The 55951-nt window shown below is 68.7% G+C and carries 52 protein-coding genes, 1 pseudogene and 1 riboswitch (2 of these 54 running past the window's edge); of the genes and pseudogenes, 31 read left to right on the top strand and 22 right to left on the bottom strand.

What is annotated here, in order from left to right:
* On the bottom strand, positions 1 to 96 hold the start of the coding sequence (locus tag LPB142_RS05775) for a winged helix-turn-helix transcriptional regulator (RefSeq protein WP_071165788.1). It extends 300 nt beyond the left edge of the window; only the first 96 of its 396 coding nucleotides appear in the window; its start codon is at positions 94 to 96; its stop codon lies off the left edge, out of view.
* An 89-nt stretch (positions 97 to 185) separates the two neighbouring features.
* Between LPB142_RS05775 and LPB142_RS05770 the strand changes: the two genes are divergently transcribed.
* Positions 186 to 1028: an NAD(P)H-binding protein gene (locus tag LPB142_RS05770; RefSeq protein ID WP_071165787.1), complete on the top strand. Its 843-nt coding sequence runs from the start codon at positions 186 to 188 to the stop codon at positions 1026 to 1028.
* Positions 1029 to 1031: 3 nt separating this feature from the next.
* Here LPB142_RS05770 and LPB142_RS05765 read toward each other — a convergent pair whose 3' ends face one another.
* Genes LPB142_RS05765 through LPB142_RS05725 form a run of 9 tightly spaced genes read right to left on the bottom strand, consistent with a single transcriptional unit; the run spans position 1032 to position 9628 of the window.
* Positions 1032 to 1991, bottom strand: coding sequence for an Lnb N-terminal periplasmic domain-containing protein (locus LPB142_RS05765; RefSeq protein ID WP_071165786.1), 960 nt, complete (start codon positions 1989 to 1991; stop codon positions 1032 to 1034).
* Positions 1992 to 1996: 5 nt separating this feature from the next.
* Complete coding sequence (locus tag LPB142_RS05760) at positions 1997 to 2938, bottom strand: 5-oxoprolinase subunit C family protein (protein WP_071165785.1); 942 nt, start codon at positions 2936 to 2938, stop codon at positions 1997 to 1999.
* Positions 2935 to 3621, bottom strand: coding sequence for a 5-oxoprolinase subunit B family protein (locus tag LPB142_RS05755; RefSeq protein ID WP_071165784.1), 687 nt, complete (start codon positions 3619 to 3621; stop codon positions 2935 to 2937). Before LPB142_RS05755 ends, LPB142_RS05760 begins: the two co-directional genes overlap by 4 nt.
* Before the next feature lie 14 nt (positions 3622 to 3635).
* A complete protein-coding gene (locus LPB142_RS05750) occupies positions 3636 to 4397 on the bottom strand; it encodes a LamB/YcsF family protein (RefSeq protein WP_071165783.1) in 762 nt (253 codons plus the stop codon).
* A gap of 60 nt (positions 4398 to 4457) precedes the next feature.
* A complete protein-coding gene (locus tag LPB142_RS05745) occupies positions 4458 to 5156 on the bottom strand; it encodes an adenosylcobinamide amidohydrolase (protein WP_156894321.1) in 699 nt (232 codons plus the stop codon).
* Positions 5153 to 5896 (bottom strand): ABC transporter ATP-binding protein, encoded by a 744-nt coding sequence (locus LPB142_RS05740; protein ID WP_071165782.1) that lies wholly within the window; start codon positions 5894 to 5896, stop codon positions 5153 to 5155. Before LPB142_RS05740 ends, LPB142_RS05745 begins: the two co-directional genes overlap by 4 nt.
* Positions 5893 to 6876 carry a FecCD family ABC transporter permease gene (locus tag LPB142_RS05735; RefSeq protein WP_071165781.1) on the bottom strand — a complete coding sequence of 328 codons (984 nt, stop codon included), beginning with the start codon at positions 6874 to 6876 and terminating at the stop codon, positions 5893 to 5895. Before LPB142_RS05735 ends, LPB142_RS05740 begins: the two co-directional genes overlap by 4 nt.
* Positions 6873 to 7721 carry an ABC transporter substrate-binding protein gene (locus tag LPB142_RS05730; RefSeq protein WP_071165780.1) on the bottom strand — a complete coding sequence of 283 codons (849 nt, stop codon included), beginning with the start codon at positions 7719 to 7721 and terminating at the stop codon, positions 6873 to 6875. The genes LPB142_RS05735 and LPB142_RS05730 overlap by 4 nt, the downstream gene beginning before the upstream one ends.
* Positions 7715 to 9628, bottom strand: a complete 1914-nt coding sequence (locus LPB142_RS05725; protein ID WP_071165779.1) for a TonB-dependent receptor plug domain-containing protein — start codon at positions 9626 to 9628, stop codon at positions 7715 to 7717. Before LPB142_RS05725 ends, LPB142_RS05730 begins: the two co-directional genes overlap by 7 nt.
* A gap of 111 nt (positions 9629 to 9739) precedes the next feature.
* A riboswitch (cobalamin riboswitch) is annotated at positions 9740 to 9933 on the bottom strand.
* 373 nt (positions 9934 to 10306) lie between these two features.
* Between LPB142_RS05725 and LPB142_RS05720 the strand changes: the two genes are divergently transcribed.
* From LPB142_RS05720 to LPB142_RS05625, 20 genes are all read left to right on the top strand, one after another.
* On the top strand, positions 10307 to 10819 hold the full coding sequence (locus LPB142_RS05720) for a hydrogenase maturation protease (RefSeq protein WP_198037872.1): 513 nt from the start codon (positions 10307 to 10309) through the stop codon (positions 10817 to 10819).
* On the top strand, positions 10816 to 11241 hold the full coding sequence (locus tag LPB142_RS05715) for a hydrogenase expression/formation C-terminal domain-containing protein (RefSeq protein WP_068767480.1): 426 nt from the start codon (positions 10816 to 10818) through the stop codon (positions 11239 to 11241). Before LPB142_RS05720 ends, LPB142_RS05715 begins: the two co-directional genes overlap by 4 nt.
* Positions 11238 to 12323: a hydrogenase small subunit gene (locus LPB142_RS05710; RefSeq protein WP_071165778.1), complete on the top strand. Its 1086-nt coding sequence runs from the start codon at positions 11238 to 11240 to the stop codon at positions 12321 to 12323. Before LPB142_RS05715 ends, LPB142_RS05710 begins: the two co-directional genes overlap by 4 nt.
* Positions 12320 to 12973: a hypothetical protein gene (locus tag LPB142_RS05705; protein ID WP_071165777.1), complete on the top strand. Its 654-nt coding sequence runs from the start codon at positions 12320 to 12322 to the stop codon at positions 12971 to 12973. Before LPB142_RS05710 ends, LPB142_RS05705 begins: the two co-directional genes overlap by 4 nt.
* Entirely contained in the window at positions 12970 to 14346 is a 1377-nt protein-coding gene (locus tag LPB142_RS05700) for a (Fe-S)-binding protein (RefSeq protein WP_068767483.1), read from the top strand. Before LPB142_RS05705 ends, LPB142_RS05700 begins: the two co-directional genes overlap by 4 nt.
* Entirely contained in the window at positions 14343 to 16061 is a 1719-nt protein-coding gene (locus tag LPB142_RS05695) for a nickel-dependent hydrogenase large subunit (protein ID WP_068767484.1), read from the top strand. The genes LPB142_RS05700 and LPB142_RS05695 overlap by 4 nt, the downstream gene beginning before the upstream one ends.
* A 16-nt stretch (positions 16062 to 16077) precedes the next feature.
* Positions 16078 to 16476: an SCP-2 sterol transfer family protein gene (locus tag LPB142_RS05690; protein ID WP_068767485.1), complete on the top strand. Its 399-nt coding sequence runs from the start codon at positions 16078 to 16080 to the stop codon at positions 16474 to 16476.
* 70 nt (positions 16477 to 16546) lie between these two features.
* Complete coding sequence (locus LPB142_RS05685) at positions 16547 to 17794, top strand: OmpP1/FadL family transporter (protein WP_071167142.1); 1248 nt, start codon at positions 16547 to 16549, stop codon at positions 17792 to 17794.
* Between the two features lie 179 nt (positions 17795 to 17973).
* Positions 17974 to 18615, top strand: a complete 642-nt coding sequence (locus tag LPB142_RS05680) for a helix-turn-helix domain-containing protein (RefSeq protein WP_071165776.1) — start codon at positions 17974 to 17976, stop codon at positions 18613 to 18615.
* Between the two features lie 189 nt (positions 18616 to 18804).
* Positions 18805 to 19692, top strand: a complete 888-nt coding sequence (locus LPB142_RS05675; protein ID WP_071167141.1) for a class II glutamine amidotransferase — start codon at positions 18805 to 18807, stop codon at positions 19690 to 19692.
* Positions 19693 to 19694: 2 nt separating this feature from the next.
* A complete protein-coding gene (locus LPB142_RS05670) occupies positions 19695 to 20378 on the top strand; it encodes a GltB/FmdC/FwdC-like GXGXG domain-containing protein (protein ID WP_068767487.1) in 684 nt (227 codons plus the stop codon).
* An 11-nt stretch (positions 20379 to 20389) separates the two neighbouring features.
* The gene (locus LPB142_RS05665; RefSeq protein WP_071165775.1) at positions 20390 to 21715 is read left to right on the top strand and encodes an FMN-binding glutamate synthase family protein; all 1326 of its coding nucleotides are present in this window, start codon (positions 20390 to 20392) and stop codon (positions 21713 to 21715) included.
* A 58-nt stretch (positions 21716 to 21773) separates the two neighbouring features.
* Complete coding sequence (glnT, locus tag LPB142_RS05660) at positions 21774 to 23078, top strand: type III glutamate--ammonia ligase (protein ID WP_071165774.1); 1305 nt, start codon at positions 21774 to 21776, stop codon at positions 23076 to 23078.
* Positions 23079 to 23135: 57 nt separating this feature from the next.
* On the top strand, positions 23136 to 24386 hold the full coding sequence (locus LPB142_RS05655; RefSeq protein ID WP_068767490.1) for a sarcosine oxidase subunit beta family protein: 1251 nt from the start codon (positions 23136 to 23138) through the stop codon (positions 24384 to 24386).
* A 21-nt stretch (positions 24387 to 24407) separates the two neighbouring features.
* Entirely contained in the window at positions 24408 to 24698 is a 291-nt protein-coding gene (locus LPB142_RS05650; RefSeq protein WP_068767491.1) for a sarcosine oxidase subunit delta, read from the top strand.
* Positions 24695 to 27628, top strand: a complete 2934-nt coding sequence (locus LPB142_RS05645; RefSeq protein ID WP_071165773.1) for a sarcosine oxidase subunit alpha family protein — start codon at positions 24695 to 24697, stop codon at positions 27626 to 27628. The genes LPB142_RS05650 and LPB142_RS05645 overlap by 4 nt, the downstream gene beginning before the upstream one ends.
* Positions 27621 to 28187, top strand: a complete 567-nt coding sequence (locus LPB142_RS05640) for a sarcosine oxidase subunit gamma (RefSeq protein WP_071167140.1) — start codon at positions 27621 to 27623, stop codon at positions 28185 to 28187. The genes LPB142_RS05645 and LPB142_RS05640 overlap by 8 nt, the downstream gene beginning before the upstream one ends.
* Complete coding sequence (folD, locus tag LPB142_RS05635; RefSeq protein WP_071165610.1) at positions 28184 to 29074, top strand: bifunctional methylenetetrahydrofolate dehydrogenase/methenyltetrahydrofolate cyclohydrolase FolD; 891 nt, start codon at positions 28184 to 28186, stop codon at positions 29072 to 29074. Before LPB142_RS05640 ends, folD begins: the two co-directional genes overlap by 4 nt.
* Positions 29075 to 29209: 135 nt before the next feature.
* Positions 29210 to 30094 carry a formyltetrahydrofolate deformylase gene (gene purU, locus LPB142_RS05630; RefSeq protein ID WP_071165772.1) on the top strand — a complete coding sequence of 295 codons (885 nt, stop codon included), beginning with the start codon at positions 29210 to 29212 and terminating at the stop codon, positions 30092 to 30094.
* A 253-nt stretch (positions 30095 to 30347) separates the two neighbouring features.
* The gene (locus LPB142_RS05625; RefSeq protein WP_231879134.1) at positions 30348 to 31046 is read left to right on the top strand and encodes a FadR/GntR family transcriptional regulator; all 699 of its coding nucleotides are present in this window, start codon (positions 30348 to 30350) and stop codon (positions 31044 to 31046) included.
* On the opposite strand, the gene LPB142_RS05620 is transcribed toward LPB142_RS05625, so the two are convergent.
* The gene (locus LPB142_RS05620) at positions 31003 to 32316 is read right to left on the bottom strand and encodes an ABC transporter substrate-binding protein (RefSeq protein WP_071165771.1); all 1314 of its coding nucleotides are present in this window, start codon (positions 32314 to 32316) and stop codon (positions 31003 to 31005) included. The genes LPB142_RS05625 and LPB142_RS05620 overlap by 44 nt on opposite strands.
* 171 nt (positions 32317 to 32487) lie before the next feature.
* Here LPB142_RS05620 and LPB142_RS05615 point away from each other — a divergent pair, with 171 nt between their 5' ends.
* The 8 genes and pseudogenes from LPB142_RS05615 to LPB142_RS05580 all read left to right on the top strand — a co-directional run bounded on the left by LPB142_RS05615 (position 32488) and on the right by LPB142_RS05580 (position 41871).
* On the top strand, positions 32488 to 33831 hold the full coding sequence (locus LPB142_RS05615; protein WP_071165770.1) for an NAD(P)-binding domain-containing protein: 1344 nt from the start codon (positions 32488 to 32490) through the stop codon (positions 33829 to 33831).
* A gap of 79 nt (positions 33832 to 33910) precedes the next feature.
* Positions 33911 to 36283: a DUF1989 domain-containing protein gene (locus LPB142_RS05610; RefSeq protein ID WP_071165769.1), complete on the top strand. Its 2373-nt coding sequence runs from the start codon at positions 33911 to 33913 to the stop codon at positions 36281 to 36283.
* Between the two features lie 115 nt (positions 36284 to 36398).
* Positions 36399 to 37777 (top strand): annotated as a pseudogene (locus tag LPB142_RS05605) (ammonium transporter).
* A gap of 26 nt (positions 37778 to 37803) precedes the next feature.
* A complete protein-coding gene (locus tag LPB142_RS05600) occupies positions 37804 to 37983 on the top strand; it encodes a hypothetical protein (protein ID WP_071165768.1) in 180 nt (59 codons plus the stop codon).
* 81 nt (positions 37984 to 38064) lie between these two features.
* The gene (locus tag LPB142_RS05595) at positions 38065 to 39201 is read left to right on the top strand and encodes an aminomethyltransferase family protein (RefSeq protein WP_071165767.1); all 1137 of its coding nucleotides are present in this window, start codon (positions 38065 to 38067) and stop codon (positions 39199 to 39201) included.
* A gap of 74 nt (positions 39202 to 39275) precedes the next feature.
* Positions 39276 to 39878 (top strand): dimethylamine monooxygenase subunit DmmA family protein, encoded by a 603-nt coding sequence (locus LPB142_RS05590; RefSeq protein WP_071165766.1) that lies wholly within the window; start codon positions 39276 to 39278, stop codon positions 39876 to 39878.
* Positions 39875 to 40819, top strand: a complete 945-nt coding sequence (locus LPB142_RS05585; protein ID WP_071165765.1) for a PDR/VanB family oxidoreductase — start codon at positions 39875 to 39877, stop codon at positions 40817 to 40819. The genes LPB142_RS05590 and LPB142_RS05585 overlap by 4 nt, the downstream gene beginning before the upstream one ends.
* An 11-nt stretch (positions 40820 to 40830) precedes the next feature.
* Complete coding sequence (locus LPB142_RS05580; RefSeq protein WP_068767803.1) at positions 40831 to 41871, top strand: heme-dependent oxidative N-demethylase family protein; 1041 nt, start codon at positions 40831 to 40833, stop codon at positions 41869 to 41871.
* Between the two features lie 52 nt (positions 41872 to 41923).
* Here LPB142_RS05580 and LPB142_RS05575 read toward each other — a convergent pair whose 3' ends face one another.
* The gene (locus tag LPB142_RS05575) at positions 41924 to 42703 is read right to left on the bottom strand and encodes an aldolase/citrate lyase family protein (protein ID WP_068767814.1); all 780 of its coding nucleotides are present in this window, start codon (positions 42701 to 42703) and stop codon (positions 41924 to 41926) included.
* A 74-nt stretch (positions 42704 to 42777) separates the two neighbouring features.
* Positions 42778 to 43332 carry a helix-turn-helix domain-containing protein gene (locus LPB142_RS05570; RefSeq protein WP_068767802.1) on the bottom strand — a complete coding sequence of 185 codons (555 nt, stop codon included), beginning with the start codon at positions 43330 to 43332 and terminating at the stop codon, positions 42778 to 42780.
* A gap of 169 nt (positions 43333 to 43501) precedes the next feature.
* On the opposite strand from LPB142_RS05570, the gene LPB142_RS05565 reads away from it, so the two are divergent.
* On the top strand, positions 43502 to 45949 hold the full coding sequence (locus LPB142_RS05565) for a GcvT family protein (protein WP_071165764.1): 2448 nt from the start codon (positions 43502 to 43504) through the stop codon (positions 45947 to 45949).
* Between the two features lie 57 nt (positions 45950 to 46006).
* Here the strand turns inward: LPB142_RS05565 and LPB142_RS05560 are convergent, their stop codons facing one another.
* The 3 genes from LPB142_RS05560 to ptsP all read right to left on the bottom strand — a co-directional run bounded on the left by LPB142_RS05560 (position 46007) and on the right by ptsP (position 51413).
* Positions 46007 to 47773: a PTS fructose transporter subunit IIC gene (locus tag LPB142_RS05560; protein WP_071165763.1), complete on the bottom strand. Its 1767-nt coding sequence runs from the start codon at positions 47771 to 47773 to the stop codon at positions 46007 to 46009.
* A gap of 82 nt (positions 47774 to 47855) precedes the next feature.
* Complete coding sequence (locus tag LPB142_RS05555; protein WP_071165762.1) at positions 47856 to 48842, bottom strand: 1-phosphofructokinase; 987 nt, start codon at positions 48840 to 48842, stop codon at positions 47856 to 47858.
* On the bottom strand, positions 48843 to 51413 hold the full coding sequence (gene ptsP / locus LPB142_RS05550; RefSeq protein WP_083392601.1) for a phosphoenolpyruvate--protein phosphotransferase: 2571 nt from the start codon (positions 51411 to 51413) through the stop codon (positions 48843 to 48845).
* 173 nt (positions 51414 to 51586) lie between these two features.
* On the opposite strand from ptsP, the gene LPB142_RS05545 reads away from it, so the two are divergent.
* Positions 51587 to 52564 carry a LacI family DNA-binding transcriptional regulator gene (locus LPB142_RS05545; RefSeq protein WP_071165761.1) on the top strand — a complete coding sequence of 326 codons (978 nt, stop codon included), beginning with the start codon at positions 51587 to 51589 and terminating at the stop codon, positions 52562 to 52564.
* A 229-nt stretch (positions 52565 to 52793) separates the two neighbouring features.
* Here LPB142_RS05545 and mog read toward each other — a convergent pair whose 3' ends face one another.
* The 6 genes in view from mog to LPB142_RS05515 are tightly spaced (at most 54 nt apart) and all read right to left on the bottom strand, a layout consistent with a single transcriptional unit that may run on beyond the window.
* The gene (gene mog, locus LPB142_RS05540; protein WP_071165760.1) at positions 52794 to 53333 is read right to left on the bottom strand and encodes a molybdopterin adenylyltransferase; all 540 of its coding nucleotides are present in this window, start codon (positions 53331 to 53333) and stop codon (positions 52794 to 52796) included.
* Positions 53334 to 53387: 54 nt separating this feature from the next.
* Positions 53388 to 53879, bottom strand: a complete 492-nt coding sequence (gene moaC / locus LPB142_RS05535; RefSeq protein ID WP_071165759.1) for a cyclic pyranopterin monophosphate synthase MoaC — start codon at positions 53877 to 53879, stop codon at positions 53388 to 53390.
* Positions 53873 to 54628, bottom strand: coding sequence for a HesA/MoeB/ThiF family protein (locus tag LPB142_RS05530; protein WP_068767794.1), 756 nt, complete (start codon positions 54626 to 54628; stop codon positions 53873 to 53875). The genes moaC and LPB142_RS05530 overlap by 7 nt, the downstream gene beginning before the upstream one ends.
* A 1-nt stretch (position 54629) precedes the next feature.
* A complete protein-coding gene (gene moaD / locus LPB142_RS05525; RefSeq protein ID WP_068767793.1) occupies positions 54630 to 54884 on the bottom strand; it encodes a molybdopterin converting factor subunit 1 in 255 nt (84 codons plus the stop codon).
* Positions 54885 to 54886: 2 nt separating this feature from the next.
* Entirely contained in the window at positions 54887 to 55903 is a 1017-nt protein-coding gene (gene moaA / locus LPB142_RS05520) for a GTP 3',8-cyclase MoaA (RefSeq protein ID WP_071165758.1), read from the bottom strand.
* A protein-coding gene (locus tag LPB142_RS05515; protein WP_071165757.1) for a DUF2478 domain-containing protein crosses the window boundary here: on the bottom strand, positions 55893 to 55951 show its final stretch. The gene runs 469 nt beyond the window's last position; the window shows 59 of its 528 coding nt (coding positions 470–528); its start codon lies beyond the right edge, outside the window; it ends in the stop codon at positions 55893 to 55895. The genes moaA and LPB142_RS05515 overlap by 11 nt, the downstream gene beginning before the upstream one ends.

Raw genomic sequence — 55951 nt, 5'->3', positions numbered from 1 at the left:
GCGCAAGATCGCCCGCGAGGGGCAGAGCTCGGCCAGCACATCGCCGCGCAGGAGCGCCGCGCCGATCGGGTCGGGGGGGAGATCGTCGTCGAGCATCGGGGCCTCCAAAACTAACAAAGATGTGCGTACTTACTTTTTGTTAGCCGGTCAAATAGCTTTGTCTCATAAAGACAAGGAGACCCCTGATGATTACCGTCACCGGCGCCAGCGGCCAGCTTGGCCGCCTCGTTCTGGCAGAGCTTCTCGCGCGCCTGCCCGCCGATCAGATCACCGCGATGGTGCGCGACCCGGCGAAACTGTCCGATCTCGCCGGCACCGGGCTGCGCATCGTTCAGGGCGATTACAACGCCCCCGAGACGCTCGCCCCCGCGCTTGCGGGGACCGACCGGCTGCTGATCATCTCGGGCAATGAATTTGGCCGCCGAGTTGAGCAATATCAAGCCCTTGTGGCCGCGGCGCGGGCCGCGGACGTCGGCTATATCGCCTATACCTCGATCCTGCGGGCGAGCGAGAACCCGATGTATCTGGCGCAAGATCACCGCGCCGCCGAGGGGCTGATCGCGGCGACCGGCCTGCCCCATGCGTTCCTGCGCAACGGCTGGTATAGCGAGAATTACGCGGGCTCGATCGCGCAGGGCGCGGGCACCGGCGGGTTCATCGGCGCCTCGGGCGCGGGCCGGATCGCGGGCGCCGCGCGCGCCGATTACGCGGCCGCCGCGGCCAAGGTGATCGCCGAGGGGCTGACCGGCACCTATGAGCTCGGCGGGCCGGCCTATACGATGGAGGATCTCGCCGCCACGATCGGCGCGGTGGCGGGCCGCGCGGTCAGCTATCAGAACCTCACCCCTGAAGAGTTCACCGCGGCGCTGATCGGCGTCGGCCTGCCCGAGGGCTTTGCGCAGGTTTTGGGCGACAGCGACCGTTTCGCGGCCGAGGGCTGGCTCGATACCGGCTCGACCCAGCTTGCCGAGCTGATCGGGCGCCCGGTGACGCCGCTGGCCGAGGTGGTGAAAGCCGTTCTCGGCTGAGCCTCAGCGCGCCCGGATCGCGGCGGAGAAATCCGCCGCCTCCCCCGCGCTTTGGGCGCGCGGCGTGATCAGCGCCGCCGCCTCGCGCGCGGCCAACGCCCCCTCGCCGCCCAAAATCCCGAGGCTTTCGAGATAGGCCGGCAGCTCGCCCGAGGCCACGATCCGCCAATCGGGGCGCAACCCCGGCCAGAGCCGCTTTGCCAGATGATAGACCACGGTCGTGCAATTCGCGGTCAAGGTGTTGTAAAACTGCGGTTCTTCCTCGAGCCTCCGGGCGAGGTCGAGATAGGCGAGAAAGAGCGCGCGCCGCGCCTCGGGGGAGAGGATGACGGGGTAGAGCCGCACCTCCTCCTTGCGGAAATTGGTGCGCAGCTTGACGATATCGCGCTCGGTCGCGCCGATCAGGACGAGCTCGAACTGCCGGAAGAAGCCGCCGATTTCGTTGAACGCCTCGCCTTCCTCGCGGCGGATCTCGACCGAGAAGACGACATGTTCGCCGCCCTTGAAACCGAAGCTGACGAGGAGATGCGCGATCAGCGGGTTCGACCAGACCGAGGTGATCATGTCGGTGCTCTCGAGGTCGGCGAGGTCATAGCGCCGGGTGATCCAGCGCGGGGTGGCGGCCTCGGGCGAGGTCCAGTCGAAATCGCGCAGGTTCGAGAGCGTAACCCGCTCGCCCGCCACACGCGCGACGACCCCGCGCGAGACATCGAGCGCCCAATCGCGGTCTTGGCGCGGCGTAATCCCTTGATACCAAAAGAGAAGTGAGAGCCAAGCGGCCACCAGCGCGGCCCAGCCAAAGCGCGCGCCCAGGCGGCGAAGCCCCGCCGCGGCGAGAAGCGCGATCCCGAGCGCGGCCCAGGCGCCAAGCCGCGCCGGGCCCGCAAACTGCACCCAGAGCGCGCCCGCGCCCCAGGCCGCGGCGGCGAGCCAGGCGCCCCAAAAGGCGGCCCGTTCGGCCAAAGCCCTCACCGCGCGAGCCCCGCAAGATAGCGCGACACCGCCGCCGCGCGGGTGCGCGCGCGCGCCAGCGCCACGGCCGGTGTGACCGGCTCAAACCGGATCGCGGCGCCGGGGCGCAGTTGCGCAAAGCCGTCGAGCGCGCCATCGAGCACCGTCGCAATCCGGGGGTAACCGCCCGTCGTCTGGTGATCGGCGGTCAGCACCGAGGCCACGCCATCGCCCGACACCTGCACCGCGCCGCGCAGGATCGGCCCCGAGGGCATGTCGAGCGCCGCCGCGATCGGCAGGGCGGGCCCGGCGAGGCGGGTGCCCATCCGGTCGCGGGCGGGGGTGATGCGCCAGCGGGCGGTTTTGAAAATCTCGAGCGTTTCCAAGGAGAAGCATCCCTCCTGCGGGCCGATGGTCACGGGCAGGCGCGGGGTCGGCCGGGCGAGCACCGGGCAGGGAAAGGGCCCCTCGGCGCGGCCAGGCGCGGCCGGCGCGCCGATCTCGAAGACCGCGCCCGCGGCAACCGCGCCGCCGCCCAGCCCCGAGGCCCAATGGGTCGCCGCCGAGCCAAGCCAGCGCGGCGCCACCAGCCCGCCCGCGACCGCAAGATAGGCCCAGCTCCCCCAGGGCCCGGGCCGCAGCGTCAGCGGCGCGCCGGGCGCAAGCGTGAGCACCTGCCAGCCGCCGGTTTCGCGCGCGCCGTGGCGCAGCAGAAACCCGCCCCCCGCCACCGCCACGCGCAGGGCCGCGCCCTCGGCCTCGACCGTCAGCCCGCCGAGCGAGACCTCGATCGCGGCCGCGGTTGCGGGGTTGCCGAGCGCGCGGTTCGCGGCGGCAAAGGCGAGCCGGTCGAGCGGGCCCGATTGCGGCACGCCGAAGCGCGCAAAGCCCGGCCGGCCCGGGTCTTGCACCGAGACGAGCGGCCCGGCGGCGCGAACATGCAGGCGCGGGGCGCTCATCGCGCGGCCCCGCGCGCGTCGAATTCGGCGCGGGTGAGGCGGGTGAAGCGCACCGCCTCGCCCACCTCGAAGAGGAAGGGCCGCGCCGGGTCATCGGTCAGGATCTGTGTCGGCGAGCGCCCGATGATCCACCAGCCGGTCGGCATTTTCAGCGTCGAAACAAGGCATTGCGGCCCGGCGATCAAGACGCTGCCGGCCGGGATATCGCGCCGCGCCGTCGTTTTGCGCGGCAATTGTAAGGCTTGCGGCACGCCTGCGAGATAGGCGTAACCCGGCGCAAAGCCATACATGTAGACGCGATACTCCCCCGCCAGATGCGCCGCGATCACCGCCTCGGGCGGCATCCCGGTGCGGGCGGCGACCTCGGCCAGATCGGGGGCGAGCTCGCCCTCATAGCAGACCTCGACCTCGCGCGCGGGGGCGGCCGCGCGGGCCGCGGGCGGGGCGGCGCCGAGGCGCGCGCGCGCGGCGGCCTCGACCGCGGCGTGATCGGTCACGAGGGGGTCAAACCGGATCAGAAGGCCCGCATAGGCCGGCACGGCCTCGATCACCCCCGCGGGCGGATCGGCGGCGAGTGCCGCATCGAGCGCGAGCACGCGGGCATGGATCGCCTCGGCGATCTCGGCGCCGAATTCGACCAAAAGACCGTGTTCGGCCAGCGCGCGAAACCGCGGAAAGCCCATTTCAGCCCCCCCTTTCAGCCCCCGAGGAACGGCGCGATCACCACGCCCGCCTCTTCCAGCCGGGCGCGGACCGCGCGCGCCATCGCCAGCGCGCCGGGGCCATCGCCATGGATACAGACCGAATGCGCCGCAAGCCGCAGCCCGCCGCCGCCCACCACCGGCATCTCGCCGCTCTCGAGGAAGGCCAGGAGCCGCGCGGCGGCCGCCTCCGGGTCATCAAGCAACGCGCCCGGCGCCCCGCGCGCCACGAGGCGGCCATCGGCGCGGTAGCCGCGGTCGGCGAAAATCTCGGAATAGGTCTCGAGCCCGGCGGCGCGCGCCACCCCCTCGAGCACGCTCCCCGAGATCGCCAGAACCGCGAGCGCGCCGGGCTGTGAGGCCACCGCCGCCACGATCGCCTCGGCCACCGCGCGGTCCTCGGCGGCGAGATTGGCGAGCGCGCCATGGGGTTTGACATAGCGGATCTCGGCCCCGGCCAGCGCCGCAACCCCCGCGAGCGCCCCGATCTGCGCCGCCACCATCCGCCCCACCGCCGCCGGCGCCATCGGGATCACCCGGCGGCCAAAGCCCTCGCGGTCGGCGTAGCCCGGATGCGCGCCGATCACCACGCCGCGCGCCGCCGCCGCGGCCAGCGTCTCGGCCATCACCTCCGGGTCGCCCGCATGGCCGCCACAGGCGATATTGGCCGAGCTGACGAGACCCAGCAGCGCCGCGTCATCGCCGATCCGCCACGGGCCAAAGCCCTCGCCAAGATCCGAATTCAGGTCGATGCGCATCCGATGCCCCCCGTTCTTCGCCCCTTGATACCGCCAAAGCGCGCGCCGCGCGAGGCCGGATCAGATCAGATCCTCGGGGTAACCGTCGGCGCGGAGGCCATTTTCCGCCACCCAATCGGCGCAGCCCTGCCCGACCGCCGCCGAGACCGCCCGCCCGATCGCCTCGCCGAGCGCGGTATGGAGCCCCGCAAAGGCCCCCTCCCCCGCCGGCGCCGCCAGCGCCAGACAATCGGTGCCGGTGCCCAGCGCCGCGCGGCCATCGGCCAAGGTCACGCCCGAGGCCAGAACCGTCGCCGCCCGCGCGCTCGCCGCGATCGAGAGCGCCTCGAGGAGCGCGGTGTCGGTCAGCCCCTCGGAGAGGCGCAGCGCGATGTTGATCGTGCCGGGGGCGGGCGCGGTCTCGGGGCGGCGGGTGGGCCGGCGGGGCCCCAGCGCCTCGGCATTGCCAAGGCCGACGGTGGCGAGGCACTCGACCGTGACGCCGCCCACCTCGGCCCGCGCCGCCCGCCAGGTGCCGATATCGCGCGCGGTCAGCATCGCGACCGAGGCGCTGAGCCCCGCGCGCGCCAATTCGCCCGCAAACCAGGCGGAAAAATCCATCCCCTCGGGCAGATCGGCGTTTTTCACCTCGCGCCAGACGAGGGTTTGCGCGGTCACGAAGCCGGGGTTGTGGGGGGCGAAGCTCAGCACGCGATGGGGCGCGCCGAGATCGGCCACGAGCCAGGGCCGGGTGAGGCGGGGGGCGAGCAGGCCGGTCATCGCGCGATCACCCCCTCGGGCAGCAGCATCAGCCCCTCGGGGGTCGCGACGCGGGTGCAGCGGATGCCGAAGACCTCGGCGAGAAGCGCATCGGTGAGCACCGCGGCGGGCGCGCCATCGGCGACGAGGCGGCCCCGGTGGAGCACGATCAGCCGCGTGCAGAAGCGCGCGGCGAGGCTCAGATCATGGAGCGAGGCGAGCACGCCGCGCCCCTCGGCGGCGAGGGCCGCGAGCAGGCCCATGGTGCGGATCGCCTGCGCGGGGTCGAGGCCCGCGAGGGGCTCATCGGCGAGGATCAGCGGGGTATCTTGCGCGAGCGCGCGGGCGAGGAGCACGCGCGCCTGCTCGCCGCCCGAAAGCGCGTTGGCTTGGCGCGCGGCGAGGGGGGCGAGATCGAGCCGGGCTAGCGCCGCGGCGACGCTCGGGTGGGTCTCGGGGCGGCCACGCGCGGCGGCGCCGAGGCCGACGAGATGGGCCACGCTGACCGGCCAGACGATCTCGCGCGCTTGCGGCAGCCAGGCCGCGCGGGCGGCCCGCGCGGCGGGGGAGAGCGCGGCAAGCGCGCTCGTGCCCGAGGCGCCGATCAGGCCGAGCGCCGCGCGCATCAGCGTGGTCTTGCCCGCGCCATTGGGGCCGATCAGCCCCACACATTCGCCCGGCTCAAGGCGCAGCGACAGCGGCGCGAGCACCACCTCCCCCGCCCGCCGCACGGAGAGATTTTCAAGCGACATCAAGCTCATGGCTGGCCCCGCATGCGCCAGATCAGATGCAGGAAGACCGGCGCGCCGACCAGCGCGAGGAGCACGCCGAGCTTCAGATCGCGCCCGGGCAGCACCAGCCGCACCGCGATATCGGCCGCCAGAACCAGCGCCGCGCCGCCGAGCGCCGAGGCCGGCAAAAGCCGCGCAGGCCGCCCGCCCACCGCCCGGCGCAGCAGATGCGGCACCACGAGCCCGACAAAGCCCACCGTGCCCGCCACCGCCGTCGCAGCACCCACCGCCGCCGCCACCCCCGCGACCAGCGTCAGCCGCAGCCGCCCGAGATCGACCCCCATGCTGATCGCGGCATCCTCGCCCAGGGTCAGCGCCTCAAGCCCGCGGCCGGTGCGCGCAATCAGCGCCCAGCCAAGCGCCATCACCGGGCCCGCAAGCGCCACATGGGCAAAGGAGCGATCGGCGAGCGAGCCCATCATCCAGAAGACAATCTCGTTTGCCGCGAAGGGGTTGGGCGAGAGGTTGAGGACCAGCGCGGTGGCCGCCGAGGCCAGCGCCGAGAGCGCGACGCCCGCGAGGATCAGCCCGAGCGTGCCGCCGCCCCGCCCCGCAAGGCCAAGCATCAGCGCCACGCCCAGCGCCGCGCCGGTGAGCGCGGCGAGCGGCAGCGCCAGCGCGAAGGCCGCGACGAGCCCGGTCTGGATCGCGAGCACGGCACCGAGCCCCGCCGCGCCCGAGACCCCGATCAGCCCGGGCTCGGCCAGCGGGTTGCGCATCAGCCCCTGCAGCGCCGCGCCGGAGAGGCCAAGGCTCGCGCCGACGAGGACGCCCAGGATCGCGCGCGGCAGGCGGATCTCGCGCATCACGAGCGTGAGCGGCCCCTCGGGAAGAAACAGCGCGCGCAGGCTCTCGCCCGGGCCCGCCGCCGCCACCCCGGTCAGGAGCGAGCCCACGAAGAGCGCCGCGACCAGCGCCCCGAGCAGGGCCAGAAGACGGGGATAGCTCATCGTGCCTCCTCCGGCGGGGCGGCGCGCATCAGCCGCTCGACCGCGTCGAGCACCGAGGGCAGCCCGCAGATCCAGTCGTGATCCTCGACGACCGCGCTGGCGCCGCTCAGCGCGGCCAGCGCGGGGTGGTCGAGCACCTCCTCGGAGCGCGAGGCGCCCGGCTGGCGCGCGCCGCGGATCACGAGATCGGGGTCGGCCATCACCAGCGCCTCGAGCGGCAGCATGCCGCCGTAGGGAAAGCCGAGATCGCCCGCGATCGGGCGATAGCCCGCGGTTTCGATGATCTCGCCGGCGAGCGTCTCGGCGCCCGAGGTATAGCCGTTGGCCTCATAGGTGGCCGCGGTCGGGCGGCGCGCGGGCGCGGGCGCGGCGGCGCGGATCGCGGCAAGGCGCGCGTCAAAGGCCGCGAGCTCGGCCGCGGCGGCCTCCTCGCGCCCAAGTGCGGCGCCCATCTTCTCGATCCCGTCGCGCAGCGCCTCGAGGCTGTCGGCGGGGTCGAAGATCACCACAGTCACCCCGAGCCGGGTCAGCATCTCGACGCTCGCGCGCGCGGTGTAGCGCCCGGCCAGCACGAGATCGGGGTGGAGCAGATAGACCTCCTCGGCGAGGCCCTGGTTGACCGGCCAGGCCTTGGCCGCCTCGGCCATGGCGGAGGAGCGCGGATCACGCGCGAGCATCGAGACCGAGACGAGCTGGCCCGGCGCGGCGAGGCGCATGGCGAGCTGATCGGTGCACAGGTTGATCGAGACGACGCGCGCGGGCGGCGTTGTGGGCGGCGCGGCCAGCCCCGCGCCGCACGGCAGGGTGGCCAGCGCCAGCGCGAGGCCGCCCGCCCGGATCACCATTTCACGCCAAGCCCGAGATAGGCGGTGCGTTCCTGGCCGTAATAGCCCCAGCTTTCGGAATAATCCGCGTCAAAGAGGTTCACGACGCGGCCGGTCAGCTCGAGCTGATCGGTGAGCTGATAGCGCGCGGCGAGGCTCACGGTGGTGAAGGCGGGCAGCTCGGTCACCGCCGGCGTCCAGGAGCCCGTCCACCATTCGGCATCGTGGCTGCCCGCGACATGGCGCAGATCGGCGCTGACCGAGCCGCGCCCGCCGAAGGTCTGGGCGGTGGCATGAACGCCGATCTCATGGCGCGGGCGGCGGGTGAGCGGGGTGCCGTCGGCGGCCTTCGCCTCGGTATAGGTATAATCGAGGCCGAGATCGACGCCCGGGGTCAGCGCATAGCCGAGCGCGAGCTCGACGCCCTGACGGCGGCTCGTGCCCGCGACATTGACCGAGGTCGCGCCCGCGCCCTGGATCAGGTTGTCGACATCATCGCGGAAGAGCGTCACCCCCAGCGTGCCGCGCCCGCCCGCAAAGCCGAGATCGGCGCCGATCTCGCGGCTCAGGCTCTCCTCGGGCTTGAGGTTCGGGTTGCCGGTGTAAAAGCCCGGCGCGAAGCCGAATTGCTCGAACATCGTCGGGTTGACGATCGCCCGGCCGAGCGAGGCGCGCAGCTTCAGATCCTGCCCCGGCACCAGATAGGCGGCCGACAGGTTCCACGACGTGCCATCCTCGAAGACATCGTTGAAATCGCGGCGCAAACCGGCCTGCAGATCAAGGCCATTGGCGAGCTTGCCCTGATATTCGAGCCCTGCCGCGCGGGTGTTGCGCGCGAAAGTGCCCCCCGGCGCCCAGGAGGAGCGATAGGTCTCGCGCTCGGCCTCGAGCGAGAAGTTGAGCTTGTGCGCGGCGCTGTCGAGATCGGCGGTATCGAGCGCCACCGAGCCCGTGACTTTCGCCGCGCGCTGGGTCGCGGCATCGTCGTCGCTGTAGAAACCGCCGACCGAATTGGTGCGATCCTGGTCCATCGCCGAGAGCGTCAGCCGGTTCACCATCCGCCCGCCGAGCACCTCGCCCTCGACCCAGAGCGCGCCGAAGGTCTGGTTCAGCCGCGAGCTGCTGTCGCTGTCGATCACATAGTCGTCGGGGCTCGCGACGCCGACCCAGGAGGTCTCGTCATAGCCGAAATCCTGCCAGACGCGGCGCAGGCTGGCGCCGGCCTTCAGCGTCTCGGTGAGCGCCACATCGCCCTTGAGCGAGAGCGTGGTGGTGTCGTTGTATTCGGTATCGCCGCCCGGGCTGCGCGAGGCATCCTCGCCATCGGTCGCGCGGGTCTCGAGCGAGACCGCAAGCCCGCCGCGCGCGCCGCGGGTGGTGGCCCAGACCGAGGTCGCGGCGCTGCCCTGCCCGCCGATCTCGGTGCGCGCGCCGCCGCTCTGGCCCTCGGCCTCGGCGCCGCGGGTCACGATCGAGATCACGCCCGACATCGCATTGGCGCCGTAGAGGGTCGATTGCGGGCCGCGCAGCACCTCGATGCGCGCGACATCGGCGAGCCCGAAGCCGGTCAGCAGGTAATCGCCCGTGCCCGAGCTGTTCGCCTCGACCCCGTCGATCAGCACGAGCACATGGTTCGACTCGCCCCCACGCAGCCGGATCTGGGTATAGCCCGGCCCGCTCGAGGCGACCGCAACCCCCGGCAGCCCCGAGAGCGCCTGCGCCAGATCGGTGACCCCGCGCGCCTCGATCTGCTCGGCGGTGACGACGCTATAGGCGCGGCCGTAGGATTTCGCCTCGACCGGGAACATCGCGCCGGAGATCAGGATATCGTCGAGCGCGGTCACATCTTGCGCGAGAACGGGCGCCACGGGCGCGGCGAGGCAGCTTGCGCTGAGCAGGAGGCGGCGGGTAAAATGCCGATAAATCATAGTCTTGTCCCCGGATACGGGCGCGCGGCCCGGCGGTCGGTCTCTGCCCGGAAACCGGGCGGCGAAGTCACCGCTGCGGGGCAAGCCGCTCCCGTGGCGCGCCCCGCGCCGGGGAAGGGTGAGCTCCAAGCAGGTCTCCTGGCTCACGGGTCTGGGCTCGGCCGGCCTTCCCGGGGGGCTCCCCAGTGGCATGATCGACGTCGCTCGCCGCTGACAGTTGCGGGGGCAGCCGCGGCTGACGGGCAAGCCCGCTCCGCGTTCCCTTTTCATCCGGCGGGGCCGGAACTTGGATGGCGCCATCTCGCAAAGGGCCACGGGGCCTGTCAAGGCCGGAAAGCGCCACAATAGAAGGCCCGAGCGACCTGCGCGGCCAGATCGGCCGCCGCGGCGGGCCGGACTCACGGGCCGCTCACGGCCGCGCGAGGGGGCTGGTCAGGAACTTTCCATCGCCCGGCAATATCTCGAATTTCGCTTTCCACCCCCGCCCGCGGGGCGCAATCATCCATCTCTCACACAGGTTATATTTTCACAATTATTTCAATATCTTATCCGACATTCCCGGGGCAGGCCCCGCGACTCTGTGCCAGAAGGTCGCAGCGGAAAGCTGCGGCTGCGCCCCGGCGCGAAATATTCAAGAATTGCGAAGTGTAGATCGTTGCGACGAGAAGGGGGAACCCCGTGACCAAAGACCACCATGAGAGCGCGCTGCGCATTCTCGCCCTTGGGGTCGGCAACACGCTCCTGACGGATGAGGCGGCGGGGCCGCTGGCGGTCACGCTCTTCGAGGGCAGCCATGGCGCGGCGCTCGGGGTCACCTGCCTCGATGTCGGCACGCTGGGCTTTCCGCTCGCCGCCGAGATCGGCGCGGCCGATGCGCTGATCGTCTTCGATGCGGCGCGGTTCGGCACGATGCCGGGCACGGTGCGCGCGCTCGAGGGCGCCGAGATGGACCATTTCGTGCGCTCGGGCAGCCTCTCGGTGCATGAGGTGGGGCTGCGCGATCTGATGGATATGGCGCGGCTGAGCGAGGATCTGCCGCGCTACCGCGCGCTGGTGGGGATCGAGCCGGGCGAGATCGGCTGGGGCCTCGAGCCGAGCGCCGATGTCGCCGCCGCGATCCCGCAAGCGGTTGAGATCGCCGCCGAAATCGTCGCGCGCTGGCGGGCCGAGGCGCCGGAGGCTGCCGCATGAGCCGCCCCGATCTCAACGCGGTCTTGCGCCAACGCGCGCGCGGCACGGGCAATATGGTGCTGGTGCTGCATGAGGTGGCGCATGCGCTCGAGGCCTTGGCCGCGCGCGGCGAGGCCCGGGTGATCGACCTGAGCAGCCTGCCGATGACCGCGCCCGAGCTTGCCCGCCTGACCGATTGGCTCGGCCGCGGCGAGGTCGTCGCCCAGATCGAGGCCGAGGGCCGCTCGGAGGCGATGGAGACCGCCTATCCCGGCGTCTGGCTCGTCACCCACCGCGACCGCGACGACATGCTGCGCGGGCGTTACATCGAAATCACCCCCCTGCCCGAGATCCTGCGCAGCCAGCCCGCCGATATTGCGGCGGCCGGGCGGCGGATGGCGCGGGCGCTCACCCATTTCAGCGACCTTGAGGAGGCATCATGATCCGAAGGAGCCAACCCTTGAGCGAACGGCTGGAGGCGCGCGGCATTTCGCGGCGCAGCTTCCTGAAGTTCTGCACCACCACCGCCTCGCTTCTGGCGCTGTCGCCGGCGCTGGCGCCGCGCATCGCCGAGGCGCTGGAGAGCCCGCGGCGGCCCTCGGTGATCTGGCTGAGCTTCCAGGAATGCACGGGCTGTTCGGAATCGATCCTGCGCGCGGGCGCGCCCTCGATCGAGAGCCTGATCTTCGAGGCGATCTCGCTCGATTACCACGAGACCCTGCAAGCCGCCGCCGGCCATCAGGCCGAGGCCGCGCGCGAACAGGCGATGGCGGAGAATGCGGGCGGCTATATTCTCGTGGTCGACGGCTCGGTGCCGCTCGGCAATGCCGGCTTCTCGACGGTCGCGGGCCAAAGCAACCTCGACACGCTGAAAGCGGCGGCCGCGGGGGCTGCGGCGATCATCTGCATGGGCACCTGCTCGGCTTTCGGCGGCATCCCCTATGCCAACCCGAACCCGACCGGCGCCGTGCCGGTGAGCGAGATCATCACCGACAAGCCGATCGTCAACGTCCCCGGCTGCCCGCCGATCCCGGCGGTGATGACCTCGGTGATCGCCCATTACATCACCTTCGGCACCCTGCCCGAGCTCGACCATCTCGGCCGCCCGAAGGTGTTTTACGGGCAAAACATCCACGACCGCTGCTACCGGCGGCCGTTCTATGAGCGCGGCCAGTTCGCCGAGACCTTCGACGACGAGGGCGCGAAGGCGGGCTGGTGTCTTTACAAGCTCGGCTGCAAGGGCCCGACCACCTACAACGCCTGCGCGGTGCTGAAATGGAACGACGGCACCTCCTTCCCGATCGAGGCGGGCCATGGTTGCCTTGGCTGTTCGGAGCCGAATTTCTGGGATGGCGGCAGTTTCTACAAACCGCTCTCGCAAGGCACCGAGATCGGCGGCGAGACGCTGATCGCGGCCGGGGTTGCGGGGATCGCGGGCGGGGTTGCGGCGGGCGTGGCCAACCGCGCCAAGCAGAAAACCCTGCGCGCGCCCAAGCCTGAGGCCAAAAAGGAGGACAAGGCATGAGCCTGCTCGATTTCGCGCGAGGCCCCGCGCTCGAATGGGCCGCCGTGGTGTTCATGGTCGGCATGTTGTGGCGGATCGGCGGGCTGACCTTGATGCTGCGCAACAAGGTGCTCTCGAAGGACCGCACGCCCGAGCCCTGGAAGGGCGGGCTGCGCACCATGTTCACCCGCTTCTCGCCCGCGCCGGTGTTCCGCCGCAAGGTCGCGTTCCAATATATCGCGGGCTGGGTCTGGCATCTGGGCTTCGTGCTGGTGGTGTTCTTCTTCCAGCTCCACATCCAGTTCTTCAAGGGGATCGTGGGCTTTGGCTGGCCGGCGCTGCCCAACGGGATGATCGTGGCGCTTGGCGCGGTCTCGCTCGCGGTGCTGATCACGCTTCTGATCCGGCGCGTGCTGAACCCGGTCCTGCGGATGATCTCGAGCTTTGACGATTACGCCTCGACGGTGATCACGGCGCTTCCCTTCGCCACCGGGCTGATGGCCTTCGCCCATATCGGGCTCGCCTATGAGACCATGCTGGCGCTGCATTTCCTGTCGGTCGCGCTGCTTCTTGTCTGGTTCCCGTTCAGCAAGCTCTTCCATGTCTTCACTGTCCTGCCCTCGCGTTATGCTCTGGGCGTGAAATTCTGGCGCAAGGGGGTCAAGGTATGACCGAAGTCGTCACCAAAACCGAACTCGACGAAGCCTTCGCGATGTTCTACGGCATGGCCGCCTCGATCAAGGATCTGGCGAGCCCGGAGCCCGAGATGACCGAGGCCGAGCGTGTCGGCGCGGCCAAGGGGGTGTTTCTCAAGGCGATCGACGCCGAGATGGCCACCCAGCTCGACGCCTGTGTGAAATGCGGCGCCTGTGCGCAGGCCTGCCAATATTCGATCGGCACGAACGACCCGAAATACACCCCGGTGCGCAAGCTCGAGCTTCTCAAACGGGTCTATGACCGCGAGCTGAGCCCGCTGCGCTGGCTCAAGCGGCTCTATACACCCGATCTCACCGAGGCCGATCTGCGCGCCCATCAGGAGCTCGTCTATGATGCCTGCACGATGTGCGGGCGGTGCAACCTGGTCTGCCCCTCGGGGATCAATATCGCCGATATGGTGGCGCTGAACCGCTCGGCGCTCGCGGCGGCGGGGCTGATGCCGGCCGAGCTGCGCTTCATGCAGGAAGGCCAGGAGGCCGATGGCACGATCTTTGGCGCCGATGAGGATCTGTTCCTCTACCGCATCCAGGATCTGCAGGAACGGCTCGGCTTCGAGATCCCGCTCGACAAGGAAAAGGCCGATGTCCTCCTTGTCACCTCGGGGCTCGATATCCACCTCTTCCGCGATGCGACCGGCGGCGCGATCGAGGCGCTGCAACACATGGGCGTCGATTACACGCTGCGCACCGATGGCTATGAGGGCGCGAATTTCGGCCTTCTCTCCGGCCATGACGGCACCAAGAAGAAACTCACCAACCATCTCGTCGATGTCGCGATCAAGACCGGCGTGAAGGTGGTGATCGTGCCCGAATGCGGGCATTCTTACCCCGCGCTGCGGTTCTATGGCGCCGAGGCCCATGGCGGGGCGATCCCCTTCGAGGTGATGACGGTGTCGGAATATTTCGGCCGCGCGGTGATGGAGGGGCGGCTCAAGCTCGAGAAGGATGCCGAGCGGCGCGTCGTGGCGCTGCATGACCCGTGCAAGGTCGGCCGCTGGGGCGGCGTCTTCGAGGAGCCCCGCGCGATCATCGAGGCGATCGGCTGGGAGCTGCACGAGACCGAAAGCAACCGCGCCTACAACTTCTGCTGTGGCGGCGGCGCGGGCAATTTCCTGATCGAAAGCGCCGATCAGCTCAAACGCACGGGCTATCGGATCAAGATGAACGAGATCGAGCAGACCGGCGCGAAATCGATCGTGGTCTCCTGCGGGAGCTGCCGGATGAACTTCGAGGTCGGCAAGGTGAAGGCGGGCGACACGATCCCCGTCGAGAGCCTCGCGGCGCTGATTGCCGCGCATCTGCCCAAAGATAAAGGAGCCAAGGCATGAGCCGCATCGTCGTCGACCCGATCACCCGCATCGAGGGGCATCTGCGCATCGAGGCGCAGATGGAGGGCGGGCGCATCTCGCAAGCCTTTTCCTCGGGCACCTCGGTGCGCGGGCTCGAGATCATCCTCAAGGGCCGCGACCCGCGCGACGCCTGGGCCTTTGCCCAGCGCATCTGCGGGGTCTGCACGCTCGTGCATGGCATGGCCTCGATCCGCGCGGTGGAGGATGCGCTCAAGATCGACATCCCCGCCAACGCGCAGCTGATCCGCAACCTGATGATCGGCGCGCAATATGTGCATGACCATGTGATGCACTTCTATCACCTCCACGCGCTCGACTGGGTGGATGTGGTCTCCGCGCTCAACGCCGATCCGGCGGCGACCTCGGCGCTCGCGCAATCGATCTCGAAACACCCCAATTCCTCGCCCGGCTATTTCTCGGACGTGCGCCAGAAGCTGAAAAACTTCATCGAGACCGGGCAGATCGGGATCTTCAACCAGGGCTATTGGGGCCACCCGGAATACAAGCTGCCGCCCGAGGCGAACCTGATGGCGGTGGCGCATTACTTCGAGGCGCTCGCCTGGCAACGCGAGGTGGCCAAGCTGCATGCGATCTTCGGCGGCAAGAACCCGCATCCGAATTTCGTCGTCGGCGGCGTGCCGAGCCCGATTGATCTCAATTCCGACAGCGCGATCAACGCCGAGAAACTGGCGCAGGTGAAGGATATCATCGCGCTCGCCACCAGCTTCGTCGACAACGTCTATCTGCCCGATACGCTCGCCATCGCGGGCTTCTACAAGGATTGGGCGATGCGCGGCGAGGGGGTGGGCAACTTCCTGACCTATGGCGATTTCCCCTCCGACGGCCTCGGCGACCCGGCGAAATGGCTGGTGCCGGCCGGCGTGATCCTGAACCGAGATCTCTCGGTGATCCACCCGGTCGATCTCTCGGCCGATGGCGAGATCGAGGAATATGTCGCGCATTCGTGGTATGATTACGAGGGCGGCAAGGACAAGGGCCTGCACCCCTGGAAAGGCGAGACCGCGCTCAACTACACCGGCCCGCAGCCGCCCTTCAAGGAACTCGATGTCGAGGGCAGCTATTCCTGGATCAAATCGCCGCGCTGGAAGGGCAAGCCGGTCGAGGTGGGGCCGCTCGCGCGCGTCTTGATGATGTATGCCTCGGGCCAGGATCAGGCGCGCGAGCTCGTCGACCAGGCGCTCTCGACGCTCGGCCTGCCGGTGCGCGGGCTTTACTCGACGCTCGGCCGCGTGGCCGCGCGCACGCTCGAGACGAAGATCATCGTCGATGCGATGAAGGTCTGGTACGACGCGCTGATCGCCAATATCAAGGCCGGCGACACCACCACCTTCAACGCCGCCAAATGGGAGCCCTCGAGCTGGCCGAGCGAGGCCAAGGGGGTGGGCTTCATGGAGGCGCCGCGCGGGGGCCTGGGCCATTGGATCGTCATCAAGGACGGGAAAATCGCCAACTATCAAGCCGTTGTGCCCTCGACCTGGAACGCGGGCCCGCGCGATGCCGAAGGCCAGTCGGGCGCCTATGAGGCCGCCCTTCAGGATAACCATACGATGGCCGTCGAGGATCAGCCGCTCGAGATCCTGCGCACGATCCACAGTTTCGACCCCTGCCTCGCCTGCGCGGTCCATGTCATGGACCCCGAGGGCGGCGAGCGGCTGCGGGTTCAGGTCTGCTGAGAAGGAGAAAGACCAGATGAGTGAAATTTTCAGCCCCGAATGGCTCGCGACCTTCGCGCAGAACTGGAACGCCGAACCCGCGCTCTCCGGGGCGCTGGCGGAGATCGGCTTCACCTCGACGATCGCCTATGGCTACAAGGGCGAGCCTGCGCCCAAGGGCGTGCTCGTCGTCGAGAACGGCAAGGTGACCGCCTCGGGGCCCTACACCGGCCAGCCGCTGAACTGGGATATCCGCTGTACGCCCGAACATTGGGACAAATGGCTGAAGAAGCCGCCGACCATGATGGATCTGGGCGTGGCCTATACCACCGGCAAGATGAAATTCGAGGTCGGCGATTACGGCGCGATGATCAAGGATCCGCGCATGACCGGCCCGTTCATCAAGAGCTTCGCCGCGATGTCGCGGGTGGCCTGACCCTGCGCGCCCGCCCGCCGGCACCGGGCGGGCGCGTTCCTCCTCCCTCCCCAAGCCTATGGAGGCTTTCATGACCCTCTCTCTCAAACGCCAGCTCGCGGGCTCCGCCGCGCTTCTGATCGCGGCCGCGGGCCTGCCGGGCGCCGCCCAGGCCACCGAAGGCTATTTCGCCCTTGCCTATGGCACCGCCCAGCGCGGTGTCGCGGGCGCGGGCGTTGCCTATTCCCAAGACGCGATGTCGGGCGCGATCAACCCCGCCTCGGTCGCCTCGGTCGGCCATGAGTTCACCATCGGCGGCGAGCTCTTCTCGCCGCGGCGCAAATATACCGGCACCGGCACCGGCTTCATCGGCGCGGGCGAAATCAAGAGCGAAAGCAACTACTTCCTCGTGCCCGACATGGCCTACAACCGGCCGCTCGCGAATGGCGCGGTGCTCAATATCTCGGCCTATGGCAACGGCGGCATGGATACCTCCTACCCCGATTTCCCGAACGCCAACTGCGGCTTCTTCGGCGGCGGCTCGGGGGTGTTCTGCGGCGGCGAGGCGGGGGTGAACCTCACCCAGCTCTTCGTCTCGGCGACCTATGCGCAAAAGGTCGGCCGCTTCTCCTGGGGGATCGCGCCGACGCTGGCGGTGCAGAGCTTCTCGGCCGAGGGGCTCGCCGCGATGGGCATCACCGCGGTCAAACACGATTACTCCTCGGGCTTCGGCCTGCGGGCGGGGATGCAATATGAGCTCACCCCGCAGCTCACCCTCGGCCTCGCCGGCCAGACCAAGTTCAACATGTCGAAATTCGACAAATACGCCAACCTCTTCGAAAACGGCGGCGATTTCGACATCCCCGCCGCGATCACCGCGGGTCTGGCCTATCACGTCCGCCCCGATCTGACCCTGATGCTCGATTATCAGCGGATCTTCTACAGCGACATCGGCGCGGTCGGCAACGCCACCAACGCCGGCCCGATGGGCGCGCCGGGCGGGGCGGGCTTTGGCTGGGATGATGTCGATGTGGTGCGTCTCGCCGCCGAATGGCAGCAAACGCCCGACATGACCTGGCGGGTGGGCTATGCCCATGCCACCAACCCCGTCGGGCCCGAGGATGTCACGCTCAACATCCTCGCCCCCGGCATCGTCGAGGATCACATCAGCTTCGGCGGCTCGAAGAAGCTCAACGACACCGACAAGCTCGATTTCTCCTTCGCCTATGCCTTCTCGAACAGCGTCTCGGGCCCGGTCCCGGCGCCAATGGGCGGCGGCACGGTCGATCTCGAGATGCATCAGTTCAGCGCCGCGATCGGCTGGACGCGCCGGTTCTGAGCGCCCCTGCCCCCGGGTCACCCCCCGCGAAAAGGGCGCCTTCGGGCGCCCTTTGTCACATCCTTGCCCTCGGGGGCCCCTTGCCGCAGCGCGCGGAAGCATGGAAAATAGGCAGATTACCCGCCCCGCCCGGAGCCTGACTTCGGGGCCTGCCTTTTCTCCCTGAGACCGGAATTGAAATGAACGACGCCGCGAAACCCACCTCGCTCTCGCAAAACCCCCATGCCCTGCGCGAAAGCCGCGAGAAGAACCTCGAGGTCGCGATCGGGCGGCAGGTGCGCGAGCTGCGCAAGCGCCAGCGGATGACGGGTTCCGATCTCGCGGCGCAGACCGGGCTCTCGGTCGGCATGCTCTCGAAGATCGAAAACGGCGTAATCTCGCCCTCGCTCAACACGCTCCAGGTGCTTGCGAATGCGCTGCGCGTGCCGCTGGTGCAGCTTTTCTCGGGCTTTGAGGAAACCCGCGGCGCGATGCATGTGAAGGCCGGCAAAGGCGTCGAGATCGAGCGGGCGGGCACGCGGGCGGGGCACCAATATCACCTGCTCGGCCATATCGGCTCGAACAATTCGGGCGTCGTCGTCGAGCCCTATCTGATCGTGCTGACCACCCAGAGCGACCGCTTCCCGACCTTCCAGCACGAGGGGATCGAGATGCTCTACATGCTCGAGGGCCGCGTCGATTACCGCCACGGCGAGCAGATCTACCCGCTCGAGCCGGGCGATACGCTTCTGTTCGATTCGGATGCGCCGCATGGGCCGGAGACGCTGCGCGAGCTGCCGGCGCGTTATCTGTCGATCATCTGCTACCCGCAAGCGACCTGAGTCGCCCGCCCCGCGCGCCCGAATTTGCGGCAGCCGCGCCCCAGCCCCCCGGAAAAGCGCCCGATTTTTGGGCGCTTTTTTCATAGGCAAATTTTTTTCCCGAGCGGAAATCAATTATCTTGAGGGGCAATTTTGTTTCTTGATAGGTAATCCGTGACGGCTCTGGCCGAAACCGAAACGGAGAGAAACATGTGTGGCATCGTTGGCCTGTTCCTGAAGAAGGAAGAACTGCGCCCGCAACTGGGTGAAATGCTCACCGACATGCTCATCACCATGACCGACCGCGGCCCCGACAGCGCCGGGATCGCGATCTATGGCGATGAAGCGGGCGGGCTGAAAATGACCGTTCAATCGGATACGCCGGCGGTGGCTTTCGCCGGGCTCGACGCGGCCCTGACCGAGGTTCTCGGCGGCGCGGTCAGCATGAAAGTGATCGATACCCATGCGGTGCTGACCCTGCCCGAGGGCTCGGAAGCGGCGGCGCGCGCCTTCCTCAAGGCCCGCGGCATCCGCATCATGGGCACTGGCGCCTCGATGGAGATCTTCAAGGAAGTCGGCCTGCCCAAGGACGTTGCGGCGCGCTTTGGCATCCGCGCGATGGGCGGCAGCCACGGCATCGGCCACACCCGGATGGCGACGGAATCGGCCGTCACCACGCTCGGCGCGCACCCGTTCTCGACCGGCGACGACCAATGTCTCGTGCACAACGGCTCGCTGTCGAACCACAACCAGATGCGCCGCGTGCTGACCGAGAAGGGCTTTGCGCCCCAGACGCAAAACGACACCGAAGTGGCGGCTTGCTACATCTCCTCGCGGCTGGCGGAGGGCGCGAACCTCGGCGAGGCGCTCGAGGGCACGCTCGAGGATCTCGACGGCTTCTTCACCTTCGTCGTGGGCACCAAGAATGGCTTTGGCGTGGTGCGCGACCCGGTCGCGTGCAAGCCCGCCGTGATGGCCGAGACCGAGGATTACGTCGCTTTCGGCTCGGAATACCGCGCCTTCGCGAAACTGCCGGGCATCGATACCGCCCGGGTCTGGGAACCCGAACCCGCCACCGTCTACTTCTGGGAGCGTTGAGAATGCAGACGATCGATATGGCCACCACGCCGCTGCGCGAGCTGAACACCGCGCTGCAGGCCCAGGCCCAGCAGACCAACCAGACCCAGTGGGTCATCGAGAACCCCAAGGGCGCGCATGCGATCGCGGTCGGGCTCGACGCGCCGATCGAGGTCACCGTGAAGGGCTCGACGGGCTATTACTGCGCCGGCATGAACAAGCAGGCGACCGTCCATGTGACCGGCTCGGCCGGCCCGGGCGTGGCCGAGAACATGATGTCGGGCACCGTCATCATCGAGGGCGACGCCTCGCAATATGCCGGCGCGACCGGCCATGGCGGGCTGCTCGTGGTGAAGGGCAATGCGTCGTCGCGCTGCGGGATCTCGATGAAGGGCATCGACATCGTCGTGTTCGGCAATGTCGGCCACATGTCGGCCTTCATGGCGCAATCGGGCAATCTCGTGGTGTGCGGCGATGCGGGCGATGCGCTCGGCGACAGCCTCTATGAGGCGCGGCTCTTCGTGCGCGGCTCGGTCAAATCGCTCGGCGCCGATTGCATCGAGAAGGAGATGCGCCCCGAGCATCTCGAGATCCTCGCCGATCTGCTCGCCCGCGCGGGCTCGGATGCCAAACCCGAAGAGTTCAAGCGCTACGGCTCGGCGCGCAAGCTCTACAATTTCCACGTCGACCACGCTGGCGCGTATTGAGGACCTCAGAGATGGACAAGACCCCCCAAACCCTGCCGCGTGACAGCTGGACTTTCTCGCCGTCGATCAACGCCGAGATCCGCCGCGCCGCCGAAACCGGCATCTATGACATCCGGGGCGGTGGCGCCAAACGCCGCGTGCCGCATTTCGATGACCTGCTGTTCCTCGGCGCCTCGATCTCGCGCTATCCGCTCGAGGGCTACCGCGAGAAATGCGACACCTCGGTCACGCTCGGCACGCGCTTTGCCAAGAAGCCGATCGAGCTGAAGATCCCGGTGACGATCGCGGGCATGTCGTTTGGCGCGCTCTCGGGCCCGGCGAAAGAGGCGCTCGGCCGCGGCGCGACGATGGCCGGCACCTCGACCACCACCGGCGACGGCGGCATGACCAACGAAGAGCGTGGCCATTCGGAAAAGCTGGTTTATCAATACCTTCCGAGCCGCTACGGGATGAACCCCGATGACCTGCGCCGCGCCGATGCGATCGAGATCGTGGTCGGCCAGGGCGCCAAACCCGGCGGCGGCGGCATGCTGCTTGGCCAGAAGATCACCGAGCGCGTCGCCGGCATGCGCAACCTGCCCGTCGGCATCGACCAGCGTTCGGCCTGCCGTCACCCGGACTGGACCGGCCCCGATGACCTCGAGATCAAGATCCTCGAGATCCGCGAGATCACCAATTGGGAAAAGCCGATCTACATCAAGGTCGGCGGCGCGCGCCCCTATTATGACACCGCGCTCGCGGTCAAGGCCGGCGCCGATGTCGTCGTGCTCGACGGCATGCAGGGCGGCACCGCGGCGACCCAGGACGTGTTCATCGAACATGTCGGCCAGCCGACGCTCGCCTGCATCCGCCCGGCGGTGAAGGCGCTGCAAGATCTCGGCATGCACCGCAAGGTGCAGCTCGTGGTCTCGGGCGGCATCCGCACCGGCGCCGATGTGGCCAAGGCGCTCGCGCTCGGCGCCGATGCGGTGGCGATCGGCACCGCGGCTCTGGTGGCGCTTGGCGAGAACGACCCGAAATGGGCCGCCGAATATACCAAGCTCGGCACCACCGCCGACGCCTATGACGATTGGCACGAGGGCCGCGACCCGGCCGGCATCACCACCCAGGACCCCGAGCTGATGAAGCGGCTCGACCCGATCGAGGCGGCGCGCAAGCTGCGCAACTACCTCGCGGTGCTGACCCTCGAATGCCAGACCATCGCGCGCGCCTGCGGCAAGAGCCATGTCCACAACCTCGAGCCCGAGGATCTGTGCGCGCTGACCATCGAGGCGGCGGCGATGGCGGGGGTTCCGCTTGCGGGCACCAGCTGGATCCCGGGCCAGGGCGGCTTCTGAACAATGACGGGCGGGGCATCGTGACCCCGCCCGCGCTTATCAACAGGGAAACGAACCAATGACCGATCTTGCCGCCTTCGCCCGCGAGAAGGGCGTGAAATATTTCATGATCTCCTACACCGACCTGTTCGGCGCGCAGCGCGCCAAGCTGGTGCCGGCGCAGGCGATTGCCGATATGCAGGTCGATGGCGCGGGCTTTGCGGGCTTTGCCACGCATCTCGACCTGACCCCCGCCCACCCCGACATGCTGGCCGTGCCCGATGCGAGCGCGGTGATCCAGCTGCCGTGGAAGAAGGACGTGGCCTGGGTCGCGTCGAATTGCGTGATGGATGGCGCGGATCTCGCCCAGGCGCCGCGCAACGTGCTCGCCCGGCTGATCACCGAGGCCGCCGAGATGGGCCTCGAGGTCAAGACCGGCGTCGAGCCGGAATTCTTCCTGCTCACGCCCGAGGGCACGCAGATCTCGGACCCGTTCGATACCGCCGCCAAGCCCTGCTACGACCAGCAGGCGGTGATGCGCCGCTATGACGTGATCGCGGAGATCTGCGATTACATGCTCGAGCTCGGCTGGGAGCCCTACCAGAACGACCACGAAGACGCGAACGGCCAGTTCGAGATGAACTGGAAATATGACGGCGCGATGGCCACCGCCGACAAGCATTCGTTCTTCAAGTTCATGGTCAAATCGGTCGCCGAGAAGCACGGCCTGCGCGCCACCTTCATGCCCAAGCCGATCATGGGCCTGACCGGCAACGGCTGCCATGCGCATATCTCGGTCTGGGATACCAAGACCGGCAAGAACGCGTTTTCCGACCCCTCGAAGGAGCTGAGCCTCTCCGACAGCGGCCGCGCCTTCCTCGGCGGGATCATGAAACACGCCTCGGCGCTGGCGGTGATCACCAACCCGACGATCAACTCCTACAAGCGCATCAACGCGCCGCGCACGATCTCGGGGGCGACCTGGGCGCCCAATACCGTGACCTGGACGGGCAACAACCGCACCCATATGGTGCGCGTGCCCGGGCCGGGGCGGTTTGAGCTCCGCCTGCCCGATGGCGCGGTGAACCCCTATCTCTTGCAAGCCGTGATCATCGCGGCCGGGCTTTCCGGGCTCAAGACCAATGCCGACCCGGGCCCGCGCTACGATATCGACATGTATGCCGAGGGCCACAAGATCGAGGGCGCGCCGAAGCTGCCGCTCAACCTGCTCGATGCGATCCGCGCCTATGATGCGGATGAGGGGCTGAAGGCGGCGATGGGCGCGGAATTCTCGGCGGGCTATCTCAAGCTCAAGATGCAGGAGTGGAACAGCTTCGTGAACCACTTCTCGCATTGGGAACGTGACCACACGCTCGATATCTGATCTGACAGCGGCGGGCCCGCCCCCGGGCCCGCTTCCCCCCTTTCGAGACGATCCATCATGCGCTTTTCCGGTTTTCGCGTCATCAAGGAAGCCCTGACGGGCTACAAGGGCTGGGGGCCGCTGTGGCGCAACCCCGAGCCGCAACCGAGCTACGATTATGTGATCGTGGGCGGCGGCGGGCACGGCCTTGCGACCGCCTATCACCTGGCCAAGGTGTTCAAGGGCAAGCGCATCGCGGTGCTCGAGAAGGGCTGGCTCGGCTCGGGCAATATCGGGCGCAACACCACGATCATCCGCTCGAACTACCTGCTGCCGGGCAACGAACCCTTCTATGAATTCTCCATGAAACTCTGGGAGAACATGGAGCAGGAGTTCAACTTCAACGCGATGGTCAGCCAGCGCGGGATCTTGAACCTGATCCATACCGACGGCCAGCGCGACGCCTATCGCCGCCGCGGCAATGCGATGCTGCTGGCGGGCGCGGATGCGGAGCTGCTCGACCGCGAGCAGGTCCGCGCGATGTATCCGTGGCTCAATTTCGACAATGCCCGCTTCCCGATCAAGGGCGGCCTCCTGCAGCGCCGCGCCGGCACCGCGCGCCATGATGGCGTGGCCTGGGGCTATGCGCGCGGCGCCGATCTCCTCGGCGTCGATCTCATCCAGAATTGCGAAGTCACCGGCTTCCGCATTGAAAACAATCGCGTTCTCGGCGTCGAGACCTCGCGCGGCCATATCGGCGCGGGCAAGGTCGGCGTCGCGGTCGCGGGCTCGTCGGGGCGGGTGATGGCGATGGCGGGCATGCGCCTGCCGATCGAGAGCCATGTGCTGCAAGCCTTCGTCTCCGAGGGGCTCAAACCCGTCGTCGACGGCGTGATCACCTTCGGCGCGGGGCATTTCTACGTCAGCCAATCCGACAAGGGCGGGCTCGTCTTCGGCGGCGATATCGACGGCTACAATTCCTACGCGCAGCGCGGCAACCTGCCCGTCATCGAGGACGTGGCCGAGGGCGGCATGGCGCTGATGCCCGCGATCGGCCGGGCGCGGCTCCTGCGCGCCTGGGGCGGGATCATGGACATGTCGATGGATGGCTCGCCGATCATCGACCGCACCCCGATCGACGGGCTCTATCTCAACGCCGGCTGGTGCTATGGCGGCTTCAAGGCGACGCCGGCGAGCGGCTATGCCTTCGCGCATCTGCTGGCCACCGACCGCCCGCATGAGACCGCCACCGCCTATCGGCTCGACCGCTTCAACCGCGGCCATGTCATCGACGAAAAGGGGATGGGCGCCCAGCCCAACCTGCACTGAGCTCCAGATCCGAGACCCATCATGCTGATCCCCCATCCTCTCCTCGGCCTTCGCGACGCGCAGGAATTCACCTATCTGGGCGATGCGGCCCTGCTCGAGCGCCCCGACGGGCTCGCCGAGGGCGCGGCCGATGCCTTCAACGCCTATGTCTATCTGCGCGACAACCCCGCGGGCGTGCACCGCGAGCTGTGGTTCCACGAACAGGGCGACCGCTCCTGGCTCGTGGTGACGCGCAATACAGTGACCCATGAAATCCTCGGCGCCGAGCTTGCCCGCGATGTGGCGCTGGCCCGCAAAGGGGGTGCGCAATGACCCGTCTCTCCGGTGGTCTCGTCGACCGTTCGCAACGCCTGAGCTTCTCCTTCGACGGCAAGACCTTCACCGGCCACCCGGGCGACACGCTCGCCTCGGCGCTTCTGGCCAATGATATCCGCCTCGTCGGGCGCTCGTTCAAATATCACCGCCCGCGCGGCCTCTTCGCGGCGGGCTCCGAGGAGCCGAACGCCCTCGTCGAGCTGCGCGAGGGCGCGCGCCAGGAGCCCAACACCCGCGCCACCATGGCCGAGCTCTATGACGGGCTCGTCGCGAAAAGCCAAAACCGCGTGGGCTCGCTCGCCTTCGACCTGCTCGCGGTCAACGATCTCGCTTCGCCCTTCTTCGCGGCGGGCTTCTATTACAAGACCTTCATGTGGCCGAAGGCGTTTTGGGAAAAGCTCTATGAGCCGGCGATCCGCAAGGCCGCGGGGCTTGGCTCGCTCTCGATGCTGCCCGACCCCGATGAGTACGACAAAGGCTTCCTGCATTGCGATCTCCTCGTCATCGGCGGCGGCGCGGCGGGGCTCGCGGCGGCGCTGACGGCGGCGCGGGCGGGGGCGAAGGTGATCCTCGCGGATGAGGATTTCCGCCTCGGCGGGCGGCTTCTGGCCGAAACGAACCCGCTCGACGATGCGCCCGCGACCGAGTGGCTCGCCCGCGTCGAGGCCGAATTCGCGGCGCTGCCGAACCTGCGCGTGATGCGCCGCACCACGGTTTTCGGCGCCTTCGATCACGGCATCTACGGCGCGGTCGAACGCGTCGCCGATCACCTCGCCACGCCCGGCGGCGCGGTGCGCCAGACGCTCTGGCGGATCACCGCCAAGCGCATCGTTCTGGCCGCCGGCGCGACCGAGCGCCATATCCCCTTCGCCAACAACGACCGCCCCGGCGTGATGCTGGCGGGCGCGCTGCGCGCCTATGCCAACCGCTGGGCGGTGGCGCCGGCGAAGACCGTCGCGATCTTCACCAACAACGACGACGGCCACCGCACCGCGCTCGATCTGGCGGCCAAGGGCGTCGAGATCGTGGGCGTGATCGACCCGCGCGCGGGCGTGAAGGCGCTGGGCAATTACCCGCTCTTCTCCGGCGCGGTGGTGTCCGACACCAGGGGCCGGCTCGGGCTGAGCCGCATCGAGGTGACGCGCGAGGGCCGCAGCCAATGGATCGAGGCCGGCGCGCTCGGCGTTTCGGGCGGCTGGAACCCGAACGTCCATCTCGCCTCGCATCATCGCGGCCGCCCGGTCTGGGATGACACCCTGCTCGCCTTCGTGCCGGGCAAGGATGGCCCGCCGGGCCTCACCCCCGCCGGCGCCGCCGCGGGCCGGGGCTCGACCGCAGCCGCGCTCGCCTCGGGCGCCGAGGCCGCGCGCGCCGCGCTCGCCGAGATCGGCATGAGCGCCGCGCTCCCCGCCCTGCCCCGCGCCGAGGACCGCCCCGTCGCCCAAGCCGCCTTCTGGCATGTGCCCGGCAAGGGCCGCGCCTGGGTCGATTTCCAGAACGATGTCACCGTCAAGGACATCAAACTGGCCCATCAGGAGAACATGCGTCCCGTCGAGCATCTCAAACGCTGGACCACGCTCGGCATGGCGACCGATCAGGGCAAGACCGCCAATGTCTCGGCGCTGGCGGTGATGGCGGAGCTCACCGGCAAGACGATCCCCGAAACCGGCACCACGATCTTCCGCCCGCCCTATACGGGCGTGGCGCTCTCGGTGCTCGGCGGCGGCGACACGGGCACGCATTTCCGCCCCCGCCGCCTGACGCCCACGCATGAATGGGCCAAGGCCCAAGGCGCGGTTTTCGTCGAGGTCGGCCAATGGATGCGGGCGCAATATTTCCCCCGCCCGGGCGAGAAGACCTGGCGCGAGACGGTCGACCGCGAGGTTCTGGCCACCCGCGCGGGCGTCGGCCTGTGCGATGTGACCACGCTCGGCAAGGTCGATGTGCAGGGCGCCGATGCGGGAGAATTCCTCGACCGGCTCTATGCCAATGCGATGAAGAGCCTGAAGGTCGGGATGGTGCGTTACGGGCTGATGCTGCGCGAGGATGGCCATGCCTATGACGACGGCACCTGCGCGCGGCTGGCCGAGGACCATTATGTCGTGACCACCACCACCGCGCAGGCGGGCCCGGTCTACCGGCATATGGAATTCGCGCGCCAGTGCCTCTGGCCCGAGCTCGATGTGCAGCTCATCTCGACGACCGATGCCTGGGCGCAGATCTCGGTCGCGGGGCCGAATGCGCGCCGCCTGCTCGAGCGCGTGGTCGACGGGTTCGACCTCTCGAACGCGGCCTTCCCGTTCATGGCCTGCGCCGAGATGACGGTCTGCGGGGGGCTGCGGGCGCGGCTCTTCCGGATCTCCTTCTCGGGCGAGCTTGCCTATGAAATCGCGGTGCCGGCGCGTTATGGCGCGGCGCTGATGGGGCGGATGGTCGAGCTTGGCGCGGATCTCGGCGCCACGCCCTACGGCACCGAGGCGCTTGGCGTGTTGCGCATCGAGAAGGGCCATGCCGCGGGCAATGAGCTCAACGGCCAGACCACCGCGCAGATGCTCGGCATGGGCCGGATGGTCTCGACCAAGAAGGATGCGATCGGCGCGGTGATGAGCCGCCGCGAGGGGCTCACCGCCGAGACCCGTGTGCTGGTCGGGCTGCAACCGGTCGATCCGGCCCAACCCGTCACCGCGGGGATGCATCTCTTCACCCAAGGCGCGCCGCGCAATACCGCGACCGATCAGGGCTGGATCACCTCGGCCTGCTACTCGCCCCATGTCGGCTCGATGATCGGGCTCGGCTTCCTCGCCGGCGGCGCCGAGCGGCTGGGCGACGTGATCGTCGGCGCCAACCCCTTGCAGGGCCAGGAAACCGCGCTGCGTGTCGTTTCGGCCCATTTCGTTGACCCCGAAGGAGGACGCCTTCGTGACTGACCTTGCCCCCCTGACCGCGCTCGGCGCGGCTGCCCCCCGCTCGGCCGCCTTCGGCGCGCTCACGCTCGCGGAAAACGCAGATCTCGGCCTCGCCTCGCTCGCCCAACGCCGCGGCGCGCCGGTGCCGGTGCCGATGGGCCTCGCGCTGCCGGGCCCCGGCCTGTGGCACGCCGGCAATGGCTTGGCCGCCTTCTGGACGGGCCCAGGCCAATGGATGATCGAGGCGCCCGGCCGCGCCGCCGAGGATTTCGCCGCGGCCCTCAAACGCGCCGCGCCCGAGGCCTCGGTCACCGAACAGACCGACGGGTTTTGCGCCTTCGAGATCGCCTCTTCGGCCGGGCCCGCGCCGATCGTGGCGCTCCTTGAGAAGCTCGTGAACCTCGACGCGGGCGCCTTCGGCCCGGGCTCGGCCACCCGCACCGGGTTCGAGCATATGTCGATCTTTGTCATTCGCCGTGCCGAGGACCGGCTCGCGGTGCTGGGCATGCGCTCGGCGGCGGGCTCGATCTGGCACGCTTTGGAAACGGCCGCGCGCCGCCTTGAGGAGATGCCCACATGACCGCAACGATCATCGACGGGAAGGCTTTTGCGGCCAATGTGCGCGCGCAGGTGGCGGGCCATGTGACGCGGCTGAAGGAGGAACAGGGGCTGACGCCGGGGCTTGCGGTGGTTCTGGTGGGCGAGGACCCGGCCTCGGAAGTTTACGTCCGCAACAAGGGCATCCAGACCCGCGAGGCCGGGATGGCGAGCTTCGAGCACAAGCTCGACGCCACCACCTCGGAGGCGGAACTCCTTGATCTGATTGGCAAACTCAACGCCGATCCGGCGGTGCACGGGATCTTGGTGCAGCTGCCGCTGCCCGGCCATCTCGACGCCGATCTGGTGATCAATGCGATCGATCCGGCCAAGGATGTCGACGGGTTCCATATCTCGAACGTCGGGCTGCTCGGCACCGGGCAGAAGGCGATGGTGCCCTGCACGCCGCTGGGCTGCCTGATGATGCTGCGCGACCATCTGGGCTCGCTCTCGGGGCTCAACGCGGTCGTGGTGGGGCGCTCGAACATCGTCGGCAAGCCGATGGCGCAGCTTTTGCTGGGCGAGAGCTGCACGGTGACGATTGCGCATTCGCGCACCAAGGACCTCGCCTCGGTGTGCCGCGGTGCGGATATTCTGGTGGCGGCGGTGGGCCGGCCCGAGATGATCCCGGGCGATTGGGTCAAGCCGGGCGCGACGGTGATCGATGTCGGCATCAACCGCATCGAGCGCGACGGCAAGACGAAGCTGGTGGGCGATGTCGATTTCGCCTCCGCCGTCGAGGTCGCCGGCGCGATCACGCCGGTGCCGGGCGGCGTCGGGCCGATGACCATCGCCTGCCTTCTGGCCAATACGCTCACCGCCTTCTGCCGCGCCAACGGCCTGCCCGAGCCGCAGGGCCTCACCGCCTGAGTATCCGCCGCGCGGCGGGCAGGCCCCGGCAGAAGGGCCGCTCCCGCCCGGCGTTTTCCGCAACCCGACGACATTTCGCCGCGCCTCAGGGGGCGCGACCGGGCCGCGCGCCCAAACCTTTCCAGGGAGATCCCGATGACCAAATACTGCCTGACCGTGACCTGCCCCTCGACCCGGGGGATCGTCGCCGCCATCGCCAATTACCTCGCCGATCAGGGCTGCAACATCACCGACAGCTCGCAATATGATGACCCGCTGACCGGCCAGTTCTTCATGCGCGTGAGCTTCACCCCCGAGACCGGCGCCAGTCTCGCGAGCCTCGAGAAGGGCTTTGCCGAGACCGCCAAGAGCCTGAAGATGAACGCGAAATTCCATGACGAGACCGAGAAGATGAAGGTCGTGATCATGGTCTCGCGCTTTGGCCATTGCCTCAACGACCTGCTCTACCGCACCCGCATCGGCGCGCTGCCGATCGAGATCGTGGCGGTGATCTCGAACCATATGGATTACCAGAAAGTGGTCGTGAACCAGGACATCCCGTTCCATTGCATCAAGGTCACCAAGGAAAACAAGCCGGTGGCCGAGGCCGCGATCATGCGCGTCGTCGAGGAGGCGGGGGCCGAGCTGATCGTGCTGGCGCGCTACATGCAGATCCTCTCGGACGAGATGTGCCAGAAAATGTCGGGCCGGATCATCAACATCCACCATTCGTTCCTGCCGAGCTTCAAGGGCGCCAACCCCTACAAACAGGCCTATGAACGCGGCGTGAAGCTGATCGGGGCGACCTCACATTACGTCACCGCCGACCTCGACGAGGGCCCGATCATCGAGCAGGACATCGTGCGCATCACCCATGCGCAATCGGCCGAGGATTACGTCTCGCTCGGGCGCGATGTGGAAAGCCAGGTGCTCGCCCGCGCGATCCACGCCCATGCCCACCGCCGCACCTTCCTCAACGGCAACAAGACGGTGGTCTTCCCGGCCTCGCCCAGCGCCTATGCCTCCGAGCGGATGGGCTGACCCAACTCGGGTTGGGGGGCGCTGCCCCCCGCCCGTTCCGGGCTCCCCCCGGGATATTTATGGCAAGATGAAAGGGCTGCACTTCATCTTGCTCCAAATATCCCGGGGGTGAATGCCGAAGGCAGAGGGGGCGGCGCCCCCTGCGCCCTCCCCGCCCGCGCCTCTGGCCTTCGCCTGCGCGCCGGTTTATCCTTCTCGGGCCTCACCGGCTTGATCGAAGGAATTTTCCGTGCCGCCCTCCTCCGGACGCAATTTGCCCAGCCATCAAGAGCCCGTCGTCGGGGCAACGGTGCAATATGTGGTCGATACGCTGACCATGCAGATCATGGGCGGCGATTACGGGCTCGACGAGCGGCTGCCCTCCGAGCGGCAGATGGCGCAAGATCTCGCGGTGGCGCGCAACACGGTGCGCGAGGCGCTCGATCTGCTCGAGGGGCGCGGGTTGATCCGGCGCCGGGCGGGCTCGGGCTCGTTTGTCACCTATGATCCGAAGGGCCAGAGCGAGGCGCTCGCGCCGGTCGCGGCCGAGACGGGGCCGTTGCAGCTTCAGGTCGTGCGCGGGATCCTCGAGCCCGAGATGGTGCGTCTTGCGATCATCAACATGCCGCCGCGCGCGATCGAGGCGCTGGGCGAGACGCTTTCGCAGATGGAGGCAGTGCAGACCGAGGCGGCGGATTTCGTGCGCCTCGAGGAGGAGTTCCACCGCCAGATCGCGGCGGGCACCGGCAACCCGCTGCTCATCGCCTGTTACAACCTCGTCATCGACGCGCGCCGGCAGAGTTTCCGCGCCGCGATGTATCGCCGCCACCTCACCCCCAACCGCATCGCCACCTATCAGCGCGGCTACAACGCGCTGTTCAACGCGATCGCGGCGCGCGACATCGAGGAGGCGACGGAGTTCATGAAACTCACGCTGATCGAGGACCAGAAGCTCTTGATGCAGGAGCTTTGAGCGCGGGGGGGCGCGCCGCGAGGCGCTGGTTCCACAGCTGCCCGAGCTCGCCCAGATGGCGCGCGAGCAAGGGCCCGTGGTGGCTGAGCCAGCCCATCACCGAGCCGAATTCGACGATCCGCGCGCGGCCCTCGACGATCCGCACCACCGGCCAATCGCCCACCAGCGCATTGTCGATCCCGAAGATCTCCGCGCCCCACCAGCGCGCCGGGCCGAAGGCATGGGGCATGTCCTGGCCGCGTTTCATCGCCGCGAGGACCGAGACCGGCTCGGTCGTATCGGCAAGCTCGACCGCATTGTGCCACAGATCGAGGATCGAGGCATATTCCCAGCTCACCGCGCTCCATTCGCCGGGAAAGCGCGCCGCATAGGCCTCGAAGAAGGCCTTGGGACGGCGGAAGAAAAACGCGGTCTCGGCGAGTTTCGGGTCGTCGAAATCGGGGAACTGGAAGGTATAGCGCGCCATGAACTCGGGGCTCGTGCGGGCGATCATGCGCGGGTAATCATCGGCGGTGCAGGCCAGGATCTCGCCCTGGAAGCCCTGTTCATGGGCGGCTTCGGTCAGCGCCTGCATCATCGGCGGCGCCGAGGAGCACCAGCACAGCACATCGGGCGCCTGCGTGAGCATCGCGCGCACGATGCCCGCGGCGTCGCGGGTTTGCGGCGCATAGCGGATCTCGCTGACCATCCGCCGCCCCGCCGCCTCGAAAGCCGCGCGGTAGACGGCGAGCGAGGGCAGGCCGAGGCTGTCGCTCTGGCTGCACAGCGCCACGCGCCGCGCCGCCGGGCGGTGGCGGGCGAGCCAGTCGACGCCGGTGACATTGAAGAGCGGGTGCACCTCGGCGGGCGCGATCAGATAGGGCGTGTCGGGCGACAGATCCGAGGGCAGCAGCGTCGCGACGAGCACCCGGCGCTCCATCAGATAGGCGAGCGCGGGGGCGAAACTGTCGCCGCCGAGCGTCAGGACCAGTTTGACGCGCTGGTTCTCGACCATGTCGCGCGCCGCCGCCAGCGTCTCCTCGGGCGCGCGCGCGCTGTCATGGGCGGTGATCTCGACGCGCTGGCGCTTGCCCGCGATCATCAGCCCGCCCGCCTCGTTGATCCAATCCGACCAGATCCGGCAGCCATCGAGCCCCGGCCGACCCCAGATTTCCTCGGGGCCCGAGAGCGGCGTGAGGAAGCCGATCCGGACCGGAGCCCGATTCGTCGCCCCCAGCCGAGGCAGGGAACCAGTTACCGCGAGGCGCTGTGCGAATGATGAACTGCTCATAAATTCAACATTACCCGCTTTTTCGCGGGGGGAAATGCCCAAAAACCTCCCCGGACCATATTCCGCACAGGAAAATAATTTGACCGAAAGTCGCGATTCGCCACCCAATTGGTTCATGCCGAAAGGGCCAGTTTCATGGACTGGTTCAGACCGGAAAACAGGGAACCAAAAATGACCAAACGCGTTGCTGTCATCGGCGCGGGCCCGTCGGGGCTTGCTCAACTTCGTGCTTTCCAATCGGCCGCCCAGAAAGGCGTCGAGATCCCGGAAGTCGTCTGCTTCGAGAAGCAGTCGAACTGGGGCGGCCTGTGGAACTACACCTGGCGCACGGGCGTCGATGAGAACGGCGAGCCGGTGCATTGCTCGATGTATCGCTACCTGTGGACCAACGGCCCGAAAGAGGGGCTCGAATTCGCCGATTATTCCTTCGAGGAACATTTCGGCAAGCAGATCGCCTCCTACCCGCCGCGCGCGGTGATGGTCGATTACATCGAGGGCCGGGTGAACAAGGCCGGCGTGCGCGACTGGATCCGGTTCAACTCGGTGATCCGCTGGGTCGAGTATGATGCCGAGGCCGATGATTTCACCGTCACCGTCTATGACGCCGAGAAGGACCACGTTTACAAGGAGCGGTTCGATCACGTCATCGTCGCCTCGGGCCATTTCTCGACGCCGAACGTGCCCGAATACCCCGGGTTCGACCAATATTTCGGCCGCATCGTCCACGCCCATGATTTCCGCGACGCGCGCGAGTTCGAGGGGCAGGATGTGCTCGTCGTGGGCTCGTCCTATTCGGCCGAGGATATCGGCTCGCAATGCTGGAAATACGGCGCGAAATCGGTGACCTCGTGCTATCGCTCGGCTCCGATGGGCTTCAAATGGCCGGAGAATTGGGAAGAGAAACAAGGCCTTGTGCGCGTCGAGGGCAAGACCGCCTTCTTCCAGGACGGCAGCTCGAAACATATCGATGCGATCATCCTGTGCACCGGCTACAAGCATTATTTCAACTTCCTGCCCGATGATCTGCGGCTCAAGACCAAGAACCGCCTCGCCACCGCCGGCCTCTACAAGGGCGTGGTCTATGTCCACAATCCGAAGATGTTCTACCTCGGCATGCAGGACCAGTGGTTCACCTTCAACATGTTCGACGCCCAGGCCTGGTATGTCCGCGACATCATCCTCGGCCGGATCGAGGTGCCCGCGGACAAGCAGGTGCTGATGGCCGATGTGGCCGAGCGCGAAGCCCGCGAAGAAGCCTCGGATGACGTGAAATACGCGATCAAATACCAGGGCGATTACGTCAAGGAGCTGATCGCGGACACCGATTACCCGAGCTTCGACGTCGATGGCGCCTGCGCGGCCTTCTTCGAATGGAAGAAGCACAAGGCGGTCGACATCATGACCTTCCGCAACAACGCCTATCGTTCGGTGATCACCGGCACGATGGCGCCCGTCCACCACACGCCCTGGAAGGACGCGTTGGACGACTCGATGGAAGCCTATCTGGCCAATTGAGCCAAGGTCCCCAACTCGGGGGGGAGTCGTCGCCCCCCCGGTTTTTTCCTCTGACGGTTTGCCCAGACTAGGACGCGCGATGATTGCACTGCCCCCCGATGGCCTCTTCCGCCCCGGCCCGCCGCGGCCCTCGCGCGCGCGCCGCCCGCTCGGCTTTGGCCGCGGCTCCGGCGAGGAGCGCTACACCGTCCCCGGGGGCGGCGCGATCGTCGTCGAAATCGCCGAGGGCGACCGGCTCGAGGTGATCAATGACGAGGGCGGGCAGCGCTGCGAGCTGATGGCGGCGCACCCGGACGGGCGGGTGGATTGCGGGCTCCTCGGCTGGCAGGGCGATTGCGCGCCCGAGGGGCTGAAAGCGGCGCTCACCCGCGGCGAGCCCTCGCTCGCGCGGCTTGGCGCCGCGCTTGCCCGCCGCGGGATTGATCTCGCGCAGGCCCGCGCGATCGGGCTCTTCGGCGCGGCCTCGCGGGCGGGCGAGGCGGTGGCCTTCGCCGCGCAGGGCCCTGGGTTTGCGATCCTCGCCGCGCCGGGCGGGCCGATGGATCTCGAGGCGCAAGACACCGCGACGCCGCTCACGCTGCGGCTGAGCCGCGCCGCGCCGCGCGCGCGTGCGCTCTTCGATCTGCCCGACCCGCTCGCCGATCCGCTCCTCGATCTGCGCGTGAGCTCCGCCACCGCCCGCGCCTTCACCGTCAAGGCCGGCGAATTCATCCAGGTGATTGATGTCGACGGCCGCCAATGCACCGATTTTCAATGCTTTGACGCGCGCAAGCTCGACCGCGGCCTCGTCCGCCCGCTCGACCCGACCACCACCCGCACGCTGATGGGCCATGCCTATCCGATGCCGGGGCTGCATTCGAAATATTACGACCACGACATGACCGCGCTCGTGGAGGTCGTGCAGGATACCTGCGGGCGCCACGATGCTTTCGGGCTCGCCTGCGCGGCGAAATATTACGATGACATCGGCTATCCGGGCCATGCCAATTGCACCGACAATTTCAACGCGGCGCTGGCTGAGTATGGGATCGAGGCGCGCGCGGGCTGGATGGCGGCAAACTTCTTCTTCAACACCGGCGTCGACGCCCATGGGGTGATGTATGCCGACGAGCCCTGGTCGCGGCCGGGCGATTATGTGCTGATGCGTGCGCTGACCGATCTGGTCTGCGTCTCCTCGGCCTGCCCTGACGACACTTCCGCCGCCAATGGCTGGGAGCTGAGCGATATCCATGTGCGCAGCTATGGCGCGGGCGAGCGGTTCCAGCGCGCCTCGGCCTGGCGCCCCACCCCCGATGCGGAGCCGATCATGACGCGCCAGAGCGCCTTCCACGACAATTTTGCCGCCCTCACCGAAGAGTTCATTGAATACAAGGGCTTCTGGCTGCCCAATTCCTTCGCCCAGACCGACCCGGTGGAGAGCTACTGGGCCGCGCGCGAGGGCGTGGTGGTGATGGATCTCTCGGCGCTGCGCAAATTCGAGGTCACCGGCCCCGATGCCGAGGCGCTGCTGAACTGGGTGCTGACGCGCGATGTCACGAAGCTCGGCCAGGGCCAGATCGTCTATTCGGCGATGTGCTACCCCCATGGCGGGATGATCGACGACGGCACGCTCTTCCGCCTCGGCGCGCAGAATTTCCGCTGGATCGGCGGGTCGGACGAGGGCGGCGTGTGGATGCGCGAAGAGGCCGCGCGGCTCGGGCTCAATGTGATGATCCGCGCCTCGACCGATCAGATGCACAACCTCGCGGTGCAGGGGCCGAAATCGCGGGAACTGGTGTCGCAGATCATCTGGACCCCGCCGCATCAGCCGAGCCCCGGCGCGATCGAGTGGTTCCGCTTCACGGTCGGGCGGGTCGGCGGGCCGACCGGCGCGCCGGTGGTGCTCTCGCGCACCGGCTACACGGGCGAGCTCGGCTATGAGATCTTCTGTCACCCGAAAGACGGCGATGCGGTCTTCAAGGCGGTCTGGGCGGCGGGCGCGCCGCTCGGCCTCAAGCCGATGGGCCTTGCGGGGCTTGACCTGTGCCGGATCGAGGCGGGGCTCGTCTTCGCGGGTTATGATTTCTCCGACCAGACCGATCCCTTCGAGGCGGGCGTGGGCTTCACCGTGCCGCTCAAGTCGAAAACCGCCGATTTCGTCGGCCGCGAGGCGCTCATTCGCCGCAAGGAGACGCCTGCGCGCAAGTTCATCGGCCTCGAGATCGAGGGGCAGGATCCGGTGGGCCATGGCGATTGCCTGCGCATCGGGCGCGCGCAGGTCGGCGAGATCTGCTCGGCGATGCATTCGCCCCGCACCAATCAATGGATCGCGCTCGCGCGGATCGATGTCGCCCATGCCGCCCCCGGCACCGCGCTCGAGGTCGGCCGGCTCGACGGACATATCAAGCGGATCGCGGCGCGGGTCACCCCCTTCCCGCATTACGATCCGAAAAAGGAACGCCCGCGCTCGTGAGGGCCGGCGGCGGGGAGGGAGCCCCGCAGACGAAGCCCGGGCAGCCCATCGCCCGGGAGGGAGGCAAGAAAACCAGGGCAAAATCGCCCCATTCCACTCAACAGGGAGTTTGGACGTGGAACAGGACCTTGCAACTTTGGCGGCTGCCGTCGCCGAACTGAAGGAGAAGACCGCCGGCACCGGCACGACCTTTTCCGAGACTTTCTATTTTCTGACGATCCCGCTCATGGTGCTGATCCATGTGGGCTTTCTCGCCTATGAGATGGGGGCTTCGCGCTCGAAGAATGCGCTCGCTTCGGGGATCAAGAACATCCTCGCCTTCGCGATGATCGTGCCGTTTTTCTACTTCGTCGGCTGGTGGATCTACTGGGCCTTCCCGACGGGGTTCGACCTCTCGGCGGGCCCGGTCGGCACCTCGGGGCTGGCCTATGCCAACGAGGTCGCCGCGCCCTGGTCGCCCTATATGGGCCCGAACCTCGACGACCGCGCCTCGGGCGTGTTCTGGGGGCTTTCGTGATGTTCGCCGCGACCACCGCCTCGATCCTGTCGGGCGCGCTGATCGAGCGGATCCGGCTCACCGGCTTTGTCGTGCTCGCCACGGCGCTGGGCGCGTTCGTGTGGATCCTGGGCGCCGCCTGGGGCTGGCATGCGGATGGCTGGCTGGTCACCAAATTCGGCTATCATGATTTCGGCGCCGCGGGCGTGGTGCACCTGATCGCGGGCGCCTTCACGCTTGGCGTGGTGATCAACCTCGGGCCGCGGATCGGCAAGTTCAACCCCGATGGCACGGCGAATGCGATCCCGGGCCATTCGATGCCGATGACGCTCGTCGGGCTGATGCTGATCATCGCGGGGTTCTGGGGCTTCCTGATGGGCTGCGTGATCGTTCCGGGCGAGGCCTGGAGCTGGTCGGGCACGATGACGGCGACGATCTACGGCACGCCGATGACGCTCTCGGGGATGACCTTCAACACGCTGATGGGCATGGCCGGCGGCATCATCGGCGCCTGGATGATCACCCGCGATCCGTTCTGGATGATGTCGGGGGCGCTTGGCGGGATCATCTCCTGCGCGGCGGGGCTTGACCTCTGGTATCCGCCGATGGCCTTCGTGATCGGCTTCTTCGGCGCGGCGACGATGCCCTTCGTCTCCTCCTTCGTCGAGCGGCTGAAGATCGACGACGCGGTCGGCGCGGTGGCGGTGCATATGTATCTGGGCTTCTGGGGCGTGATCGTGGTCGGCATCGCGGCGCAGGGCTACCCGGCGCTCGCGGGCGAGAATGTCATCGAGACCTCGTTCATGGGCCAGCTCGTCGGCGCGCTCGTGATGATCGCTCTGGGCTTCGGGCCGGGCTACGGGCTTTCCTGGGTGCTCAAGGCGATGGGCCAGCTGCGGGTACCCGCCGAGGCCGAGCTTCTGGGCCTCGACAAGACCAAAGTCCCCGCCTCGGCCTATCCCGAAGCGCTCCACCCCACCGTCACCCCGGCTGAATAAGCCGCTGATCTCGAAAGGAAATACCTATGGAAGCCCCTTTTGACGCCGCAAGCTGGGATGGCATCACCGGCGCGATCTACGCAGGCTTCGGCTCGGCCGAGCTCTTCTGGATCGGGCTGTGCTACCTCTGTGTGCTCTGCGCCGTGATCCTCGGCTGGCGCCACGAAAAGCACGCTTATGACGCGGCCAAGAACGGCCAGCATTGAGCCAAAGGCCGCGGGCGGCGCCCCCGCCCGCGGCCCCTCACCCAAAGCAAAACCGACGACGACAGGACAAGGAAACGAGAGATGACCGCATCGTGGAGATTTTCGGCGCTGGCCGACCGGCACCGGGCGCTGGGCTCGAAGCTCGAAGACTGGAGCGGCATGGGCACCGCCTGGTCCTATGACGGCGACCCGCTCGCGGAATATATGGCGATCCGCACCAAGGCGGGGCTGATGGATGTCTCGGGCCTGAAAAAGGTCCATATCACCGGCCCGGGCGCGAGCCATGTGATCGACCGCGCCACCACCCGCAATGTCGAGAAGCTGATGCCCGGCCGCGCGGTCTATGCCTGCATGCTCAACGACGCGGGCAAGTTCGTCGACGATTGCGTGATCTATCGCACCGGCCCGAACGCCTTCATGGTGGTGCATGGCTCGGGTCAGGGCTTCGAGCAGCTGACCATGGCCGCCGAGGGCCGCGATGTCTCGATCCGCTTCGACGACAATCTCCATGACCTCTCGCTGCAAGGCCCGCTCGCGGTCGATTACCTCGAGAAACATGTGCCGGGGATCCGCGCGCTGCCCTATTTCGGGATCCTGCAGACCTCGCTCTTTGGCGTGCCCGCGATGATCACCCGCACCGGCTATACCGGCGAGCGCGGCTATGAGCTCTTCGTGCGCGGGCAAGATGCCGGGATGGTCTGGGACCGGATCCTCGCAGAGGGCGCCGAGATGGGGATCATCCCGTGCCGCTTCACCACGCTCGATCTGTTGCGCACGGAAAGCTATCTGCTGTTCTTCCCCTATGACAATTCCGAGATGTATCCGTTCGAGAACGAGCCCTGCGGCGATACGCTGTGGGAGCTCGGCCTCGATTTCACCGTCTCGCCGGGCAAGACGGGCTTCCGTGGCGCCGAGGAACATTACCGCCTGAAGGGCCGCGAGCGCTTCAAGATCTGGGGGCTCAAGCTCGAGGGCAAGGCGGTTCCGGGCAACGGCGCGCCGGTGATGCGCGAGGGCGTGCAGGTCGGCGTGGTGACGCAGGCGATGTATTCGCCGCTCAACGACTGGACGGTGGCGATCGCGCGGCTGCCGGTCGATTGCGCCAATGAGGGCACGAAGCTCGTCGTCAATTGCGCCGAAAACGGCCCGATCGCGGCCACCACCGGCGCGATGCCGTTCTTCGACCCCGAGAAGAAGCGCCGCACCGCGAAGGGCTGAGCGCCCCCTCAAGACCGGCAGGGGCGGCGATCAAGACCGCCCCGCCTCCCGACAGGATCAGCGAAGGACCTCCCATGCCACGCACCGAATTTTCCCCCTCGATCATGAGCCGCCCGGTCTATGCCCCCCTCAAGGCCCAAGGTGCGGCGCCCGCGCTGATGCTGGCCGAGGCCGAGGGCGCCGACGCGATCCTCGATCTCGCCGCGGCCGACCCTTCGGTGATGAACCGCGCGCATCTGATCTTCATCCCCGGCGGCACCGGCTTCGGCCCCCGCCTCGCCGCGCTCAAAGCCCGCCTCTACCATGAGGCGCCGAGCTACGCCGCCGCGCTCGAGCGCTATCGCAAGGCGCTTCTCGATGCCCATATGGGCACCCAGCTCTATCTCGCCGGTACCGAGGGGCTGATCGGCCAGGCCTCGGCCGAGGCGCTCGCCGCGGGCCTGCCCGCCGACGCCATCCAGGCCGAGCACCGCGGCTCGCTCGCGCGGCGGATGCAATGCGTGCATTGCAAGGGCGTGACCGAAGGCGTCACCACCGACCCGTTCACCTGTTCGCATTGCGGGCTGACGCTCTTGGTGCGCGACCATTTCTCGCGCCGTCTCGGCGCCTTCCAGGGCGTCTGCGTCGATGCCGAAACCCCCGGGGTGATCCCCGCCGTCAAGGAGATCAAGGCATGAGCGCGCTGACCCTGCGGGTGACCGAGATCACCCCGCTCTCGCCCCTCGTCACCCGCTTCCGCTTCGAGCACCCCGAGGGCGCGGGGCTGCCGCTCTTTTCGGGCGGCGCGCATGTGGTCGTCGAGATGCCCGATGCGGGCGTGCTGCGCCGCAACGCCTATTCGCTGATCTCCGACCCGCTCGACGGCTCGGGCTATGAGATCGCGGTGCGCCGCGAGGACGGCGGGCGAGGCGGCTCGCGGTTCCTGCATACCAAGGTTTCGGTGGGCGATCTGCTGCGGGTGAACCTGCCGGTGAACCTCTTCGCGCTCGATCTGCGGGCGAAGAAACAGCTGATGATCGCGGGCGGGATCGGCATCACGCCGTTTCTGGCGCAGCTCAAACAGATCGCGCGGCTGCAAATCCCCTTCGAGCTGCATTATGCCGCGCGGAGCCGCGCCGAGGCCGCCGGGGTCGCGCTGCTGCCCGATCTGCCGCAGATCCATGTCCATATCTCCGACGAGGGCAACCGGATGGATCTCGGCGCGATCCTCTCGGGCCAGCCTCTGGGCACCCATGTCTATACCTGCGGCCCCGAGGGGCTGATCGCGGCGGTCGATGAGACCGCGGCGCGGCTCGGCTGGCCGAAGGGCGCGCTCCATGCCGAGGCCTTCCTCGCGCCGCCGCCCGGCGCGCCGTTCACCGTCACGCTGACCTCGGGCCGCGAGATCGAGGTGGGCGCGCATCAAAGCCTCCTCGAGGCGCTCGAAGCGGCCGAGGTCGCGGTCGACTGGTCGTGCCGCGGCGGCGCCTGCGGGCGGTGCGAAACCGGCGTCTCGGCCTGCCACGGGCGGATCGAGCACCACGACCACTGGCTCTCGGATGAGGAAAAAGCCAGCCAGACCAAGATCATGCCCTGCGTTTCGCGGTTTGTCGGCGAAACCCTCACCCTCGATCTCTGAAGGAGGCCGCAATGACCATCCGCTTCAATGACGAAACCTTCCGCGACGATTACACCTTCCACAATTCCCCCGAGGCGATCCGGCGCTTCCCCTTCCCGTTCGACCAGGACAGCTACATGTATTCGGTCAATCTCGAGCCCCATGCCGGCGGGCGCGCGGGCACGCCGTTCCAGAACCGCTTCGATGTCGATGAACATTACGTCGCCGAGATGAAGGACCGCGAGATCACGCTGGCGCAAGATCCGCTGCGCTGCCAGTCGCTGCCGCATATGGAGCTCGCGGGGTGGGATTTTCTCGAGCTGGTGATGGTCTCGAAGGCCGAGGATTACCCCGAGCTTTTCGAGCTGCACCGCGACGGCGATCGCTGGCACTGGATCAACCGCCCGCTGGGGATCGAGCAGCGCTTCACCTTCCTCGACCCGACCACCCTGCCCTGCGGGCCGCTGGAATATATCACCCGCCAGACCCAGGGCGACCATGCGCTTCTCGATCAGCGCGACGACAACCTCTGGATGGATGCCGGGATGATCACCAGCCAGGCGGATTGGTCGCTCGATTTCGACATCGGGATGAATTTCTACGAATGGCACGCGCCGGTGCCGAAGGCCCATGAGATGGGCGTGTTCCAGCGCGCGCTGAAATTCCTGCTGAACCTGCGTCAGGAGGCGCCGGTGCGGCGGCTGAACTGGACGATGACGGTGAACCCGCGCCTCGATACCTCGCCCGAGAATTATCACAAATGGGGCCCGGAAAAGCGCACCATCACCCCCGAGACGGTCGGCGCGAAACAGCATCTGCGGGTCGAGCTGCAAACGCTGTGGCGGCTGCCGCGTTCGAATGCGATCGCCTTCCCGATCCGCTGCTATCTGTGCTCGCTCGAGGATATCGTGACGCAGCCGAAATGGGGCCGCCGGCTGCACCGGGTGCTGCGCGATCTGCCCGATGAGCTGGCCGAATACAAAGGCTTCGCCGTCAACCGCCCGACGATCGTCGACTATCTCGCGAAGTTCGACGATGGCGCGCCGACCTCGCCGGGGATCTTCCCCGACTGAGCTCCCCCGGTCCTCTCCCTGCCCCCGGTCGCCCCCGCGCCCGGGGGGTCTTTCAGGCCCCGCGCCTGGCCGCCATCTCGGCCGCAAGCCGCCGCATCGCGCCGGCAAAGATCGTCACATCGATCCCCACGCCGAGGAAGGTCGCCCCGGCCGCGCGCGCCTCCTCGATATAGTCGGGCTCGGTCACCAGCACCCCGGCGGCCTTGCCCGCCGCCCGGATCCGCCCGAGCGCGCCCAGCACCGCGGCCTTGACCTCGGGCGCGCCCGAGCGGCCCAGATAGCCCATGTCGGCGGCCAGATCGGCCGGGCCGATGAACACCCCGTCCACCCCCTCGACGCCAAGGATCTCGTCGAGCGCGGCCATCCCCGCGCGGGTCTCGACCTGCACGATCAGACAGATCTCGGCATTGGCGGTGGTCAGATAATCCGGGATCGCCGAGAACCGCGAGGCGCGCGCGAGCGCCGCGCCCACGCCGCGAAACCCCTCCGGCGCATAGCGCGTCGCGCGCACGAGCTCGCGCGCCTGCTCGGCGCTCTCGACCATCGGGATCAGGAGAGATTGCGCCCCGATATCAAGCACTTGCTTGATCTTGGCCGGGTCGCCATCGGGCAGGCGCACGACCGGCGCCGAGGCGCTCGGCTCGATCACCGCGAGCTGCGCCATCAGCGAGCGCAGGTCATTGGGCGCATGTTCGCCATCAATCAGCAGCCAGTCGAAGCCGGCCGTGGCCGAGATCTGCGCGAGATAGGGGTCGGCCAGCCCGATCCAGCAGCCATGCAGCACCTCCTTGGCGGCGAGGCGGTGTTTGAGCGTGTTACGCGGCGCAGGCATCGGGGTCTCCATCGAAGCGCGGTCTGGCGCCATATTGCGCGCGGAGGGCGGCGCTCCACAACCCCCGCCGCGCCTCAATAGACCGGCGGCGAGACCACCCAGATCACCACCGCAGGCTCCGGGCCCGGGTTGCGCCAGGCGTAATCGGTGTCGCGGAACTGAAAGCTGTCGCCCGGCGCCAGCGTGATCTCGCGCCCGTCGAGGATCAGCGTGAGCTCCCCCGAGATCAGCACGCCGCCGTCCTCCTTCGGGCGCAGCTTGCGCAGCCCCTTGCTCGAGGCGCCGGGCGCAAAGACCGATTTGATCATCTCGAACGACCCGCTCAAACTCGGCGAGAGCAGCTCCTCCTCGAGCCCGCTTTCGGTCGAGCCGATCCGCGTGCGATCGGCGGCGCGCAGCACGAGCCCCTGTTCCTCGGGCGCGCGGCTCGCGGAGCGGAAGAAAAAGCTGATGTTGACGCCCAGATGTTCGGCGATCTGGCCCAGATCGCGCACCGAGGGCGGCGTCTGGCCGCGCTCGACCTGGCTCAGCCAGCCGACCGAGCGCCCCACCGCCCCCGCCAGCGCCACCAGCGTCAGCCCGCGCGATTTGCGCAACGACCGGATATCTTCTCCCACATGATGGCTCATCGGCGCTCCTTCCTCGGCGCCACCCTGTCGCAGCGCGGCGCCGAATTCAACCGCCCGCCCGGACGGAGGTGGAATTTTTCGCCATTTCATCACCTGAATGAAATTTTAGATTGAAATTTCATTTTATCTCCGCCTAGCCTGCCCTACCCCCCTAGCTCAGGAGCCCGCCATGACCGACCTGCCCAAATCCGCCCGCGTGGTGATCATCGGAGGCGGCATCTCCGGCTGTTCGACCGCCTATCACCTGGCCAAACTCGGCTGGACCGATATCGTGCTTTTGGAGCGCAAGCAGCTCACCTCGGGCACCACCTGGCATGCCGCCGGGCTGATCGGCCAGCTCCGCGCGAGCCAGAACATGACCCGGCTGGCGAAATATTCGGCCGATCTCTACCGCAGCCTCGAGGCCGAGACGGGCCTTGCGACGGGGCTGCGCAGCTGCGGCTCGATCACCGTCGCGCTGACCGAGGAGCGGCGGGTGGAGATCTTGCGTCAGGCCGCACTCGCGCGCGCTTTCGGGATCGAGGTCAATGAGCTCGGGCCGCGCGAGGTGGCCGCGCTCTACCCCCATATCGAGACGGCCGATGTGGTCGCGGGGGTGCATCTGCCGGGCGACGGGCAGGCCGACCCGGGCAATATCGCGCTGGCGCTCGCGAAAGGCGCGCGTCAGCTCGGCGTGCAGATCTGCGAGCAGGTGAAGGTCACGCGGGTCTTGACCGACCGCGGCCGGGTGAGCGGCGTCGAATGGCAGGCGGAGGGCGCGCAGGGCGTGATCGCGGCCGAGCATGTGGTCAATTGCGGCGGCATGTGGGGGCGCGATCTGGCGGCGCAAAACGGCGTCACGCTGCCGCTGCATGCCTGCGAGCATTTCTACATCGTCACCGAGGCGATCCCGGGGCTCGGCCAGCTGCCGGTGCTGCGGATGGTCGATGAATGTGCCTATTACAAGGAGGATGCGGGCAAGATCCTGCTCGGCGCGTTCGAGCCGAAGGCGAAGCCCTGGGGCATGGGCGGGATCCCGGAGAGCTTCTGTTTCGACCAGCTGCCCGAGGATTTCGACCATTTCGAGCCGATCCTCGAGAAGGCCGTCGCGCGGATGCCGATGCTGGCCGAGGCGGGCATCCACACCTTCTTCAACGGCCCCGAGAGCTTCACCCCCGATGACCGCTATTACCTCGGCGAGGCGCCGGGCCTGGGCGGGTATTGGGTCGCGGCGGGGTATAATTCGATCGGGATCATCTCCTCGGGCGGCGCGGGGATGGCGCTGGCGCGCTGGATGACCGAGGGCGCGCCGCCCTTTGACCTGTGGGAGGTCGATATCCGCCGCGCCCAGCCCTTCCAGCGCAACCGCGCCTATCTGCGCGAGCGGGTGAGCGAGACGCTGGGCCTGCTCTACGCCGACCATTTCCCCTATCGGCAGATGGCAACCGCGCGGGGGCTGCGCCGCTCGGCGCTCCATGACGCGCTCAAGGCGCGCGGCGCGGTCTTTGGCGAGGTCGCGGGCTGGGAGCGGGCGAACTGGTTCGCCAGCCCCGGTCAGGCGCCCGAATACCGCTATAGCTGGGGCCGGCAGAACTGGTTCGAGAACCAGCGCGCCGAGCATCAGGCGCTGCGCGAGGGGGTCGGGCTGATCGACATGTCGAGCTTTGGCAAGATCCGCGTCGAGGGGCGCGATGCGGCGGCCGTCCTCAACCGCCTTTGCGCCAACCAGATCGACGTGGCGCCCGGGCGCATCGTCTATACCCAGATGCTCAACCCTCGCGGCGGCATCGAGAGCGACCTGACGGTGACGCGGCTTTCGGAGACGGCGTTCCTGCTCGTCGTGCCGGGCGCGACGGTGCAGCGCGATCTGGCCTGGCTGCGCCGCCATATCGGCGAGGCCTTCGTCACCGTCACCGATGTCTCGGCGGGCGAGGCGGTGCTCGAGGTGATGGGGCCGAAGGCGCGAGATCTGCTCGCCCGCGTCTCGCCCGAGGATTTCTCCGACGCCGCCCACCCGTTCGGCACCGCGCGCGAGATCGAGATCGGCATGGGCCTCGCACGCGCCCATCGGGTCAGCTATGTGGGCGAGCTCGGCTGGGAGCTTTACATCTCGACCGAACAGGCCGCGCATGTCTTCGAGACGCTGATCGCGGCGGGCGAGGCGGTCGGGCTCAAACTCTGCGGGCTCCATGCGATGGACAGTTGCCGCATCGAGAAGGCCTACCGCCATTTCGGCCATGACATCACCGACGAGGATCATGTGCTCGAGGCGGGCCTGGGCTTTGCGGTGAAACCGGCGAAGGGCGATTTCATCGGCCGCGAGGCGGTGCTGCGCAAGGCCGAGGCCGGGCTCACGCGGCGGCTCGTGCAGTTTTGCCTGACCGAGCCGGAGCCGCTTCTCTTCCACAATGAGCCGATCTTGCGCGATGGCGCGATCGTGGGGCAGATCACCTCGGGCAATTACGGCCATGCCTTGGGCGGCGCGGTGGGGCTGGGCTATGTGCCCTGCCGCCCCGACGAGAGCGCCGAGGAGCTGCTCGCGGCGCGCTACGAGATCGATGTCGCGGGGCGGATCGTGGCAGCCCGCGCGAGCCTCGCGCCGCTTTACGACCCGAGCGGGGCGCGGCTGCGCGGCTGAAGAAAGAGGCGCCGCGCGGGGGGCGCGGCGCCTCTGGTCTGGCCTGGGGGAGGAGGATCAGGCCAGCGCGGTCGTGGCTTTCGCCGCGCCATCGAGGCGGCGCTTGGCGAGGCGCAGCGCGATCACCGAGACCGCCGTGCCCACCAGCATCGCGATCACGAAGCCGCCGAGATTGCCCACCGCATTCGGGATCGGCAGCACGAAGACCCCGCCATGGGGCACCTTGAGCTGCACGCCAAGCGCCATGCACAGCGCCCCGGCCACCGCCGAGCCCGCGATCAAGGAGGGGATCACGCGGAACGGATCGCGCGCCGCGAAGGGGATCGCGCCCTCGGTCACGAAGGCCAGCCCCAGCACGAAGGCGGCGTTACCGGCCTCGCGTTCCTCGGGGGTGAAGCGGTTGCCAAAGAGCTTGGTGGCGAGCGCGAGCGCAAGCGGCGGGGTCATGCCCGCGCACATCACCGCCGCCATCGGCTCGGTGACATTGGCCGCGATCAGCGTGGTGCCGAAGGCATAGGCCGCCTTGTTGATCGGCCCGCCCATGTCGACCGCCATCATCCCGCCAAGCAGCGCGCCAAGCACCGCCGCCTGCGCGCCCTGCATGCCCTGCAGCCATTCGGTCATCGCCGCAAGGAGCCGCGCGGTCGGCGCGCCCACCACATAGAACATCATCAGCCCGGTCAGCGTGACGCCCAGAAGCGGCAAGATCAGCACCGGCTTGAGCCCTTGCAGCGTGCGCGGCAGCTTGATCACCCGGTTGAGCCAGAGCACCCCATAGCCCGCGATGAAGCCCGCGAGGATCCCGCCGAGGAAGCCCGCGCCGATCGTGCCGGCGATCACGCCGCCGGTCATGCCGGGCGCGATGCCGGGCCGGTCGGCGATCGAGAAGGCGATATAACCCGCCAGCGCCGGCACCATCAGCGTGAAGGCGCCCTTCGCGCCGATCTGGAAGAGCGTCCAGCCCAGCGTGCCCTGATGGGCGTCGTCATAGACATAGATGCCGCCCAGCGCGAAGGCGATCGCGATCAGGATCCCGCCCGCGACCACGAAGGGCAGCATGAAGGACACGCCGGTCATCAGGTGCTTGTAGGCGCCCACCGCGCCGCCCGCCTTGCCCGGGCCCGCGCCCGCGCCCGGCGCGGCGGCCTCGGCCGTGGCGCCGGCCTCGCCCGAGAGCGGGCGCGCCTCGGCAACGGCCTTGCGCAGCAGCGCCGCGCCGTCATTGATCGCCGGTTTGGTGGGCGATTGATAGACCCGCTTGCCGGCAAAGCGGCCAAGCTCGACCTGCCGGTCGGCGGCGATCACCACCAGATCGGCCGCGGCGATTTCCGCCTCCGTCAGCGTGTCTTGCGAGCCGACCGAGCCCTGGGTCTCGACCCGGATCGCGGCGCCGAGCGCGCGCGCGCCCTCCTGCAGCCCCTCGGCGGCCATGAAGGTATGGGCGATGCCGGTCGGGCAGGAGGTGATCGCGACGATCTTCAGCCCGGCAAGCGCCGCGGCGGGCGCGGCGGTGGCGGGGGCTTCGGCGGCCTCGAGCCGCGCCAGCGCGCCCGCGGGCGCCTCGAGCAGCTCCGACAGGCTCACCCGCACGAGCGTGCGCCCCGCAAGGCGCGGCTCGGCCGCGACCTCGCCCACCACGAGCACCGCCCGCGCCGCCGCCAGCGCCGCGGCGGGCAGCGGATCGGCCACCCCCTCGGCGGTGATCAGCTCGATGCGGATCTCGCGGCCGGCTTCGGCCGCCGCCTTGCTCAGCACCTCGCGGGCCAGGACGCCATGCGTCGGCCGATCTGCGGCGCCGATCACGGCAAGGATAGTGTCTGACATAGGGTCCTCCTGTGACTTGCTGACCGCGCCCGAGGGGCCGATCGGATCCTCCTGACGCGCCCGGCGACCGGGCGCGCAATGCTCATGCGCCCGGCTCTTGGGCGAGCCACTCGGCGAGCGGGCGCACCGCGACCGCGCGCTCGAGCGCGCGGATCTCGCCTTGCTCGGGCAGATGCGGGCCTGCGTTGCGCAGCTTGCCCACCGCGAAAGCCGTCGCGCGCGCGGCGAGCGCCTCGGGGCCGAGCCCCTCGGCCAGCGCCGCGACGACCCCCGCGACCATGGCGTCGCCCGCGCCCACCGTGGAGCCTTGCGAGAGCGCCATCGGCAGCGCCTGCAGCTCGGCCGCGGCGGAGAGGAAAATCGCCCCCTCGGTGCCGAGCGAAACGATGACGAGCCCGATCCCGCGCGCCACGAGCCCGCGCGCCGCCGCCACCAGATCGGCCCGGCGCGACAGATCGGCGCGCAGGCAGGCCTCGAGCTCATGGCGGTTGGGCTTGATCGCGAAGGGCAGCGCATCGGGCGCGCGCGCCAGCGCCGCGCGCAGCGGCGCGCCCGAGACATCGAGCACCACCCGCGCCCCGCGCCGGGTCAGCGCCGCCGTCAGCCGCGCCGAGGCCTCATCCTCGAGCCCCTGCGGCTGGCTGCCCGAAATCGCGACGAGCGCGCCGGCGCCGAGCGGGGCCAGGCTCGCCTCGACCGCCGCCAGATCGCGCGCGGAGGCGGAAAACCCCGGCAGGTTGACATCGGTCGTGCGCCCGCCCTCTTCGAGCAGCTTGATATTGGTGCGCGTCGCCTGCGGCAGGCGCACCATCGCATCGCTGATCCCCTTGGCGGCAAAGAGCGCCTCGAACCGCGCCGCATTCTCGAGCCCGAGCAGCCCGTGGATCGTCACCGCGGTGCCCCAATCGGCCAGACAGGAGGCGACATTGACCCCCTTGCCGCCCGGATCATGGCGCGCAGACCGCGCGCGCGCGACCTCGCCGGGCACGAGCTGCGACAGACCGACGGTGAGATCGATCGCGGGGTTGAGCGCGACGGTATGCACGTCGCAGGGGCCCGAGCGCGTCATTCACACCTCCCCCGCCACCGTGCCGCCGCCAAGCGCCGGATCGGCGCCCAGCGCGCGCACCGAGGCCGCATCGGGCAGCGCGAGCGCGCGCTCGGCCAGCGCCCGCAGATCCGCGATCGCCGCGCCGCGCAGCCGCGCCTTCACCGCCGGAATATCGCGCGGCGTCATCGAGAGCTCATCGACCCCGAGCCCCGCGAGCAGCGCCGCGCCGAACGGATCGCCCGCGATCCCCCCGCACACCCCCACCCAGCGCCCCTTCGCCCGCGCGCCCCGCACCGTCGCCGCGATCAGCGCCAGCACCGCCGGGTGCAGGCTGTCGGCCTCGGGCGCGAGCACCGGGTTTTGCCGGTCGATCGCGAGCGCGTATTGGGTCAGGTCATTGGTGCCGATCGAGAAGAAATCGGCATGCACCGCGAGCCGGTCCGCCATCAGCGCCGCCGCCGGCACCTCGATCATGATCCCCAGCGGGATCGCCGGCGCCTTCAGCTCGGCCCGGATCCGCTCGGCGGTCTCGCGCAGCGCGATCAGCTCGGCCTCGGAGGTGATCATCGGGAACATCACCGAAATCCGGGCGCCCTCGCGCGCGGCGCGGTAAAGCGCGCGCAGCTGCGGCACCAGAAGCTCGGGCCGGCGCAGCAAGAGCCGCGCGCCGCGCACGCCCAGAAACGGGTTCTCCTCGCGCGGCAGATCGAGATAGGAGACCTGCTTGTCGCCGCCGATATCGAGCGCGCGGATCACCAGCGGGCGCGCCCCCATCGCCGCCGCCATCGCGCGATAGGCCTGGAACTGATCCTCCTCGGTCGGGCTCTCGGCGCGCTCGAGGAACAGGAATTCGGTGCGCATCAGCCCGACCCCCTCGGCGCCCAGCGAGAGCGCGAAGGGCGCCTGATCGGCGAGGTTGATATTCGCGCCGATCTCGATGCGGTGGCCGTCGGTGGTGGTGGCGGGCAGCGCGCGCGCCGCGCTGTCGCGGGCGCGGCGGGCCTCTTCGGCGGCGATGAAGGCGCGCGCGGAGGCAAGCTCGGCCTCGGTCGGCGCGAGGTAAAGCCGCCCCGCCGTGCCGTCGAGGATCGCCGGTGCGCCGGCCTCGAGCCGCCCGAGCGCCGCCCCCGCCCCGACCATCGCCGGCAGGCCGAGCGTGCGCGCCAAAATCGCGCTATGCGAGCTCGGCCCGCCCTGCGCGGTCACCAGCCCCACCACCCGCGCCGGGTCGAGCCCGGCGGTATCGGAGGGCGTCAGATCATCGGCGATCAGGATCGTGCCGGGCGGCGGCTCGAGCGGCGCGGTGCGCCCGAGCGCGGGGTCGAGCAGCGCCAGAACCCGCTGGCCGACATCGCGCAGATCGGCCGCGCGGCCGGCCAGAACCGCATTGCCCGAGGCGCGCATCGGCGCCGCCGTCTCCTCGATCGCGCGCGCCCACGACCAGGCGAGCCCGTGGCCTCCGACCAGCGCCTGCGAGACCCGCGCGACGAGGCCCGGGTCGGCCAGAAGCTCGGCCTGCGCGCGGAAGATCCCGGCATCGACCTCGCCCAGACGGCGCGCGGTATCATCGGCGAGCGCGCCGAGCTGCTCGCGCGCCCGCGCCAACGCCTCATGCAGCCGATCGGCCGCCCCCGCCAGATCCTCGCGCGCGCCGGGCGCGAGATCGGCCACCTCGCGCGGGCCGGTTTCCAGCCGGTGCAGCCAGCCGATCGCCAGCCCCGGCGCCGCCGCAACCCCCTCGACGAGGCGCGCATCCTCGGCCTCGAGCGGCTCGGGCGAGACCCAGCCCCCCGCCGTGGCCGCCGCCGCGCGCTTCTCCGCCGCCTCGGCCGCTTGCGCCTTTTCCCGCGCGCTCAGGCCGGTCACGACGACCCGCAGCGTCGCCAGCGCATCGGCGGCATCGGCGCCCTCGGCCGAGAACGTCACCCGATCCCCCGCCTTCAGCCCGAGTTGCAGGAGCGAGAGCATGGTGCGCGCCTCCGCCGCCTCGGCGCCATGGCGCACCCGGATCCGGGCGCTGAACCGGCGCGCGGTCTCGGCCCATTCGGTCGCCGGGCGGGCATGCAGCCCGGAGGGATAATCCACCACCCAATCGAAACTCTGCGCGAAATCCTGCGCGGGCGCGGCCTCGGCGGCGGGCGCCTCCGCCCCCTCGAGCGCGGCGATGATCTCCTCGGGGTCGGCGGTGGTGACAAGCCGCGCCAGCCGCGCCTCGTCCTGCATCAGCCGCGTGAGCCGGCGCAAGATCCCGATATGGGCATCCGAGCGCGCCGCGATCGCGACGACGAGCCGCGCCACCTGCCCCGGCCCCCAGGCCACGCCCTCGCGCAGCTGCAAGACCGCGATCCCGTCACGCAAGATCAGATCGCGATCCTCGACCATGCCATGCGGGATCGCGATGCCCTTGCCCAGATAGGTTTCCGCCGCGCCCTCGCGCCGCGCCATGCTGGCCGCGAAGCCCGGGCGCGTGCAGCCCCCCGCCTCGAGCAGCGCCGCCGCCTGACGCAAGGCCTCCGCCTTGTCCGCGACGCGCGCGTCCAACTGGATGAGTTCCCGGGGCAACAGGCCCGGCTCAGCTTTCGGGGACACTGGCTCTCCTCCCAATCTCCAAGTTGGAGCCAGCCTAGCATGTTTGCGGGAACGTTCCCACAAAATTCTTCACCACCCCCGGGGCCTCGCGCGCGCCAGGTGCTGTTTCTATTGAAAACCCGGCGGATTCTGTCATTCTATGCGCGAAATCAGGCTGCAAACGTTTTCACGCCATGACCGTCAGCATCAAGGATGTCGCCCGCGCCGCGGGTGTATCGACCTCGACCGTGTCGCGCGCGCTGGGCCAGGGCCCGGTCAGCGCGGAGGTCTTGCGGCGCGTCGAATCGGCGGTGGCGGCCACCGGCTACCGCCCCAATCTCGCCGCGCGCCAGCTGCGCTCGCAGCGCTCGATGACCATCGGGCTGATCGTCGCCGATATCCGCAACCCGTTCTTCACCCAGGTCAGCCGCTCGGTCGAGGATGTCGCCTATGCGGCGGGGATGCGGGTGTTGCTGTGCAATACCGACGAAGACCCGGAGCGCGAGGCGATGTATCTCGAGCTGATGGCCGAGGAGCGGGTCAGCGGGCTGATCGTGACGCCGACGCGGCATCTGAGCGCGGCGGCGCTGGCGCGGGTCGACCGGCCGGTGGTGCTGATCGACCGCGGGCTGGCGGAGGGCGGGTTTGACAGCGTCGTGCTCGACAATGCCCGCGCCGCGGCGCAGCTCGTCGATCATCTCGTCGCCTCGGGGCGGCGGCGGATCGCGGGGCTCTTCGGCTCGACCTCCGCGACCGGGCTCGAGCGGCGCACCGAGGTCGAGGCGGCGCTGGCGCGGCACGGGCTTGCGGTGCGCACGGTGATGGCGCCGCCGAGCTTCGATGCGGGACATGCGGCGCTCGCCGAGCTCTTCGACGCCGACCCGCCCGAGGCGCTGATCCTGTCGAACGGCCTGTTCCTGCGCGCCGCGCTCAAACTGTGCCGCGAGCGGCGGATCGAGGTGCCCGGCCGGCTCGCGCTGGCGGGGTTCGACGATGAGGTCTGGAGCGATCTGGTCAGCCCCGGGATCACCGTGATCCGCCAGCCCGTCGAGGCCTTCGGGCGCGAGGCGATGGCGGCCCTTCTGGCGCGGATCTCGGGCGGGCCGGCGCCCGCGCGGCGGATCATGCTCTCGGGCGAGCTGATCGTGCGCGGCTCCACCGCGCCGGTCTGAGCGGCCGGAAACGCTCGCGCGCCCCGAGGGAGAGCGGCTCCGGGCCGGCGCGTGTCAGGGGGGGAGTGGCGGAGGGGATGGGTCTGGGATCGAACGTTCTCCACACCAAGTGCCGGCGACTGTGCGGCCACGGCAATGCTCCCCTTGGCTATCGATCACCCTGACCCGCACCCGACAGCGCGGCAGACTGCGGCCCGGCTCTGTCCGGCCAGCCTCTTGCGCTCCGCAATCAGGACGATTTCGGGCGAAAGGCGTCGCAGACCCCAGGATCGGTTTCGATCCGAGCCGCCCCGATCAGATCGAGGCAATAGGGCACCGCGCGGAACACCGCCTCGAGACAGGTGGAAATCGCCGACGGCTTGCCGGGCAGCGTGATGATCAGGGACCGGCCACGCACGCCTGCATCCTGGCGCGACAGGATCGCCGTCGGCACCTCGGCGAGGCTCGCCAGCCGCATCGCCTCGCCAAAGCCGGGAAGGCGTTTGTCGATCACGGCGTCAAACGCTTCCGGGGTCTGGTCGCGCTCTGCGGGCCCGGTTCCGCCGGTAACCAGGATCAGGTCGGCCGCCTGTTCGTCGGCAAGTGCGCGCAACGCGGCGGCAACGGTTTCCCGCCCGTCCGGCACGATCTGGCGCTGATACCGAACCGGCGTGGTGATGGCGCAGCGAAGCCATGCCTCTGCGGCCGGGCCACCGAGATCTTCATACGCGCCACGCGCCGCGCGGTCCGAGGCGACGAGGATGGCGATGAGCGGGGTGTCAACGGACATGGACGGTCTCCCTCGTGGGTTTCGGGGCGGAGGGGTGTCTTTGGATTGCTTTGGTCATCGTCCGACGTCGCCCGCTTTGTCAGCATCATACGAGCCCGATTTTCCACCATCCTTGTGGAGCAGCCTGATCCCGGTGACAATCATGCCCTTCTCAACGGCCTTGAGCATGTCGTAGACCGTGAGCGCCGCGACGGAGGCGGCGGTGAGCGCCTCCATTTCGACCCCGGTCTGGCCGGAGGTGGCGACCGTCGCGCGGATCAGAACGCTGGCGGTTTCGATCTGGGGGGTCAGCTCCAGCGCCACGCGTGTCAGGGCAAGTGGGTGGCACAGAGGGATCAGGTCCGGCGTCCGCTTCGCCGCCATGATCCCGGCGACCCGGGCAACCCCCAGCACATCGCCTTTGGTCGAAGTCCCTTCGAGGACATAGGCCAATGTTTCCGGCTTCATCTCGACCCGGGCTTCGGCCACGGCAACGCGCCTCGTGTCGGGCTTGTCGGAGACATCCACCATATGGGCCTGCCCCGCAGCATCGAAATGCGTCAACATATGCCGTGCTCCCGGCCGCAGACCGGACAGGCCGGATCGCGTGCGACGCGCACCAGTCGACGGTCATTCCACAACGTGTCGATCAGCAGGAGCTGGCCGCGCAGCGAAGCACCTGCACCGATGATCGTCTTGATCGCCTCCAACGCCATGGTCGCCCCGACGATCCCGGGCAATGCCCCGACGACGCCCTTGCCCTGTTCCGGGCGCGAGCCGGTTTCGGGGAAAACGCAGGCAAAACAAGGGCCACCGTGCGAGGGATCATAAAGCCCGACCTGCCCCTCCCAGGCCGCGATCGCACCCGACAGCAATGGCACGCCCGCCTCGACGCAGGCCCGGTTCAACAGGTGGCGCGCCGCGAGGTTGTCGGTGCAATCGACCACGAGGTCGTGCCCGGTGACCAGGATCGGCGCCGTCGCCGCGGTCACGCGCAACGGATGGGCAACGATCCGCACATCGGGATTGAGGTCGGCGAGCCGGTCCGCGGCCGAGGCGACCTTCGGGTCCCCCAAGCGGCTCGTGGCATGGAGCACCTGCCGTTGCAGGTTGGACAGCGAGACGACATCGTCGTCCGCGATGGTGAGCTGGCCCACGCCGGCGGCGGCGAGGTAGAGCAGGACCGGCGAGCCGAGCCCGCCCGCACCCACCACCAGCACCCGCGCGGCGGCCAGCCGGTTCTGCCCCGCTGATCCGATCTCGGGCAGGACGAGGTGGCGCGCATAGCGGCCTTCCAGGGCGGCGCCGTCGGGCATTTCAGCCTCCGGTCATCGGCGGGAAGATCGCCACTTCGCGAATGCCGGAAAGCGGCGTGGAAAAGGTTGCCAATTCCTGATCGAGGGCGACGCGCAACGCGGAAAGGTCGGCAAATGCGGCCGCATAGCGCGGCCCGCGCTCCCGCAGTTCAGCGACCAGTTCGGAAACGTCGTTGGCTTCCGTCTGCACCCGCTCGCGCGGCAGCCCGATCCGTTCGCGGACCCAGGCGAAATAGACGACGTCAAGCTCGGCCATGGTCAGCCTCCCGTATGGTTCATGCTGCGCGACAGAGCGCCTTCAACCGCGCCCGCGCCATAGCCGAAATCGTGGCCGCGCGGTTTGCGCGCCAGCGCATCCTCGATCGCGGCGAAAAGCGGCGCGTTGTCCGCAGCGCCCCGCAGCGCCGGACGCAGGTCGACCGACCCTTCGCGCCCGAGGCAGGAAAAGAGCTCGCCCCGGCAGTTCACCCGCACGCGATTGCACGTCGAGCAGAAATTGTGGCTCATCGGGGTGATGAAGCCGATCCGCTGGCCGGTGCCGACGACCTCGGCGTAACGCGCCGGCCCGCCAGTCGTGAACCCGGTGTCGCGCAGGTCGAACCGCTGCTCCAGCACCTTGCGCAAGTCGTCGAGCGGCCAGTACTGGCCGGCGCGCTCATCCGCGCCCACCTGCCCCATCGGCATCACTTCGATGAAGGCCACATCGCAGCCGTGCCCGGCGGCCCAGTCGACGATGTCCAGAACCTCGTCGTCATTCACGCCGCGCAGCGCCATGGTGTTGATCTTGACCTTCAGCCCGGCGTCCCGCGCGGCCTCGATCCCGTCCAGCACCTGGCCGAGCCGGCCGCGCCGGGTGATCGCGGCATATTTCGCCGGGTCCAGCGTATCGAGCGAGACGTTCACCCGGCGCACACCACTGGCGGCAAGCCCGGTGGCGTGGCGCGCCAGTTGCGTGCCGTTGGTGGTCAGGGTGACTTCATCAAGCCGACCAGCCGCCACCGCGTTCCCGAGCGCGGCGACCAGCGTCATGATCCCATGCCGCACCAGGGGCTCGCCGCCGGTCAACCGCACCTTGCGCACACCCATGTCGATGAAGGCCCCCACCAGCCGCTCGAGTTCTTCGATGGAAAGAAGGTCGCGCTTCGGCAGGAAGGTCATCCGCTCGTCCATGCAATAGGTGCATCGCAGATCGCAGCGGTCGGTGACAGAAAGGCGCAGATAGCTCACCGTTCGACCATGGCCATCGCAAAGGGTCGGGTGGAAGTCACGCGGCATGGCGGGCCTCTTTCTGATCTTGGGCCCATGCCAGGACCGCATCGGCAT

It is taken from the genome of Rhodobacter xanthinilyticus, from assembly GCF_001856665.1.
GTDB classification, from domain to species: domain Bacteria; phylum Pseudomonadota; class Alphaproteobacteria; order Rhodobacterales; family Rhodobacteraceae; genus Rhodobacter; species Rhodobacter xanthinilyticus.
This window is presented reverse-complemented; position numbering and strand designations above follow the sequence as displayed.

Excerpts from the sequence above, each read along its gene's own strand:
- LPB142_RS05770 (WP_071165787.1), top strand. The coding sequence starts at position 186 with ATGATTACCGTCACCGGCGCCAGCGGCCAGCTTGGCCGCCTCGTTCTG.
- LPB142_RS05760 (WP_071165785.1), bottom strand. The coding sequence starts at position 2,938 with ATGAGCGCCCCGCGCCTGCATGTTCGCGCCGCCGGGCCGCTCGTCTCG.
- LPB142_RS05755 (WP_071165784.1), bottom strand. The coding sequence starts at position 3,621 with ATGGGCTTTCCGCGGTTTCGCGCGCTGGCCGAACACGGTCTTTTGGTC.
- LPB142_RS05750 (WP_071165783.1), bottom strand. The coding sequence starts at position 4,397 with ATGCGCATCGACCTGAATTCGGATCTTGGCGAGGGCTTTGGCCCGTGG.
- LPB142_RS05745 (WP_156894321.1), bottom strand. The coding sequence starts at position 5,156 with ATGACCGGCCTGCTCGCCCCCCGCCTCACCCGGCCCTGGCTCGTGGCC.
- LPB142_RS05740 (WP_071165782.1), bottom strand. The coding sequence starts at position 5,896 with ATGAGCTTGATGTCGCTTGAAAATCTCTCCGTGCGGCGGGCGGGGGAG.
- LPB142_RS05735 (WP_071165781.1), bottom strand. The coding sequence starts at position 6,876 with ATGAGCTATCCCCGTCTTCTGGCCCTGCTCGGGGCGCTGGTCGCGGCG.
- LPB142_RS05730 (WP_071165780.1), bottom strand. The coding sequence starts at position 7,721 with ATGGTGATCCGGGCGGGCGGCCTCGCGCTGGCGCTGGCCACCCTGCCG.
- LPB142_RS05725 (WP_071165779.1), bottom strand. The coding sequence starts at position 9,628 with ATGATTTATCGGCATTTTACCCGCCGCCTCCTGCTCAGCGCAAGCTGC.
- LPB142_RS05715 (WP_068767480.1), top strand. The coding sequence starts at position 10,816 with ATGAGCCGCCCCGATCTCAACGCGGTCTTGCGCCAACGCGCGCGCGGC.
- LPB142_RS05710 (WP_071165778.1), top strand. The coding sequence starts at position 11,238 with ATGATCCGAAGGAGCCAACCCTTGAGCGAACGGCTGGAGGCGCGCGGC.
- LPB142_RS05705 (WP_071165777.1), top strand. The coding sequence starts at position 12,320 with ATGAGCCTGCTCGATTTCGCGCGAGGCCCCGCGCTCGAATGGGCCGCC.
- LPB142_RS05700 (WP_068767483.1), top strand. The coding sequence starts at position 12,970 with ATGACCGAAGTCGTCACCAAAACCGAACTCGACGAAGCCTTCGCGATG.
- LPB142_RS05695 (WP_068767484.1), top strand. The coding sequence starts at position 14,343 with ATGAGCCGCATCGTCGTCGACCCGATCACCCGCATCGAGGGGCATCTG.
- LPB142_RS05690 (WP_068767485.1), top strand. The coding sequence starts at position 16,078 with ATGAGTGAAATTTTCAGCCCCGAATGGCTCGCGACCTTCGCGCAGAAC.
- LPB142_RS05685 (WP_071167142.1), top strand. The coding sequence starts at position 16,547 with ATGACCCTCTCTCTCAAACGCCAGCTCGCGGGCTCCGCCGCGCTTCTG.
- LPB142_RS05680 (WP_071165776.1), top strand. The coding sequence starts at position 17,974 with ATGAACGACGCCGCGAAACCCACCTCGCTCTCGCAAAACCCCCATGCC.
- LPB142_RS05675 (WP_071167141.1), top strand. The coding sequence starts at position 18,805 with ATGTGTGGCATCGTTGGCCTGTTCCTGAAGAAGGAAGAACTGCGCCCG.
- LPB142_RS05670 (WP_068767487.1), top strand. The coding sequence starts at position 19,695 with ATGCAGACGATCGATATGGCCACCACGCCGCTGCGCGAGCTGAACACC.
- LPB142_RS05665 (WP_071165775.1), top strand. The coding sequence starts at position 20,390 with ATGGACAAGACCCCCCAAACCCTGCCGCGTGACAGCTGGACTTTCTCG.
- glnT (WP_071165774.1), top strand. The coding sequence starts at position 21,774 with ATGACCGATCTTGCCGCCTTCGCCCGCGAGAAGGGCGTGAAATATTTC.
- LPB142_RS05655 (WP_068767490.1), top strand. The coding sequence starts at position 23,136 with ATGCGCTTTTCCGGTTTTCGCGTCATCAAGGAAGCCCTGACGGGCTAC.
- LPB142_RS05650 (WP_068767491.1), top strand. The coding sequence starts at position 24,408 with ATGCTGATCCCCCATCCTCTCCTCGGCCTTCGCGACGCGCAGGAATTC.
- LPB142_RS05645 (WP_071165773.1), top strand. The coding sequence starts at position 24,695 with ATGACCCGTCTCTCCGGTGGTCTCGTCGACCGTTCGCAACGCCTGAGC.
- folD (WP_071165610.1), top strand. The coding sequence starts at position 28,184 with ATGACCGCAACGATCATCGACGGGAAGGCTTTTGCGGCCAATGTGCGC.
- purU (WP_071165772.1), top strand. The coding sequence starts at position 29,210 with ATGACCAAATACTGCCTGACCGTGACCTGCCCCTCGACCCGGGGGATC.
- LPB142_RS05620 (WP_071165771.1), bottom strand. The coding sequence starts at position 32,316 with ATGAGCAGTTCATCATTCGCACAGCGCCTCGCGGTAACTGGTTCCCTG.
- LPB142_RS05615 (WP_071165770.1), top strand. The coding sequence starts at position 32,488 with ATGACCAAACGCGTTGCTGTCATCGGCGCGGGCCCGTCGGGGCTTGCT.
- LPB142_RS05610 (WP_071165769.1), top strand. The coding sequence starts at position 33,911 with ATGATTGCACTGCCCCCCGATGGCCTCTTCCGCCCCGGCCCGCCGCGG.
- LPB142_RS05600 (WP_071165768.1), top strand. The coding sequence starts at position 37,804 with ATGGAAGCCCCTTTTGACGCCGCAAGCTGGGATGGCATCACCGGCGCG.
- LPB142_RS05595 (WP_071165767.1), top strand. The coding sequence starts at position 38,065 with ATGACCGCATCGTGGAGATTTTCGGCGCTGGCCGACCGGCACCGGGCG.
- LPB142_RS05590 (WP_071165766.1), top strand. The coding sequence starts at position 39,276 with ATGCCACGCACCGAATTTTCCCCCTCGATCATGAGCCGCCCGGTCTAT.
- LPB142_RS05585 (WP_071165765.1), top strand. The coding sequence starts at position 39,875 with ATGAGCGCGCTGACCCTGCGGGTGACCGAGATCACCCCGCTCTCGCCC.
- LPB142_RS05580 (WP_068767803.1), top strand. The coding sequence starts at position 40,831 with ATGACCATCCGCTTCAATGACGAAACCTTCCGCGACGATTACACCTTC.
- LPB142_RS05575 (WP_068767814.1), bottom strand. The coding sequence starts at position 42,703 with ATGCCTGCGCCGCGTAACACGCTCAAACACCGCCTCGCCGCCAAGGAG.
- LPB142_RS05570 (WP_068767802.1), bottom strand. The coding sequence starts at position 43,332 with ATGAGCCATCATGTGGGAGAAGATATCCGGTCGTTGCGCAAATCGCGC.
- LPB142_RS05565 (WP_071165764.1), top strand. The coding sequence starts at position 43,502 with ATGACCGACCTGCCCAAATCCGCCCGCGTGGTGATCATCGGAGGCGGC.
- LPB142_RS05560 (WP_071165763.1), bottom strand. The coding sequence starts at position 47,773 with ATGTCAGACACTATCCTTGCCGTGATCGGCGCCGCAGATCGGCCGACG.
- LPB142_RS05555 (WP_071165762.1), bottom strand. The coding sequence starts at position 48,842 with ATGACGCGCTCGGGCCCCTGCGACGTGCATACCGTCGCGCTCAACCCC.
- LPB142_RS05545 (WP_071165761.1), top strand. The coding sequence starts at position 51,587 with ATGACCGTCAGCATCAAGGATGTCGCCCGCGCCGCGGGTGTATCGACC.
- mog (WP_071165760.1), bottom strand. The coding sequence starts at position 53,333 with ATGTCCGTTGACACCCCGCTCATCGCCATCCTCGTCGCCTCGGACCGC.
- moaC (WP_071165759.1), bottom strand. The coding sequence starts at position 53,879 with ATGTTGACGCATTTCGATGCTGCGGGGCAGGCCCATATGGTGGATGTC.
- LPB142_RS05530 (WP_068767794.1), bottom strand. The coding sequence starts at position 54,628 with ATGCCCGACGGCGCCGCCCTGGAAGGCCGCTATGCGCGCCACCTCGTC.
- moaD (WP_068767793.1), bottom strand. The coding sequence starts at position 54,884 with ATGGCCGAGCTTGACGTCGTCTATTTCGCCTGGGTCCGCGAACGGATC.
- moaA (WP_071165758.1), bottom strand. The coding sequence starts at position 55,903 with ATGCCGCGTGACTTCCACCCGACCCTTTGCGATGGCCATGGTCGAACG.